Origin of the sequence: Pseudomonas sp. Pc102 (genome assembly GCF_018408275.1) — a bacterium.
Classification (GTDB): domain Bacteria; phylum Pseudomonadota; class Gammaproteobacteria; order Pseudomonadales; family Pseudomonadaceae; genus Metapseudomonas; species Metapseudomonas tohonis.
Map to the genome: position 1 here is coordinate 6,493,714 of NZ_AP021905.1, position 57,671 is coordinate 6,551,384.

The window sequence follows — 57,671 nt, forward strand, 5'->3', positions numbered from 1 at the left end:
CCTCCAGCCTCCCCAGGGACGGCAGCTCGTAGGCGTCGTAGCCGAACCCTTCCGAAGAGCCGGGGCTTGCCGTCCACAGTTCGCCGGCGTTGTTCACGTCCAGGCTGACATACCAGCCGTTCAGCTCGCCGGCCGCCGTCATCGGCCCGCTGAAACCGGTCTGCTTCAGGACCCGGCTGGTCTCCACGCCATCGGCGTCTTCCAGGCCGTAGACCTCGAATTCCGGGATCGAGGCCGGGTCGCCGGGGTCGCTGCCCAGGCGCACTTCCATGGCATCGGCGAAACCGTCGCCATCGCTGTCCGGGTTGCTGTCGCTGGAGCCTTGCTGGACTTCGGCGGCGCTGCACAGCAGGTCCAGGTCGTCGTCGCGGCAGGGCGTGAAGTTGACCATGCGCTCGCGGTCCGCGGCGGGGACGCCATGGAGCGCGTTCTCGCCCAGGCCCTGGAGCACACTGGCCATGTCCTGGGGGCCTGTCTCGGCGTTCTCCACCGCCAGGAACGACATCACCACGCGGTGCTCGTTGGCAGGGATCTCGAAGCGGTAGCCGATGCGCCAGCTGTAGTAGGCATCGCTGTAGAGCTCGTCGCTGTTGAGCGACGCACGCCCAGCCTGGTCGGCGAAGACGTGGACCATGGAGATCGGGCCCAGTATGTCGCCCTCCTCTCCCCCGTAGCTCCGCTTGCGCATGCTGAGCCAGCTGTCGTCGGCAGTGAGCTGGTCATCGCCGCTGGACGTCTGCTGGCGGTTGCCCGGCCCCCAGTAGAGCGGGCTCGAGTTGAGGACCGGGGTGATGGTCCTGGCCTGGCCGCTGACGTTGTAGTACCTGTCCAGCACCCGCAGGAATCCACGCCCCGTGGCCGGTGCGTAGTACTCGCGGCTGAGCAGCAGGCCGCCGTCCAGCGCCTTCAGCGGGGAGCGCCAGATCGGCTCGTCGCTCGTGCGGCTGTAGGCATGGGGCTGGGTCTGGATCGGAGCACCCAGCGCCCGCATCGCCGCCGCTGCGGGCGGGCTGCCGAGCCCTCCGAACTCCAGGGCATACTCCACGCCGATGTTGCTGAAGTTATCGGTGCGCGTCAGGCGCACGCGGCCATTCTGTTCGAGGGTCGCGATCAGCCCGGCCTCCATTTCCATGGAAGGGGATTCGGTGCTGCCCAGCAGCATCCGGTCGTCGCCACGGTTCTCGGGATCGGTGCCATCGGCGAACAGCTCGTCACCGTCGCCACGGCCACCGCCATCGCTGTCGTACTTGACCGGCGACAGGCCCAGCTCGATTTCCAGCTTGTCCGGCAGGCCGTCGCCATCGCCGTCCAGCATGCGCGGGTGGGTGCCCAGGCGGAACTCCTCGACGTTGCTCAGGCCGTCACCGTCTTCGTCACCGTCCGGGCTGGTGCCATCCATGCCGTATTCGATCTCGAAGGGGTCGTCCATGCCGTCGTCGTCGCTGTCGCGCTTGTCCGGCCGGGTGCCGTACTGGCGCACTTCCTGATAGTCGGTGAGGCCGTCGCCATCGGTGTCCGCCTTGCTCGGGTCGGCCTGGTTGTCCAGCTCTTCGCCGTCGTTCAGCCAATCACCATCGCTGTCCACACGGGTCGGGTCGGTGTGGTGCAGGCGTACCTCGTCGGCATCGGTAAGGCCGTCGCCATCGGTGTCGTTGCTGTAGGGGTTGGTGCCGTGCTCCTGTTCCTCCAGGTTGCTCAGGCCGTCGTCGTCCCAGTCTTCGCCCGCCGCTTCCGGGTTGGCTTCCAGCGGGGCCGGGCCGTAGTTCAGCTCGAAGCGGTCGTTCAGGCCGTCGCCATCGCTGTCCACCGCATCGGTACGGGTGCCCAGCAGCGTCTCGCGGATGTCCGACAGGCCGTCGCCATCGGTGTCCAGGTGGCCCGGCAGGCGGTCGAGCTCCATCCGGTAGTTGCCTTCGGCCGTGGGCACGTAGGTGACGGTGTAGCCGTGCAGGTCGAAGTTGCAGTAGCCGCCCTGCTCGATGGCGTAGTCCGGGTAGACCAGGCGACCGTCGACGTCCGGCAGGTGCTGCGAGTCCACCGCGCCATACCAGTAGCCATGGGCGAAGCGCGTGCGAACCCGCAGGCCGCAATGCCAGCCGTCGAACGGCACCTTGTAGTAGCGGTTCTCGATGCGGCCGTCACGGTGGATCACGGTCTGCACGTCCACCCGATCATCGCTGGTGACGCCTTCGCGGCCCCAATCGCTCCAGGTCAGTACCAGGCGATCCGGCAGCGTGGCCAGGTGGAAGGCCTGGGTGCCCTGGGCGTTCTCCACCAGGCGCTGCAGCGGGATGTTCTGGATGCTGCCACCGATCTCGACCTGCTGTTCGCGCACGTTGATCGACAGTGACTTGTCGGCGAAGGCGAAGTCCGCCGGCAGTTGCAGGTTGATGTAGGGCTCGTCGTTACGCTCGCCGAGATCGCCGCTCAGCGGCTCGACGTAGTTGTCCTCGCCACCCAGCATTACGTCACCGGCGTCGTAAGGCCCGTCGATGTTCAGCTGCACGGCCTGTTCGGCACGCACCGGGTAGCCCAGCACCTCCTTGTCGACCTTGACCAGCCACTGGGCATTGTCACGGCGGTCGATGCCCTCGAAGAGGTAGCGGCCATCGGCGCCCGTGGTCACTGTGCTGGAATCGTCCAGCAGGCGCGCCATGAACGACGGCACTTCGCCGCCCTGGTCCTGGTTGCGGGCCAGGCTGACCTGGACATCCGCCAGCGGCACGCCCAGCTCGTTGACCACGCGACCGGCGATGCTGCTCGGCGGTACCGCCACCACCTCGATCTCCAGGGTCTGGCGACCGACGTTGTGGTTGCTGTCGGTGGCGCGGACCTCGAAGCGCACGGTGCCCTCGCCCGGCAGGGTCAGTTGCTGCTGGTGCTGGCCGGCGCCGTTGAACACGGCCTGCTGCTCGCCGTCCATCAGCAGCTCGACTTCACCGACGATGCCGGCGTCCTGCACGTCGAAGGTCAGGGTGATCGGGTCGCCCGGGTAGAACGGACCTTCGCTGTGGGCGATGGTCACAGTGGGCGCCTGGGTGTCGGCTACGGTCGGCTCGGGGTCGCGGCCATCCGGGATGCCGTCGCCATCGACGTCCGGGTTCTCCGGGTCGAGGCCCAGCGGTACTTCATCGGCGTCCGGCATGCCGTCGCCATCGGAGTCCACCAGGCCACTGAGGTTGACCAGGTCGCGCACCTCTTCACGGGTCAGGCCGACGTCCACGAAGCTTTCCGAGGCCAGCTCGCGCAGCACGCGTTCGGCTTCGCTGCGGTTGTAGTGCTGCACGGCGTAGTGCATCAGCACTTGGCGGCTATGGGGCTTGAGCGTCAGGTTGTACGCCACGGAGTAGACGTCACCGCTGAGGCTGACCGAGCTCGGGCGTACCCGCGAATTGGCGCTGCCGAACATCAGGCCCACGGCCGGGTCGCCGCCGCCGTTGCTGCCGTCGTCGGTCAGCAGCCAGTTGTCGGCGGTGGTGAAGGCCTGGTCGCCGCTGGACGTGGCGATGGTGTAGGTGCCGCCATCGGAGCCCAGGTTGCCGCTGATCCGCACCGGAATGGTCATTTCCTGATCGCTGGTGTTCTCGATCCGCTCGATGAAGCGCGCGTAGTTGCCGTTGTCCGGCACGTAGACGGTGCGGCTGACCTTGAAGATGCCGTTCACCAGCTGCGTGGGCGCCAGCGTCACTTCGCGGCCGGCCAGGCGCAGCAGCCCCTGGTTGACGCCGGGGAAGCCCTGCCCGTTGACGGTCAGGGACTGGCCGCCGTCGTAGGCGTCGCTGGTGCCGTCGCTGATCCCGCCGTCGGACTGGATATCCCAGCGGTAACCATTGCCGAAGAGGTTGTAGCCGAGGCCGGTGCTGCCCTCGTAGCTCAGCTGCGACTCGGCGATGGGGTCACGCACCAGGCGGCCCTGTGCCTTGAGCACCAGCGGCTCGACATGCACGTCTTCCGAGTCGACCGGCACCGGCGCACTGACCAGGGCAGTCATCGGCTGCTTGCCGAACAGCGCGCTGGCTTCGACCTGCAGGACCGTATCGATGGTCAGCACCTGCAACTGGTAATGGCCGGTCTCGTCGGTGGTGGCCTGGACACCCTTGACCTGTACCAACGCGCCGGCGACACCCTTGCCGAGGACATCCTGCACCTGGCCGGAGACCTGCAGCTCGGGCACGGTGGCGATCGCCACGGTCAGGTCCGCGGTGCGCACGTTGCCGTTGCTGTCGGTCGCGCGGACCTGCAGCAGGGTGCTGTCCTGGTTGGGCAGGATCACGGTGAAGGTCTGGCTGCCGCCGCTGGTGCGGGTCTCGCGCAGCAGGCCGTCCTGCAGCAGCTCGACCTTGGCCACCAGGCCGTTGTCGCTGATCAGCGCGGTCAGGTCCAGGGAGTCGCCGCCATAGCGACGCGCCGGCTCCAGGGGCTGGAAGGTGACGTTCGGCGCGGTGGCGTCCGGCACCAGCGGCTCGCTGTCCTTGCCATCGGGGATACCGTCATGGTCGCTGTCCGGGTTGGCCGGGTCGGTGCCCAGGCGCGCTTCGTCGGCGTCGCTCAGGCCGTCTTCGTCCTGGTCGTAGAAGGCGAAGAAGTTCACCACCTTGCCGGCCAGGGTCGGGTCGAGGTTGTCCAGGCCCAGGCCCTTGAGGCTGCGCAGGCGGGCGCCGGTCTGCATGGCGGCATCGGCCGAGCCTTCCAGGGTGGAGAAGTGCATGACCACGCGGCGTTCGCCCGCCGGGATGCGCACCTGGTACTCCGCCAGCCATTGACGGCCGTTGCGGCTGACCAGGCTGGTGCCCTGGCGACGGTTGGCGTTGCCGCCCAGCACCTGCAGCAGCACCGGACGGGTCGGCGTGGCGGTGTCGCGCAGCGCCAGGTAGTCGTCGGCGAGGGTCAGCTGGTCGTCGCCACTGCTGGTGACGATGGCGGTCTGGGCATCGTTGGCGCCGTAGTAGGACTGCAGGCGCAGGGTGACCACCTGCTCGGTGCCGCTCGGGTTGTCGAGGATCTCCAGGTAGCGGGCATAGGCACCGCCGACGCTGGGCACCAGTACGCGGCGGCTGACCACCAGGTTGCCCATGCGGCGCCCTTCGTAGTGGTACTCACGGCCGTTGGCGCTGCTGGTGGCATGGTTGTAGGAGTAGCCATAGCGGTTGCCGTTGACGAACAGCAGGTTGGCCCAGTAGCTCGAGTCCACGGCAGAACCTGTGGTCGAGTGCAGCTCGCCACCGTAATAGAAGTTCCAGTCGCGGTTGTTCTCGTCCTTGGCGGTGCGGTAGCCATTGATGTTCGCGCGGTCGTCGACGGCCACCTTGGGATCGGTGCCATCGACGAAGCGTTCGTTGATGTCGCGGCGGCCACCGTTGTCGCCATCGGCCTTGAGCGGGTCGCTTGGCGGCGTGCCCAGCACTTCCCAGCCGTCCAGCAGCTCGTCGCCGTCGGTGTCGACGTTGCGCGGCGAGGTGCCGGCCTGGAATTCGGCCAGGTTGCTCAGGCCGTCGCCGTCGGTGTCGTCCTGGGCGCCGACGTTGAGCAGGTTGTTGTCCACCTCGTACTTGTCGGGCAGGCCGTCGTCGTCGCTGTCCGCCTTGAGCGGATCGGTGCCGTGGTTGTTGATCTCGGCGTAGTCGCTCAGGCCGTCGCCATCGGTGTCGGCCAGGTCCGGACGGGTACCACGGGCGATCTCGTCCGGATCGAGGATGCGGTCCAGGTCGGTGTCGCGGGTCAGCGGGCTGGAATGATGCACCAGCACCTCGGCGCCGTCGGTGAGCCCGTCGCCGTCGGTATCGGCCAGGCGCGGGTGGCTGCCGGCTTCCTGCTCCTGAAGGTTGGTCAGGCCATCGCCGTCGCTGTCCTCGGACGCCTCGCCATCGGCCTGCCTGGCATCGAAGCCATAGCGCTGCTCGAAGCCATCGCGCAGGCCGTCACCGTCGCTGTCTGCCTTGAGCGGGTCGAGGCCCAGCAGGTATTCGAGGGCATCGGCCAGGCCGTCGCCGTCACTGTCCGCCTGGGTGGTCCAGTTGACGATGCCACGCTGTTCTTCGAGCGTCAGGTTCGGCTCCTGCACATCTCGGCTGGCCAGTTGCTCCAGGGTGCTGCGCACGCGCTCGCGGCTGGCGTCCTGCACGAGGTACTGCACCAGCACCTGGCGGCTGCGCGGCGCCAGGGTGACCTGGTAGTTGGCGCGGTACTCGTTGCCGTTGCGCCAGGTGGAAACCGGGCGCAGGGGCGCATCCGGGCTGCCCAGCACCACGCCGGCGGCGTACAGGCCGCCTTCCGGCGCCGCGTCATCGGTCAGCAGGTAGCTGTCTTCCGGGTCGAAGCCCGCGTCGCCGGACGAGGTCTGTACCACCGGGCGGGTCGCGTAGAAGTTGCCGTACACATAGAAAGGCACGGTCACCGGCTGGTCGCTGGGGTTCTCCAGCACGCTGATGAAGCGGGCGTAGTTCTGGTCCGCCGGCACATAGGCCTTGCGGCTGACCATGACATTGCCGAGCTGCTTGGCCGGGTAGATCAGCTCGCGCCCATCCAGGCGGGTGCGATAGGTGCTGCTGCTGTAGTTGGTGCCATTGACCACCAGGTACTGGGCACCGCTGAAGGTCCAGTTGGAGGCGTAGGTGCCGTTGTCGATGCCGCCGTAGCTGTTGAAGTCCCAGCGGACGTTATTGTTCACCTGGCGGTTGTAGGAGGTGCTTTCCTCGGCGGCGGCCACATGGCGCTCTTGGATCGGTTCGAACGCCGTGCGGCCGTGTGCGGCCAGAACCAGGTCGCCGATATCCGAGCTGCCGCCACGGGCCAGTTCGAACACCTCGCTGGCAGCGGAGACCAGCTGGTTGCCGAAGCGCGCCTCGGCCTTGACCCGTGGCTCCAGGGCCAGGGTGGACGCGGACAGGGTGAAGCGGCCCTGGCTGTCGCTGGCCACGGTGGCCGAGGACGGCATCGGGCCGGTGCCATTGCTGAAGGCCACTTCGTCCACCAGCGTCCAGGGACCGTTGGCGCGGAAGCTGACACGGACGTAGCGGCTGTTGATGTTCAGCCCGGACAGAGTCAGTTGGGCATGGGCGTCGAGGGACATCCGATCGCGGTTGTTGGCATTGCTCGGGGCGGTGTTCAGCGTGCCGACCGGCACCCAGTCGTTGCCCACTTTCTGCAGCACGTCGAAGGACGGCAGCACGTAGTCCGACAGGGTGTTCTGGGTGGTGCCGACCTGGAGGCTGGTGAGGCTGACCACGCGGCCGAAGTCGAAGTCGACGTTCATGGTGCGGTCGTTCCAGCCCAGCCACTCGTAGGCGTTGCCCGCGCCCAGGTTGGTCGCGTAACCGGCCGCGCCGAGCTGGCCATCGATCAGTTGGCGGTTGTATTCGTCGCCATAGCAGTAGTGCCAGCAGTCCAGGCCCTGGTCCAGGGTGTAGGAAACCGGCTTGATGCGGGCGGCTTCGTAGCCGTCGACCAGGGTCACCTGGGCGCCTTCCACGGCGCGGCCGTTACCATCCAGCACGCGGCCGGTGACCTGGGTGCCGGCGTCGTCCACCAGGCTCAGGCGGCGCACGCCGCTGCGGCTTTCGTTGCCGTTGGTGTCACGGGCGCTGGCTTCGATATCCAGCTGCGCGCCCACGGCCGGCACGCGGATCACATGCTGGTAGGGCGCGCGGTCATAGGTGGCCACGGCCACGCCGTTGACATAGAAGGTCACGCTCGCCACGCGGCCGTCGTCGCTGGCATCGGCGCGCAGGCGCAATTGCTGGCCGTGGGCCAGGCTGACCCCCGCCGCAGGCGACACCAGGCTCACGCTCGGTGCCTGGGTGTCCTTCTCGGTGGGTGCGCTGTCCTCGCCGTCGAGCAGGCCGTCCTTGTCCATGTCCGCGTCCAGCGGGTTCAGGCCACGGGTCACTTCCACGCCATCGGACAGGCCGTCGCCGTCGGTGTCCGCCACCTTCGGATTGGTGAGGGTCTCCAGCAGCTCCTGCTTGTTGCTCAGGCCGTCGCCATCGTAGTCCTGACCGGCGTCCTGGGCGTTGCGCGGGTTGAGGATGTCGGCATAGGGGCCCTTCAGCTCGATGAAGTCGGACAGGCCGTCGCCGTCGGTATCCGCCAGGTCCGGGCGGGTGCCGTAGCTGTTGATCTCGTCGTAGTCGGAAATGCCGTCGTCATCGCTGTCGGCCTTGCGCGGGTTGGACTTGTACTGCACTTCCTGGGCATCGAGCACGCGGTCGTAGTCGACGTCCTCGCTCAGCGGGTCGCTGTTGTGCTGGTTGACCTCGGCGCCATCGGTCAGCCCGTCCTCGTCGCTGTCGGCATGGCGCGGGTGGGTGCCCAGCTCCTGTTCGCGCAGGTTGCTCAGGCCGTCGCCATCGCTGTCCAGGTTCTGCTCGCCGGCCACCAGCGGGTTGAAGCCGTACTTGACCTCGAAGCCGTCCAGCAGGCCGTCGCCATCGCGGTCGGCGATGAAGGCGCTGGTGCCGTTGCCATATTCGTAGACGTCCTTGAGGCCGTCGTTGTCGCTGTCCTTGAGGGTCAGCTCGTGCATCATCACCAGGATGCCCGGGTGGTAGACGGTGAACAGCGGGTCGTTGTCGGCCGGGCGGCCCGACTCGGTCGGGGTGAAGCCGAAGTACACCTGGCCGGCGCCATAGGCATAGCGGATGGCCGCCACGCGCTTGTCCGCGCGGGCGTCGGTGAACATCAGCGGCACGGTGCCGGGCGCCAGCTTGTCCAGCGGCATGTAGGCATGGCCAGCATAGTTGCCGTTGCGATAGGGCCACCAGGAGCCGACGCGGCTTTCGCTGGCATCGGACCAGCGCTGCACCGGCGTCAGGCGGACCCAGTTGCCCGTCCACACCGACTCCGCGGGCTGGCCGGGCACGTCCGCCAGCACGGCATTGGAGCTGGTGTTGTAGTTCTCGCTGAACAGCAGCGTGCCGCCGTTCTGGACGAAGGCGAAGACCTTGGCGCGGTTGCTGGAGTAGTTGCTGTTGCCGTAGTAGTCCCGCGAGCTGTCCACCATCAGCATGTCGACTTGCGACAGGTCGAAGCTGGCCAGGTTGCTCACCTGCACCGGCTCGTAGCCGGCCCGCTCGATGATCAGCCGCTGCGAGGGCTGGCCGGCGTTGAAGCGCGCGTTGAAGTAGCCCACCCGCACCTTCGGCTGCTGCAGGGTGATGGTGCCGACGTCGGTGGTGCCGCCCCAGACCGGATCGGTGGGCGCGGAGGTGGCGGTCACCGCCTGGTTGCCCAGCAGGCCGCTGGCGATGACCGAGACCACGCCCGGCGCCACCGGCACGCGGGTGATGACGAAGCTGCCGTCGCCGCCGCTGACCGCGGTCTGGCCGCCGACGTCGAGCTGGGCGCCCACCACCGGCTGGCCGTTGCTGTCGAGCACGCGGCCGATCACGGTGGTCAGCGGGTCCTGCACCAGGGCGAAGGCATGTTCGCCGCTGCTGCCGACGTTGTTGTTGGTGTCGGTGGCGATGATCTCCAGGCGCAGGCTGTCGGCGTCGCTCGGCAGGTTCAGGCTGTAGGTGAAGGGCGCGGCGTTGACCAGCGCGATCTGGGCGCCGTTGAGGCGGAACGCCACCTTGGTGACCCGGCCATTGTCCTGCAGGGTCGGCACCAGGGTCATGCGCAGGCCCTTGATCAGGGTCTGGCCGACCTTCGGAGTGTCCAGGCCCACGCGGGGCGCCTGGGTGTCCTTGACCAGGGGCTCGGCGTCTTCGTCGTCGCGCAGGCCGTCGCCGTCGGTGTCGGCCTTCAGCGGATCGGTGCCCTTCTGGTTGACCTCGACGCCGTCCAGCAGGGTGTCGCCATCGCTGTCCGGGTTGTTGATCAGGGTGCCCAGCTGCGCCTCGCGGGCGTTGCTCAGGCCGTCGTTGTCCTTGTCGGCCAGGCCGTCGGCCGGGTCGCTGGGGTTCAGGCCCATCTGCAGTTCGAGCGGGTCGGGGATGCCGTCGCCGTCGGTGTCCTTCTTCAGCGGCGAGGACGCCGGGATGTTGCTGACCTCGGCACCGTCGGACAGGCCGTCCTCGTCGGTGTCGGCCTTCAGCGGGTCGGTGTGGTGGGTGCGCACTTCGGCGCCGTCGGAGAGGCCGTCGCCGTCGGTGTCGGCCACGCGCAGCTTGGTGCCCAGGGCGGCTTCTTCCAGGTTGCTCAGGCCGTCGCCGTCGAGGTCCTCGGCGCCATCCTCGATGCCGTTGCCGTCGGAGTCGCGCAGCGCCGGGTCGAGGCCCTGGGTTTCCATTTCCAGCTTGTTGCGCAGGCCGTCGCCGTCGAAGTCACCGGCCGGGTCGAAGACCTGCAGTTTCAGGGCGTTGCCCAGCACCACCGGCTTGGCCGGCGTGCCCGGCAGGGTGCCGGTCAGGGTCAGCGGCAGCAGCGCGCCGTCGGCGATCGGCTCATTGGCCGCGCCAAAGAGGGCCGGAACGGTGAGGGTGCGCGTCGGGCCGTAGTACCAGTTGAAGCCCTGGCTGGTGCCGCCCAGTTCGGCGCGGCCGTTGGCGACGTTGTACCAGCTGATGTTGTCGGCCAGGGTCAGCGGGATCTGCACGCTCTGGCCGGCCAGCACCTTGAGCGGGCCGGCGAGGCTGAACAGCGCATGGGGCGCGCACAGCTCGGCGCCCTGCTCGCGGACCTGGTCGTCGCGGGCGACGCCGCGCAGGCCGGAGCCGGTGGTGTCGTAGCGGTAGCAGCGGCCCAGGGCCAGCGCGGGTTGCGCGTCGAAGCTCAGGGTGCGGCCGTCGCTGCTGAGGGTGGCGCTGCCGCCACGGGCCGCGTTGCCCTCGAAGAACTTCAGGGCGTCGCCGCTGGCCAGGCGCACCGGCTCGTCGAAGTCGAAGTAGGCGCGCAGCGCGGTGCCCTGGCGGGCCTCGATCAGGGCGCGGACGACTTCAGGCGGCTGCACGGTGAAGCTGATGCGGAAGCGGCTGGTCAGGTCCAGGTTCGGCAGGGCCTGCACCGGGCCGGCCAGGCTGACGGTGACGTCCTCGAAGGTTTCGTCGCTGATGGCCATCCAGCCCAGCCCGGCGTTCAGCTGCACGGTGGCGCCACCGGCCTTGCCGTCGACCAGGGCGGAGCCGCTGGCCTGGACGTTGACCGCGAGGTTGGCGGGCTTGCCGTCGACCTGGGTGATGGGGTTGCCGAAGCGGTCCTGCAGCATCAGTTGCAGGCGCACGTCCTGCTTGATGCCACGGGTGAGCACCGCGCCGTCGTCCTGCACCCGGCCCTGGTCGTTGAGCAGGCGCAGGTGGCTGGCCACGGCCGGCAGCACGGTGAGGTCGAGGTTGCTGTAGCAGCAGTTGACATTGCCGCGGGCGTCGTAGGTGTAGCGAATGCTATTGCCGTTGCTCGACAGCGGCAGGCTGAACTGGCCGGCCTTCTGGCCGACCTGCAGGTTCAGCCGCGCGCGGCCGTCCTTCACGGTCACCTGCACCCGCTCCACGGTCTGGCCGTTGAGGGTGGTGCTGCCGATCTGGATGCCGGCGCCAGGCTGGGCGTGGTAGTCGGAGGCCGGCAGGGTGAGGATCAGCACGCTGCTCTGGTCGTCGGTCACCGGGTTGAGCACCAGGTCCTGGGACTGGATGTCCAGCGCCACGGTCTCGCCCGCGGCCACCGGCGGCAGGTAGCTGAGCAGCAGGTTGCGGGTCGGGCCGGCGAGCAGGCCGATGGCCGCCTCGGCACGGGCCACCTGGGTGAACTGCGGCAGGTCCGCCCACAGCTGGTAGTCGCCCAGGCTGCGGTCGGCGTTGAAGGTCAGGCTGGCGTAGCCACCGCTGTCGCTGTTGCTGGTGCCGAGGTTTTCCACATAGCCGTCGGCCAGGCGACGCAGGCGCCACTGCACCGGCTGCTCCGGCACCGGGCGCGCGGCGGCGTCGAGCACCTGCACGCGATAGACCGGGCGCTCCTGCACCCGCGCCTGGGCGGGGTTGTCGCTGCCCTGCACGGCCTTGAAGCGCAGCTGGTTCGGCGACTGGGTCAGGGCCACGGCGTATTCGCGGCTGAGGGTCTGCTGGCCGATGCGGTCGGTGAGCTCCACCTGCACGCGGAAGCTGTCGCCCGGCAGCGCGGCCTCGGGCATGCGCAGGTCGCGGCTGTGGCCGTTCCAGTAGGCGCCGTTGCCGCAACGGAAGTTGCCGGTGTCCTCACGCAGGCAGTTGAACAGCTCCTTGCGCTCGCTGCCCACCAGTTGCAGCACGCGCAGGCCCAGGCCGCCGGTGTCGTCCAGGGCGTTGAGGTTGTTCAGCTGCAGGGTGACCAGGCCACCGTAGACGCCACGGGCCGGCAGGCTCACCTGCAGGGCGGCGGCATCCGGCGCGCGGTCGCGGACCACGCGCAGGGCCTGTGCCGGGGATTCGCTGACCTGGCCGCGGCTGTCGGTCAGGCGCACCTTGAACGGCTGGTTGACGCTGCTGGCGACGCGCTCGGTGCGGCGGTCCTGGACGCTGAAGCTGCGGTTCAGGGTGGTGCCGGTGACATCGTAGTGGTCGGTGAAGCCGTTCCACAGCAGGTCGACGCCCTTCAGGCCGACGTCGTCGCGAGCGGCCAGCTGGACGTCGAAGCGACCGCGTTCGATCACCTCGGCCGGCAGGTTCAGGGTGGTGACCTCGGGGAAGGCGTCGTCGATCACGGTGACGCGCAGCTCGGCGCTGGTCACGTTGCCGGCGCGGTCGCGCACCTCGACGTTGTAGACCTGCTCGCCAAGGCTGGTGGCGGCATCCTGGTAGCTCAGCTGGTTCTGGCCGAAGGCCACCGCCACCACCTGGCCGTTGCGCATCAGCGTGGCCTTGTCGAGGGCGCCCTCCTCGTCCGCCATCTGGGCGGTGACGGTGAAGGGGTAGCCGCGCACGGCACGGTTGTTGTCCTTGAACACCGCGCTGCCCTGGTAGCCGAGGCTCACGGTGGGAGCCTTGGTGTCCTGGTGGCGGTAGAAGCGCTTGGCCGCCGACTCGGCGCTGTTGCCGAACACGTCCACCGCGCGGACCTTGAGGTACTGGCCGGAGAAGCTGGCGTCCAGGGCCAGGTTGGCCTGGTAGGGCTGGGCGCTGCGCAGGGCGACGCGCTGCCAGGGTCCGTTGCTGCCGGCGGCGACCAGGAATTCCACCTGGGCCAGGGGCTGCTGGCTACCGCTGACCTGGGCGCTGACGGTCAGCGGCAGGGGCAGCCAGGAATGTTCGTCGGCCACCAGGGCGATGCTGAAGGGGTTGGCCACGCCATCGCCCGGCTCCATGAACAGGTCGCGGGCGCTGCCCTGGCGGATCACCCCGAAGGCGTCCTCGACGCGCAGGCCCAGCGCCAGGGACTGGCCGCCCGGCAGGCTGGCGGGCAGGCGCAGGCTGGTACGGCCGAGGCCCTGGCCGAGGGTGCCGGCCGGCTGGCCGTTGATGCTGAATTCGACGCCGCGCAGGCCGTCTTCCGCCAGGCCAAGGGCCAGCGCCTGGGCCGGTTGCAGGTGGCTGCCGGCCAGGGGTTCCAGCAGCGAGGTGGTGCTGGCGCCGAGGCCGTAGGGCAGCTCATAGACCAGCACGCCCTGGCTGCCGAGGCCGACGGCCAGGCGGTTGTTCTCCACCGCCAGGGCGCTGATGCGCTGGGCGAGACGCAGCTCGCCACCGGCCATGGCCTGGCCGCTGGCCGGGTCCAGGGCCAGCAGGCGCACGCCCTGGGCCTGGGGTTGTTCGATCCACAGCAGGTTGCCGCCCAGGTACAGCTGGGTGACGGTGGCGCCGGCCAGCAGCTCGCTGCGCTGGCCGCTGCGCAGGTCGTAGCGCCAGGCGCGCTCGGCGGAGAGGTAGAACAGCGCATCGCCATCGAAGGCCAGTTGGCGGACCTCGCCACCGAGCTGGGCGCTCAGTTCGCTGACCGGCTGGCGCGCGTCGCTGCGCAGGTCCACCAGGAACACCCGGCCGCTCTGGCTCAGGGCGGCGACGCGGCTGCCGTGGGCCGACAGCTGGCGCAGGCTTTCCTGGGCGGTGACCAGCAGGCTGCGGCGGCTGGCCAGGTTGTCCAGGGCGGCGATCTGCAGGCTGCCGCCGCTGGCCGCCAGCAGTTGGCCACGGGCGATGGCCAGGTCGTTCACCGGGGTCTGGGCGAAGACGGTCTGCGCCGCCAGGGTGGAGCGCGACAGCGCCACCACCTGCTGTTGCTGATCCTGGGCGAGGAACCACAGGTCCCCGGCACTGGCCACCTGGCTGGCGGCCTGGGTGAAGGCCTGGCTCGGGTAGAGCGTGGACTGCCAGGTGCCGGCGTCGTCCTGGCGCAGCAGCTGGGCGCCAAAGTTGTCGGCGGCGACCAGTACCTGGCCGTCGCGCAGGCCCAGGTCTTCCACGCTGCCACGGGTCGGGGTGGCCAGGCTGCGGCTGTCGTGCAACAGGTGGAAGCCCCCGCTGCCGGCCTGCGGACGCAGCACCAGGCCTTCGCTGCCGCCCAGCCAGAGGCGGCCGCCGGTCCACTGGGCCGCGGCCACGGGCGCGTTGCCCAGGCTCCAGTCGGCGATGCGCTGGCGGGTGGCCAGGTCGATCAGTTGCAGGCGGCCGTCGGCCAGCGCCAGCAGTTGCCCCGGCAGGGCGAACAGGCGCTTGGCGGCGGTGCCCAGCTGTACGGAGGTGCCCTTCAGGGCGGCGTCCAGGCGCCACAGGCGGCCGGCGGCATCCGACACCTGCAACTGGTCGCCGCTGCGGGCCATGGCCAGCAGGTTCTCGCCGTTGAAGCTGGCGATGACCTGGCCGCTGGCGGACAGGCGCAGGACCTGGCCGGCGGTGAGCACCAGGAAGCCGTCGTCGCGGGCCAGCAGCTGGCGGACCTCGGCGCCCAGGGTCTGGGTGCCGGTGGCCTTGAGCTGGCCGCCCAGGGCGTCGAACCAATGGAGGTCGCGACCGCTGGCGCCGAGGACGCGCTCGCCCTGCACCGCCAGGTGGTTGATCGGGGCGGCCACGGCCAGGCTGCCGGCGCTGCGCAGGCCGTCCTGCGGGTCCAGCAGGGTCAGGCCGAAGCCCTTGATGCTCAACAGCAGGTAGCGCTGCAGGTTGTCCATGGCGGCGATGGGGCCGTCCAGGCGCTGGCGCAGGCCCTGGGCGTCGTGCAGTTCGGCGCCGCGTGCCAGCCAGTAGCCGCCGACCTGCGGCAGCATCAGGTCGAAGGGCAGCCGCGCGCTTTCGCTCTGCAGGTTCCAGGCGTCCACCACCGGCGCGCTCCAGCGCTGCTCCTGGCGGTTGCCCAGCTCGTCGTCGATCAGGGCGCGCACGCGCAGTTCGCGGATGCCGGCCGGCAGGCGCAGGCCGAGCGTGCCGGCACCGCTGGCGAGCAGGCGGTCGTCCTGGTCCAGGGCTTCCAGGCTCATGCGGAAGCGGCTGGCGTCCACGCCGGAGAGGCTCAGGTCCACGCGGCTGCCGGCGTACAGCAGGCTCGGCAGGCCGGCGAGTTGCGGCTGGGGCAGTTGCTGGGCCGGCGCGACGCGCAGGTTCAGTTGCTGCTCGCTGTAGTGGAAGTCGCCCGGGAAGTAGGCGCGGGCGCGCAGCACATAGCTTTCCTGTACGGCCACCTGGGGCAGGCGCAGGCTGAAGCGGCCCTGCTGGCCGGCGTCGAGGATGCGCTGCACGGACTGGCCGTTGAAGCTCAGCAGTTCGATCTCCACCCAGGCCGGGACGTCGCCCACCTGGTAGGCCAGGGACAGGCTGGAGCCTTCGGCGAACACCTGGTTGTTGCCGGCACCGCTCAGGGTGACGGCGCTGGTGGACGGGTTGGCCTTGGTGAACAGGCCGATCTCGCGGGTGCCGGCCGCATCCTGCCAGGCGTAGCGGGCTTCGCCGCTGGCGGGCAGGCCGATCCAGCTGAAGCGCTGGCGCAGGCCATTGATGCCGGGCTGCACCTGGCCCTCGCGGGACAGGGTGGCGCCACGGCCGTCGCTGCCGGCAGCGAACGCGGCGGCCAGCGGCAGGCGGGCTCCGGCGGCGAGGACGGCGCCCTGGTCGGGCGTCAGTTCGGCGGCGGCATGGGTGGCTGCAGGTACGGCCAGGTCCAGGGCCTGCTCACCGGCGTGGTCCTGCAGCACCAGGCGCAGGCTGGCCGGCGGGTTGGCCAGCAGCCAGGCGCGGCCTTGGGGGAAGGCCTCGCCCAGGTAGACATCCAGTTCGCCCTGGTACCAGAAGGCCTGGGCGGCCAGGGGCTTGTCGGCGCCATCGCGCAGGCTCAGGTCGGCCTGGCCGAGCGCGGCCTCGGCGGCAGCGGGCAAGCCGCCGACCAGGACACCGAAGGGCAGGCGCACGGCCTTGGCGGTCAGTGCGGCAGCCGGTGCGGCGGGCACTTCCAGGGGCTCGACCACCAGGTGCTGCACACCCTCGCGCAGTTGCAGGGACACCAGGCGGCCCGCGCCGAAGGCCAGGTCCTGGCGTTCGCCCGCCAGGGCGCCCAGGCGCTCGCCGTCACGCCAGGCCTGCCAGCTGTCGCCGTGCAGGTCGTCGCTCACCCGCAGCCAGGCCAGTTCGCCGTCGAAGCGGGCACGCTGCACGCGGCCGTCGACAGCCAGCACGGTGGCATCGCCCAGGCGCCAGCCGTCGGCATCCAGCACCGGCGTGTAGCGGGCGGCTTCGGTGGCGGTCCAGGCCAGCAGGCGCTCGCCGTCGAGGGCGAAGCCCAGGCGGCCCGGCAGCGCCAGGCCGGCGTGGCGCACCAGTTGCGGCAGGCGGCTGTCGTCCAGCTGCAGCCATTCCAGGCCCTTGTCGGTCAGCACCAGCAGGCGCTGGCCGTCCAGCTGCACCTGGCGGATCTCGTCGGCGAGGCTCAGGCCCACCAGTTCGGCCATGGCGCCACCGTCGACGGCGTAGCCGCCCAGTTGCTGGCCATGGCGGACGTACAGCAGGTCGCCGCTGCCGCCCAGCAGGGTGCCGGCGATGGGTTGTTCCACGGCGGCCAGCCAGGCGCCGTCCTGCCAGCGCCAGAAGCGCAGGTAGTCCTGGCCGTCGCGGCGGACCTGGGCCGCCAGGCCGGTGCCGGTGAAGGCCAGTTGGCGGACACGGCCGCTGTCGCGGCTTTCCACCAAGCCGTCGAGGGTGCGGATGCGGTAACCGTCGCGCTGGGCGTTCTCGACCCAGGCGGCGCCCTGGGCCAGGCCCGGCAGGCGGGTCAGGTGGCCGGCCTGGTAGCCGGTCTCGATGGGCTCGCGACGGCTTTCGGCCTGCAGGTAGGCCAGCTTGGCCAGGCTGCGGTCCAGTTGTTTCTCGTGGCCGGAACGGTCGCGCAGGGTCGCGGCCAGGCGCAGGCCGGCACCGTCGATGCGGCTGTTCCAGACCTGGCGGCGGTCACCGAAGGCCAGGTGCGCGGCGGCGATGCCGGCATCGGCCGGGTCGAACAGGTCGAGACTCGAATCGCGGCTGAAGTCGGTCATGCCCGCCGGTGGCGGCGCGTCGATCCACAGCTGGGTGCCGGCCAGCAGGGTGCTCGCCGGTTGCAGCAGCAGGGCCACGTCCTGGTCGATGCCGTTGTCGGCATGCAGGTTGAGGATGCGCTGGCTGCGCAGGGTCTGGCCCTGCCAGGTGGCTTCGAGGCGCAGCACCAGCACGCCGTCGGCGGCGACCTGGGGCATGGGCACGGCCAGCTCCACCACCTCGTCGCCGTCGGCGGCGCGGGTCAGGCTGCGCGCCGCCGGGTTGCCCGGGTGCTGCGGGTTGCCGGCGATGTCGAGGTTCAGGGTGGCCTGTTCCAGCTTGCGCATGCGCACCCGCACCGGGATGGTCTCGCCGGCCTGGACGTCGAGGCCGTCGGCCGGGACCAGGAAGCTCAGTTCCGGCGCGCCGCTGCGGCTGTCGTAGGGCTGCAGGGTGACGCTGGCCGGCGCGCTGGCCAGGCCGTTGAGGTCGATGGCGCGGGCCACCACGTGGATCGGCTGGGTGGCGTCGGCGGCGACCGGCAGGCGCAGGCGGCCCGGGTCGGCGAGGCGCTGGCAGGCCTGGGCGTCGGCGAAGGGATCGGCGCTGCGGCTGTCGACGCAGGCTTCGACGCGGTCGATGCCGTAGCGGTCGTAGCTGCGCAGGATGACCTCGGTCACCTCGCCACGGGGCACGAACTCGCCGTCCAGCGGCGCGATGATCGACAGCTGCGGCGGGGTGCGGTCCGGCTGCAGGTCGTAGCCCACCTGGAAGTAGCGGTAGCTTTCCTGGCCGGCCAGGCCGAAGCCCACGCGCAGCTCGGCGGTGATCGGGGTGGCCGTGGTCGGCGCGCCCGGCAGGTCGCGCAGGCGCGGGTGCGGCAGGCTCAGGCTGGCCAGGCCGCTGGCGCGGTCGAAGGTGGCGGCCTGGTAGCGGCCGTCCAGCAGGCGTACCTCGGTGCTGCGCACCAGGTCCAGGTCGCCGCTGATGGCGAAGCGCAGCTCGGCCGGGGTGCTCTCTTCCACCGGGGTCGGCAGGGTGCTGAACGAGGCCAGGCCCAGGTCCGGGGCGCTGATGTCGGCGTCGAAGCGGCGGTCGACGCTGTTGCGGCCGTCGCTGGCGCGCAGCAGCAGGCTGAAGCCCTGGTACTGGCCGTTGAGGTCGAGGCTGAACTCGCCCTTCTGCACCGGCACCCAGTCGGTCTTCCAGGTCTGGCCGCCATCGGCGGACAGGCGATAGGCGAAGGCGATCTTGTCGGCGGCCTGCAGGTTGTCCTGGGCGCTGACCTTGAAGCCGTAGCGGTTGCCGGTCTTCAGGCGCACCGCCGGGCTCAGCGGGCGGCCATCCTGCAGCGCGACCTGCAGGGAGTCGTAGCGCGGCGCCAGGCGGTCTTCGGCCTGGAACACGCCGTTGTAGGCGCCGGCCTTGATCAGCGTGTTGTCGCGGGCCGGGTTGCCGGCGGCGTCGCGGATGCCGGTCAGGGCGATCTGGTAGAGGGCGTTGGCCTCCAGCTGGGCATCGGCGCGCAGGCGCAGCTCCAGGCGCTTGCCCTGGGCGATGAGCGGCTGGAAGCGGGCGCTGACGTCTTCGCTCGGCTGGGCGTGGGTCTCGTAGTCCTTGAACACCTTGATGACGCTGACACCCTGGGCCTGCAGCGGCTCGTCGGCCTCCAGCACCAGCGACTGCGACGCGCCCAGGGCGCTGATCAGGCGCACGCTCGGGGCGGTGTCGTCGATGGCGGTGAGCCACTGGGCCGGGACGCTGTCGACGCGCTCGCCGCTGGATTCGCGCACGACCGAGACCTGGTACTGCCAGCCCGGCTGGCTGGGCGGGGTGACGAAGTTCAGGCCGTCGTCGGCCAGGGTGAAGGCCACGCGGTTGCTGGCGGTGGGCTGGATGCCCTGGCCGGCCGGGTACCAGTGCAGGCTGAGGCCTTCGGACAGGCCCTGGGCGGCGATGTGCACCTGGGTGCCGCCGGCGTCGCTGACCACCGCACCGGCGGCATGGGCGGACTGCACCGCGTCGATGGCCAGCGGGGTGACCACGGCCAGGGCGGTGGGCAGGGTGGCGCGTTCGTCGCCGTAGCGGGCCTGCAGGCTGTAGAGGCCGGCCTGTTCCATCTGCAGGCGGAAGCTCAGCTGGTCGCCGGTCGCGTTGGCCTGCAGCTGGCTGCGGCCGAGCACGCGGTCGCCCACCTGGAGTTCGTCGATCAGGTGCAGCTGGCGGCCACGCAGCACGTAGTCGCGCGGTACGCCGCTGATGCTGCGGTTGGGTTGCAGGCTGTCCAGGCGCACCTGGGCGGCGCCGAAGAAGTCCACGGCATCCACCAGCCACGGCAGGTCGATGTTCACCTCGGCGCCCTGCAGCCAGTCCAGCGGTGCCTGGCTCAGCTGCAGGCGATAGAGACCGGCCGGCTGGAAGCTCGGCTGTTGCACCAGGGCGCGCAGCTCGCGGCCCAGTGCCTGGGAGTCGCTGGCGATGCTCTCGCCGCTGGCCGAGGACAGCGCCAGGCGCGCCTCGCGCCAGGCGTATTCGGCACCGGACAGGCGCAGGCCCACCGGCTCGTCGGCGGCGGCCAGGCTTTCCGGGGCCAGGCCCCAGGCGTTGTTCAGCGGTACGGCGGCGTTGAAGTAGTTGCCGCCGTTGCTCCATTCCAGCAGGTCGCCGTGCAGCTCCAGTTGCCCCAGCGAACCCACCTCGGCGCTGCCGACGGTGATCGCGGCCACTTCACGGGCGACCAGGCGACGCTGGGCGTCCAGGTCGAGGTCGAGCACCTGCAGGCGGCCGTTGTCCAACCAGGCCAGCAGTTCGCCCTGGCTGGTGAGCTTGCCGATGCGGGCGGGGAGTTCCAGCTCGCCGAGCACCGGCTCGCCACGGCCGCGCAGCAGGGCGGCGCGTTGCAGCACCTGCAGCCCGGAGGTGCCTTGCAGGTAGAGACGCGAGCCGTCGAGCCACAGGGACCTGGCGCCGGCCAGGCCGTGGACCTGGGTGGCCAGCAACTGCGACGGGTCGCGGACGTTGCGCACTTCCAGGCGGTCGCCATAGAGCAGGTAGAGGGCGCGGCCATCCAGCGCCAGGTCGACCAGCGTGCCGGCGGCGAGGGTCAGCTCCTTCAGCTCGGGGCCCTGGACCTGGCCGTGGAACACGCGGTTGCCGGACTTGGCCAGCACCAGGTCGCCGGCGATGCGCACCTTGTCGTAGGCGACCTGGCGGCTGTTGGCCAGGGCCGGCAGCGCCTGGGGCGAGTAGAGGTTGGCCAGGTCAAAGACCTGCAGGCGGGTCTTGTCGCCCAGCACCGCGGCGTAGCGATCGCCCAGGGCCAGGTCGACCAGCTCGGCGGCGGCCTGCCACTTGGCCAGCAGTTGCGGCGTGCTGCCGTCGCGCAGGCTGTAGAGCTGCACGTCGCGACCATTGCCGGTGAGCAGCAGGTCGCCCTGGCGGCGGAACTGCTGGACGCTTTGCAGCTGGCGGCGGGCCGGCAGTTCGATGCGCAGGCTGGCGTCGCTGGAAAGATCGCCCGCGAAGCCCTGGTTGCTCACTTCCACCAGCAGCTGGCCGAGGCTGTTCTCCGGCACGGCGAAGCTGATGAGATCGGCGCGTTCCAGGCGGGTCTCGGCGATCTGCCGGCCGTTGACCCGGACCACGGTGGATTCGCCGAAGCCACGGCCCTGCAGGCCGATGATCTCGCCGGCGTTGTAGGTGAAGCGCTTGGCCTGGGCATTGAGGGTGCCGGCCAGGCGGTCGTAGAGGCCGGACTGGTCGATGCGCGGATCGGCCACGTAGGTCAGCGCGGCGCCACGGAAGACTTCCTGGCCGCCCTGCTTCAGGCGCAGGCCCACCGGCAGGTTGCGGTCCGGCGAGGCCACCAGGCCCGGCACGCGGAAGCGCAGCTGGTTGTCGTCGCGATGCAGCACGTCGGCCGCCGGCACGCGCTGGCCGCCCACCTCGATCGCCAGGCCCTCGGCGAAGTTGCGGCCACGCAGGGTGACCTCGGCACCGCCCCGCCAGCTGGCCTGGCGCGGGGAGATGCTGTCGAGCTCCGGCAGTTGCTGGTCGTCGGCGACGAAGCCGAAGCGGTAGTCGTGGCCCAGGGTGCGGCCCTGCTGGTCGCGCAGGGCGGCGCCCAGTTGCACCTGGTACTGCTTGCCGGCCTGCAGCGAGGCCGGGCGCAGCACCAGGCGGCCGACGCCGACCTGGGCCACCTGGGCCGGGACCGGGGTGCCGTCGAGCAGCAACTGCACCAATTGGGCGCCCTGGTCGCGCAGCTGGGCGTTGTCCAGCAGGCGGTTGAACTGCACCTCGATGGCGCCGTCGCGCGGCAGGCGGCCGGACGGCAGCGGCTGCTGGGACAGGATCGCGAGGTTCTGGTAGGCCAGGGTGTTGAGGCTGCCGCCCAGGTAGTTGCCGGCGTCGAGGCTCGGCAGCGGGTTCTCCGCGGGCGCGCCGTCCAGGTAGACGAAGGCGCTGCCGGCGTAGAGGGCCTGGCTGCCCAGGGACAGGCTGTTGACGTTGCCGAGCACGCTGAAGTAGTCGCGCAGGCCGATGCTGGCGCGGGCATCGCCATTCAGCCACGGGGAAATGTCGAACAGCTGCACGTCGCCCTGGCCGCCGGCCACGTAGAGGGTCTGGCCGGCGAGCTGCAGCTGGCCGGCGAACAGGTCGCCACGGCTGACCAGGTAGGTGAGCTTGAGGTCGGCCACCGGGGTGGCGTCATCGCTGCGGTCCAGGTTGAACAGCTGCACGGTAGCGTTCTTGCCGCTGGAGACCAGCAGGCGCTCGGGCGCCACCAGCAGGTCCTCGGGCACGAAGGGGTTGCCGGCCTGGTCGCGGGTGGCGACGCGGCGCACCACGCGGAATTCGCCGCTGGCCAGTTCCAGCTCCACCAGCTGGCGCTGTTGCGGCAGGGTGGCCCAGAGGCTGGCGCCGGCCAGGCGCAGGCGGCCGGGCACGCCGCCCAGCTGCTGCACGCCGATCAGGCCGAGGTCGGTGAGCTTGAGGTCCTGGCCGATGCGGTACTGGCGTACGCCGTCCTTGTAGGCGACGTAGAGCAGGTCGTCGCGGCTGGCCAGGGCGTTGATCTCGCCGGCCATGTCCAGTTCGGCGAGCTTCTCCGGCGCGGCCGGCAGGGTCAGGTCGAACTGCAGCAGCTTGCGGCCGCCGGCGACGAACAGCTGGCGATCGTTGATGGTCAGGTCGACGAAGCCGCGCGGCGACAGGCCGTTGGGCGCTTCGTAGTGGTAGGCCTTGGTCTGGCCGGCGAACTCGCGGGTGACGATCACCGGGTGCACCGGGTCGCTGATGTCGGCCACCAGCAGGCGCGCGGCGTTGCTGGTCAGGGTGGCGACGCGGCCCTGGCTGTCGAGCTTGTCGAAGCTGCCACCGGTGACGGCGTACAGCAGCTGGCTCTCGGCGCCGTCGAGGCGGGCGATGGCGGAGACCGGGCTGGCCATCTCGGCCGGCAGGTTGACCGAGCCGGTGGGGATGCCGGTGTAGAAGTAATCCACCGGCGAGTCGGTCTGTTCGCCCGGGAACAGCTGGCTGGTGGCGGCGACCTTGGCCTTGCCGAAGCTGCCGGCGGGCGCGCGCACTTCGGCGCGGTTGCTGCTGAGGATCTTCAGGTCGCCGGCCAGGGCGCCGGCGAAGCGCACCTGCATGTAGTGGTTGAAGCCACGGCCGTGCAGGGTCACCAGGTTGCCGCCCTGGGGCGGGCCGGTCTGCGGCTGCAGGTCGTCGATCTCGATCTGCGGCAGCACGGTCATGGCGCCCTGGCGCAGGTAGGACAGGCGCTGGTCGATGCGCTCGACCTTCACCGCGAGGCTGGCGCTGATGCCGGCCATCTGCAGGTCCGGCACCTCGACGCGCAGCTGGGTGTCGCTGAGTTCCAGTATCTGCTGCGGCTGCAGGCGGGTTTCGCCCAGCCACACGGCCAGCTGGTCGGGGGCGACGCCGAAGCCGCTGCCCTTGATCACGGCGATCTCGCCACCGGTGGCGTGGAAGTAGTGCAGGCCCGCGACGCCGGCCGCTTCGCGCTGGACCTGGGTGACCTGCGGACGGATGCCGGTGAGGCGCTCCAGCTGCAGCACGAAGGCCTGGCGCAGCGCGTGGCCGGCCAGGTCGGTGAGCGCGGTGCCCACTTCGATGCGCAGCGCGCCCTGGTAGTCGCCCTTGAAGGCGATCTGCACCTGGCCGCCACGCAGGGTGTTGGTGCCGGTCATCTCGAAGGCGCCGGCCGGCAGCGCCTGGCCGCCCTCGCCCAGCACGCGGATGGCCTGGGCCAGGTGCGCCGGGTCGGTGTTGATCAGGTTGTTGAAGGCGATCTGCACCGATTCGCCGCTGCCGAGCACCGCGCCATTGCCCGGAGTGGCCGAGGCGACGGCGAGGTAGGGCGAGGTGTTGATCTGCACGCCCTTGCCGTTGCCCTGCATGACCTGCCCGCCGACGCTGAGCAGCTCGCCGCCGGTCTTCTGGTTCTGCCAGTAGATGGTTTCGTACTGGCCCTGGGCATTGGCTTCCAGCAGCAGGTAGGTGTCGCCGGTGCCGACGCTGATCAGGCCCTGCTGGACCTGCAGGGTCGGGCGGCCGAGGTTCGCGCTGATGGAGTCGCCGGAGACGGTGCCGCGTTCGATGGCCTGGACGCGGTAGTCGAGCTTGTCGCCGAAGTCCTTGAAGGTGGCCAGGTGCAGCTGCTTGTCGCGCAGGAACAGTACGTACAGCTGGCCGTTGAGCCATTGCAGGTCCACCGGCGCACCCAGCAGGTCGGCGCGCAGGCTGCCGTCGAAGGGAATGCTCGGCAGCGGCGCCTGGGCACCCAGTTCGTTGCGGCCCAGGGGCAGGAAGCGCACGTAGCCGGTGCCCAGGTCGTTGGCGGCGGCCACGGCCAGGGCGCCACGCTCGCTCTCCACGGCCAGGTCGAGGGCGCGGTGGTTGGGCAGGGTCAGGCTGGAGACCAGCAGCGGGCGACCCAGGTCGTTGACGTCCACCACGCGCACGCCGTCGCGGTCGTTGGCCAGGTACACCAGGCTGCCCAGGGTCTCGAGGCCCAGCACCGGCTGGTCGAGGCGCAGCTGGGACAGGCGGATCGGCCGTTCCCACAGCCCGATGTCGTAGATCTCCAGGCCGGCCGGCATCAGGAAGCGGTTGGAGCTGGTGGGCGCGGAGCCCGCCTTGACGCCGACGAACAGGGTGTCGCCCACCACCTGGGCGGCGCCGATCTGCATCGGCGGGTAGTTCGGCAGCACGATGCCCAGGCCCTGCGGCAGGGTGTAGGACAGCGCGCCGACCTTGACCTCGCGGGTGCTGGCGCCGCTGGGGATGCGCAGGAAGACGTCGTAGATGTCCGGGTCGATCACGCCCGGCAGGATGAAGTCGAAGTCACGCTGGGTCTCGACGTCGTCCTGCAGGTCGATGGCGGCACGGCCCGGCTCTTCCACAATGGGGCTGCGGCCGGTGTAGATCTCGGTGGCGCCGTGGCGGGCACGCAGGACCACGCGGGTGCCCGGCAGCAGCACGTCGGCGGATGCGTTGATGCTGACGAGGGTGCCGCCCTTCTTGCTCGCGGAATCCGGGCTGATGCGGTACTTGACCTGGTCCAGCGCCTGCTCGGCGCCGATCACCAGGGCGCCCAGGTAGTCCTCGCGCAGGCCGCCGTCTTCCAGGCGCAGGTGCCACTGGCCGGGGCCGAGGGGCAGCATGTCGAGGGCGTTCGGGGCGATTTCCAGGCGCTCGGTGCTGACCCACTGCAGGGCCACCGGGTACTGGTTGACGTAGCCCTTGACGGTGCTGGAGAAGCCGCTGCCGTTGATCACCACGCGGTCCTGGGCGCCACGGTGGAAGCGGGCGTTCTCCAGGTTGCGGATGCGCGGCTGGGTGGCGCCGGCGGCGGCCACCTTGAAGTCCACCTGGTACGGCGCCCACAGGCCGCCGCCACGCAGGTTGCGCGCGGAGGCCAGCTGCAGGCGCAGGCTGGCGCCGGCGGCGGGGGTGAAGCGCAGGGTCACGCGGGTCGCGGACTGGCCGTCGCCGCCCACGGCCTCGACGCTCGGGGCCGGCAGTTCGCGCTCGCCGTTGCTGATGTCCAGCAGGCGCAGGGCGCCCGGGGCACGCAGGGATTCCAGGGTCACCGGTTCGTTGAAGCTCAGGCTCAGGGCCTGCTCGCTGGCCGGGATCACACCGCCCTGGGCGACGCCGGCGTCCAGCACCAGGGCGCCGGGCAGCTCGAGCACGGTCAGGCCCTGTTTGCCGGAGCCGGCCACCAGGCGGTTGTTGAAGAGGTCCAGGGCTTCGATGCGCTCCTGGTTGCCGGCGGAGACCACGCGCGGTTGCAGCGGCTGGGCCAGGTCCAGCACCACCACGCCGCTTTCCGCCGAGACGAACAGCAGGTTGCCGGCCATGCGCAGGGCGATGCCGCGGCCGGCGACGGCCTGCAGCTGCTTGTCGAGGGTGACCAGCACGCGTTCTTCGGGCTCGTCGCGGTTGACGATCTCGACGCCGCGGCCGCCTACGGCCACCACCAGGTAGCGGCCGTAGACCAGCGCGTCCTGCGGGTTGGCGGTGAAGCTGTAGACGCGGGTCTGGCTCGGGTCGAACAGGTTCAGGCTGCGGATCTCGCCTTTTTCCAAATCGGTGGCCTTGGCCAGGGTCTCGTCCCAGCCCGGGCAGTTGACCCACTTGGCGCCCTGCACCAGGCCGCCGCTGAGCAGCCAGCCGTTGTCGAGCTTGAGCAGGCCGGCGCCTCTCAGGCCTTCCGGCGCCGCGACCCGCACCGGGTCCTCGCCATCCTGGTAGTTCAGCGCGGCCAGGCCGAGGCCGCTGGAGCCACCGATCTTGAAGGCACAGGTATCGCTGTTCGGCGGGTCGACATCCACCGAGGCGGTGGCGGCGAACAGGCCGTCGCCCTGCTTGACCAGGCGGCTGACGAGGCCGCTGAGCTTCTCTTCCTGGATCACCTGCAGGCCGTTCTGCTCGTCCAGGTTCAGGCGGGCGACGCCGCCATTGCCGCTGGCGATGTAGAGGCGCTTGCGCCAGGTGTTGCCTTCCCACTCGCGGGTCGGGGCGATCTGCAGGGAATCGAGGCCGAGGGTGAAGTCCTGGGCGGCCTGGCGGTCGAGCAGCTCCTGTTCTTCTTCGGTGGGCTCCATTTCGCCACTGGCGAGGAAGCCGTCCGACAGGCGCTTGGAGATGGCCATGGCCTGGGTCTTGAGGGACAGGCGCTGGGCGTCGCTCGGCAGGGCCGGCGAGCCGCCCACCAGCAGCGGCTTGGCGGGGTCCTGCACGGAGAAGGTGGCGGCGCGGTAGTTCTCCGGCAGCCAGCCGCCGGCGGCGAGTTTCTGCTGGCCGTAGCCTTCCACCATGAGGCCGCCGTTGCTCACGGCGACGCCGGTGTCGCGGTCGATCCACAGGTCGCTGGGGAAGATCAGCGAGGGGTGCAGCTCGGCCAGCTTGCGCAGGCCGTAGCCGAAGCTGCGCTCGCCGTTCAGGCGGGCCTGGTTGCCGTAGCGGTCTTCACCCAGCACTTCCACCTTGCCCGGGGCGCCACGCGGGGTGGTGACGCGCATGCGGCTGGTGGAGAGCACCTGGATGCGGCCCACCGGCAGGCCGCCGAAGCGCACCTTGAGGCCGTCCATGACGCTGTTGCCGGGTTCGAAGCCGTCGCCGCTGATGGTGACGCTGGTGTCGCCTGTGATCGGCCCCCAGAGCGGCGCCAGGGCGTCGAAGCGGATCGGTGCGTCCACCAGCAGCGCCCCTTCGAGCACGGCCTGCTGCCAGAGCCCGTCGCGCAGCACGGACAGGGTCAGGTTGTACTGGCCGGGACGCGGCATGGCCGGGACGCTGACCTTGAGCACGGCCGGGGCGGTGTCGCTGTCGCGGGTGACGCCTTCGATCTGCAGGGCGCGGTCACCGGCGAAGAGGCGCACCTGGGCCAGGTTGGCCGGGATGCCGCGGGCGCTGACGGTGATCAGGCTGGTGGTGTTCTGGGCGATACGACGCGGCACCACGGCCTCCAGGCTCAGGGTGTCGTCGCGGGCGCCGCGGTAGGTCAGGCCGACGCGCTGGTCCTGGGCCAGGCGCTGGAGCACGACGATGTCGCGCTCGGACAGCGGCTTGACCGAGGCGATGCCGGCCTTGGCCAGCAGGGTCAGGCGGTCGCCGGCCTTGAGGGTGTCGGCGACGCTGGCGGCCAGGGTCAGGCGGGCGTCGTTGTTGAGGATCTGCACGGTGGCCGGCAGGGTCTCGCCCTGGGGCCCGAGCAGGCTGAACAGGGCGGCGTTCGACGGGTAGAGGTCGATGGCCTTGTTGAAGCGGGCGATGACCTGCAGGCTGCCGTCGACCTGGCGGTCGAGGATGCCGTTGCGCGGGTCGACGGTGTGCAGCTTGAGCACCACGTCCGGCACCACCTGCAGCACGCTGCCCTTGGCGTCGACACCACCGGCGTGGGCGGCGTATTCGCTGGCCACCACGCTTTCCACGGTGCCGCCCTCGGGGGCCTGCATGCTGCGGCTGGGCTGCGGGCGCAGCGGGTCGGTGACGTCGATGCTGAGCACGCCCTTGTCGCCACGGGCCACATAGAGGGTGTTGCCGTTGTAGTCGAGGTCGTAGACGTAGCCGATGTCGTTGACGCGGGCGACCACCTGGGGACGGTTCGGGTCCTGCAGGTCGACCACGGCGACGCCGCTGGCGCCGGCGGCCACGTAGGCGTAGCGGCCCTGCAGCACCACGCGGGTGCCCGGCAGGTCGAGGTGGCCGAGGCGCTGCAGGCCCTGGCCGCTGCTCTGGCCGTATACCTGGAAGCCGCCGCTGCCGTTCTCTTCCTTGCTCAGCAGGCGGTTGCTGGGGAAGTCGAAGGCGCCGCCCACGGTGACCAGCAGGCCGCTCTCGCCGGCGGCGGCGTCGCGGGTGGCGACGTCGAGCATCGGCATGCGCGGGTCGCTGGCCAGGCTTTCCACCAGGTAGGTCTTGTTCGGCAGGAAGGCGTCGACCACGCCCAGGCCTTCCTCGCCCATGGCCAGCAGCACGCGGGCGTTGCGCACCCGCAGGCCGCGCACGGCGCTGGAGGGCAGCTCCAGGGAGCCGATCAGGGTGGTGCGCGACGGGTCGAGGCTGTCGAAGGCCACGGTGAACAGCTGCGCCGCGTCGGGCTTGCCGCCATTGAGACGCACGGCGGTGATGTAGACGCGGTCGGAGCTGCGCTCGAAGTAGGGCTCGACGCCGACGGCGATGTAGCCGGACGGCAGGCTGATGGCGGAGATGACGCGGTCGTCGCGGCCATCGCGGTTGCGGTCGATCAGGCGTAGCAGGTCGTCCGGGTTCAGCGGCTTCTGCGGGTCGGCGGTGTAGTTGCCGGCGTTGAGGTCGTAGACCAGCACGCCGTTGCTGCCCTGGGCGGAGAACAGGTAGCTGCCGCTGGGGTCCAGCGCCAGGTCGTAGACGCGGCCCTTGTCGCGGATCTGCGACTGCGGCGGCTGCTGGAAGGTGAAGGACTGCGCCAGGGCGCCCTGCTGGCCGTTGGCCAGGCGCACGCGCACATCCACCGTGCCGATGGGGCCGGGCGGGGTGATGACTTCCAGGGTCTCGCCGTCGAGCACCTTGAACTGCTCGGCGAGGATGTCGCCGAAGCTGACGGTCATGGCGCCCAGTTCGCTGCGGAAGCCCTGGCCCTTGATCAGCACGCGGGTGCCGCCGTTCAGCGAACCCTGTGCCGGGGACAGCGAGCGCAGCAGCAGCGGCTCGACGAACTGCACGGCGCCGACGCGGGTGGCCTTGCTGCCGTTGCCGGCCACCACTTGCAGGCTGGCCGGGCCGGGCAGGCTGGCCGGTGCCTGGACGCGGTAGCGGGCGCTGCCGTCGGGCAGGGATTCGGCCAGGGTGCCGGTGGCGGTCTGGCCGGAGACGGTGAACTGCGGCTGGCCGGTGACGCCGGACAGGCGCACGTCGATCTCGCCGCCACCGACGTCGAGCATCGACGGCCGGCTGTCGAGGATGGCCACCTGGGCACCGCCGGCCAGGCCGCTGCGGAAGTGGATGGCGTGTTCCATCAGGCCACGGCTGCGGCGGCTGGCCAAATCGCCCTTGAGGATGAGCTGGTGGCTGGCATTGGCCAGCAGCGCCTGCTCGGGGACCAGGATCAGGGTGCGCTGGTCGGCGCTGCGCTGCAGGGCGAAGGGCAGGCTGACGGCCGGCTGGTCGCCCTGGGCGTCGCGCTGCAGGACCAGGAACTGGCGCAGCTGCTCGTCGCTCATGGCGCCCAGGGAGCGGGTGAAGCGCAGCACCAGCGGGCTGTCCAGGGGCACGCCGTCGGCCTGGTCGCGCGGGGTGGAGCCGACCAGCTCCAGGGTCAGCAGGTCCACCAGGCCGAGGTGGGAGACCTTGCCGCCGGTGGCGTCGCCGCGCAGGGCGAAGCCGGCGATGCCCTGGTCGGTGATCACCAGCGGCTGGGTGCGCCAGGGCTTCTTCAGCAGGTTGTCGTAGTCGTCCGGGTAGTCGGCGGCGCGCACGCAGTAGGGCAGGCTCAGGGCGTCCAGCAGGCCGATGTCGGCCGGGCGGCTGAAGTCGTAGAAGCCCAGGTAGGCCTGCAGGCCCTTCTCGCAGGCGGCGAGGTCGTCGCTGCCGGTGTAGGTCAGGTTGAGCCCGGTGGTGGCCTGGGCGGCGATGCCACGGCTGTCGCCCGGCACGCTGAAGCCGCCGGAGAGGTAGCGGCCCTGCTCGCGGATGAAGGCCGGGCGGCTGGCGTCGTAGAGGTTCAGGCCGTTGCCGGTGGCGAAGCGGCTGCCGTCGGCGGTGAGGCCGATGTAGCCGCCCACGCGGGATTCGCCCAGCTGCGGCAGGGACGGACGCGACAGGTCGAAGACCACGCGGGCGCCACCGTTGACCACGTGCAGGCTGTCGCCGATGACGGCGATGTCCTGGACGTTGCCCAGGGTCTGCACGCGGCCGTCGATGCTGGCCTGGGTGATGCGGCGCACCACGGTCGGGCGCAGCGGGTCGGCGACGCTGACCACGGCGATGCCTTCGGCGGTGGTGGAGACCAGCAGCAGGCCCTGGTGGGCGACCACTTTCTCCGGCACGGCCTGGGTGAAGGGCAGCGGCAGGCTGTAGCGGATGCCACGGTCCTTGCCCGGGGGCTGCTCGGTGAGGTCGTCGGGGTCGCGGATCTCGCGGTCGTAGACCAGCAGCACGCTGCGGCCTTCGTATTCGGTGTCGATGTAGGGGAAGTCGTAGCCGCGGCCCACCACGTAGAGCTGCTTGTCGGCCAGGGCCATGGCGCTGGGCTTCATGTCCTGCGGCAGGTTGTAGTAGCCCAGGCCGTGGCGCGGCGCGGCTTCGCCGACCTTGGCCGGGTCGTATTTCACCAGGCTGATCCAGCCCGGGGCGTAGTAGTGCTCGAGCTGCTCGCGGCTGAAGACCTGGTTCGGTGTTGGCGAGCCCTTGCCCAGCTCACCTCGGCCGAGCACGTAGAACATGTGCAGGTCGCTGTCGACGGCGAGGTCGACGATATGGCCCGGCGGCAGCTTGAGCGGGTCCGGCACGTAGTCGGTGATGCCGCCCTTCTCCAGGGTCTCCAGGCGCTTGTCGATGACCTCGGCGGACATCGGCTTCTCGGTCTCCAGGCCGCGATCGAGCTGCAGGCGACCGTAGAACAGGGCGTTGCGCTGGACGTAGTGGCGGCCGAGTTCGTCGTCCAGTTCCAGGTCGATGAAGCCGCGGTAGCCCTTGCCGTTCTCGTCGCGGAAGTCGGGCACCAGCAGGCTCATGCGCTCAGCGCTGTAGAGGCGCAGATCGCCCGAGCCGACCTTGATGACCTTCTTCTCGGGGTTCGGCTCGCCGCTCTTGTAGGCGGTGAGCGTCAGGCCTGCGTGGAAGCCCTTGCCGACCAGGTCGACGCGGTCGTTCTTGCCGCTCTGGGCGACGCGCACCACGGCCGGGGCCAGGTGCGAGATGGACAACTCGTCGACGAACACGAAGCCGCCGAGCACGGTGTCGGAAAGACCGGCCTCGGTGTACAGGCTGACCGCCGCCGGGCCCGGGTAGTTGGGCACGGTGCGGGCGTAGAGGCTGATCACGCCGCTGGCGGCGTCGACCGCGCGGCGCTCGATCACCAGCGGCTCGCCACCCACCAGCAGGCGCGGCTGGTCGCCGAAGTTGAGGCCACGGACGATGAGCTCGGTGCCGCCGCGCACGTCGCCGACGTTGACGCAGGCACTGCGCTCGGCGCTTTCGCGGGTGCAGATGCTCTGGATGTCCGGGTAGGCGGCATCGGCCGGCGCGGTGCTGAAGCTGAAGACGTAGTCGGCGGCCAGCGGCTGCCCGGTGACGGGCGTGAGCCCCTCTTTGATGCGCACGTAGTAGCGCTGGCGCGGCTGCAGGCTCTGGCCGTCCTTGCGGGTGAGCTGGATGCGGCGCTTGGTGGTGTCGCTGCCACGGGCGGCGAAGGCCAGGTCGAACAAGCCGGTGACGTCGCGGCCCACCTGGGCATCCCCTTCGAGCACCTGGACGAAGTCGGCCAGTCGGGTCTGCTCCGGCAGCACCGCCGACAGTTCGATGAGCATGGCCGGCAGCTGGGTGCTGACGTCGTTTTCGCCCACCTGCGGGTTGTGCTGCAGCACGGTGAGGGCCGGCAGGTCGATGCGACCGATACCGCCCTTGCCGGCGGCGACCTGGATGGCGCCACGGGCCAGGGTCACGCCACGGATGGCGAAGTTGTCGGGGGTGGCGTTGCGCTGGACCATGACCGGGACGCTGGCGTCCAGCCCGCTCTCGCCGATGCGCGCCAGGTCGAGGATCTGCACCAGGCTCTGGGTCGGCTTGTCTTCCTGGTCGGAGAGCAGCTCGGTGACGTAGGCAAGGTTGCCGGAGACGTGCACGTCGTAGAGGCCATCGGCGGCCTGGTCGGGGCGGTGCGGCTTGATCTCCACCACTTGCACCAGGCGCGGCTGGTCGGGCTCGCTGATGTCGATGCGGGTCAGGCGGGCACTGTCGCCGCTGCCGGCCATGTCGGTGACGTAGAGCTGGTTGCCCACCAGGTGCAGGCGGTTGGCCACGCCCAGGGTGTCGATGCGCGCCACCTGGGGCATCGCCGGGGTGCTCAGGTCGGCGACCACGACGCCCTCTTCGGAGGCGGCGATGTAGGCGTAGTGGCCACGCACCTTGACGTCGCGGGCAAAGCCGTTGGGCTTGATGTAGCCGACGTGGTAGGGCGCGGTCATGTTGGTGATGTCGATGACCTGCACGCCGCCGGCACCGTTGGCCACCAGGGCCAGGTTGCCGCTGCGGGTGAGGCCGTAGACATCCGGGTAGGGCATGTCGACGCGGCCCATCATCAGGTAGGGCAGGCCGAACTGGCCGTCGCCGTTGCGCTGGCCGAACAGCAGCAGCTCGCCGGCCTTGTTGTCGAGGTACAGGGCGCCGGTGCCTTCGCTCGGGGTGTCGCCGCCGTGCCAGTCCTTGCGGATCTCTTCGCTGAACTGGCTGACGAACTGGCAGGCCGCGTCGCCCGACTGGCAGCTGCCGGCATCGGTGACGCCGGACTTGCCGGCCAGCACGATGTTCTCGTCGGTGACCAGTTCGCCGATGGTGCCGCTGAAGATCTCGGCGGCACCGTTGAGCAGCGGCGAATAGGCGAAGTAGTCGCCCTTCTGGTTGCCCTGGGTCTCGTCCACCGCATCCATGATGTAGATGCCGGTGCGCGCCTCGGGCAGGCCGCGCAGGGCGTCCTCCTTGCCCAGCAGGCCGAGGCCCTGCTCGATGCGCAGCGGGTCGACGCTGGCCCAGGCGGCGATCATCGCGCCGCTGCGGTCGAGGGCGCGGTACTGGTCGATGGCGGTGTAGTGCACGCCCTTGGCCTGGGCCTGGGCACCGGCCTGGGGCGCGATGAAGCGGCGCTCGCTCAGCGGCCAGCCCATCTCGTGGTAGGTGTCGCGGGTGACGGTGTGGTTCGGCGTGACCACCTTGGTGAGCACGTGCAGGCGCTCGTTGCGCAGGCCGGTGCGGCGCAGCACGTTGCCCTGGCTGAAGTCGGCCCAGTAGATGTAGTAGTGCTTGTCCGGGTCGCTGACCGGGGTGGTGTCGCCCGCCTGGCGCTGGTCGTCGCGGAACAGGGTCAGCGGGTACTCGTCCGCCACCTTCCATTCGCCGGCGTCGTTCTGGTATTCGCGGCGCCAGAGCATGCTGACGTCCTGGATGGCGCCGCCCATGTCTTCGACGGACACCACCGCCCGCAGGCTTTCGCCCATGGTCAGTACGTCCTTGTCGATCGGGTAGAGCACGGCGAGGCGCGGTACCACGGTGTCTTCGAGCTTGCCGACGCGCACCACCTGGGACTCGCCCGCCTGGCCCAGCACGTCGTAGGCGATGGCCTGGACGGTGAAGCCCTGGACGCCCGCCGGGGCGGCGAGGCGCGCGCGGTAGACGTGGTCCTGGGCGTGGCTGCCGACCTGCTGGCCGTAGCTCTGCTCGGTGGTGATGACCGGTACGCCGTTGACGTAGAAGGTGACGTGGTCGATGCCCTCGGGGCCGAGGTCGTCGAAGGCCTCGACGAAGACTTCGAGGTCCTGGCCGTCGATCACCACGGCGTTGTCGTTGTCGGGCTTGACGATGCGCGCCTGCGGCGGTTTGTCGGCCTTGATCAGGATGCTGCCCGGCAGGTCCACCATGGCGGACTCGTAGCCGTCGAGGTCGCGGGCCTTGGCGCGGAAGCGCAGCACCTGGTCGACGCGGCCGGTGGGCACCTTGAAGTGGAACTGGTAGGGCGCGGCGGAATCCTCGCCCAGGGCCTGGTACTTGGGCGTGGAGCCGGCCGGGCCGATGGCGTAGTAGAGCGCGGCGGCGTCCACCCCGACCTCGGGGTCGCTGGCCTGGACCTGGACGACCACGCCGCGGCCCTCGGTCAGCTCGGTGACCTCGCCCATGGCGAAGCCGCGGGCATCCAGCAGCTTGATGGCGTTGACCTCCGGCGGCTGGTTGCGCAGCAGGTTGACCGGGATGATCTCCTTGGCCTCGTTGCCGGCCGGGTCGCGGGCGGTGATCTGCAGCTGCATCGGCAGGGATTCGGGCAGCGTGTCGGTGCGGCCCAGGTAGTCGGCGATGCTGGCCACCGGCAGGCTGCCGATATAGGGGCCGGTGAGCAGCAGGCGATCGGAGACACGCTCCTCGGGGGCGAAGGTGCCGTCGCCGTTGCGGTCGACGTACAGGCCCAGGCTCACCGAGCCGACGCGGACGTTGTCGCTGACTTCCAGCTGGTACGGCAGGTTGCGCTTCTCGGCGATACTGGCGCCGCTGGCCAGCGGCTGCTTGACCAGCAGTTGCGGCGCCTTGTCGTCCTTCAGTACGCGCACGCGCACGGCCTGGGGCGTGCTGACGCTGCGGCCCTTGCCGTCGGCGCGACGCTCCAGGGCACTGGCGGTGAGGCTGAGGTCGGTGCCGGCCTGGCCATAGGGCACTTCGACGAGGAATTCGTAGGGGAAGACCATGTCGGTGAGGCTGCGGTCGCCGCCCTTGAGGCCGCCGATGTTGAGCACCACGCGGTCGATGCCGACGTCGTCCACGGCGTTGATTTCCACCAGCAGCAGCTGGCCTTCGGTGGTCTCGCTGTTGTTCTGCGGCGCGCCGACCACCACGCTGGGCAGCTGGTCGCGGGTGACTTCCACCGTGAGGTGTTCCTCGGCGCGGTGGGCGTCGAGATCGCCGTGGGCGACGCCGTAGGTGTCCACCGCTTCCAGGCTGAGCTGCACCTGGTTGGCCTGGGGGTTGTCCGGGTCGAAGGCGGGCATCGGCACGGAGAAGTTGTAGGGCGACTGGCGCAGGCGCATCTCGTAGGGCGGCTGGCCGTTGCCGTAGGTGGCGCGCAGGTGCACGTACTCCACGCCGACGTCGTCGAAGGCCTTGGCGTTGACGTACAGCGGGTTGCCTTCCACCACCTTGGCGCCGGGCACGGGCTCGACGACGTCGATCACCGGGCGGGCGTCGATGTTGATCGGGTAGCTGTTGGTGAGCACCGCGTTGTTGGCCGCGTCGAAGCCTTCCAGGCGCACGCGCACGCTGACCCGCTCGATCTGGTCGCTGGTCAGGCCGAAGGCGCGGACGATCTCGGCCAGGCGGTCGACGTGGATCAGCTGGCTGTATTCGGGGGTGTCGATGTCGACCGTGGTGACCGGCTCGTAGTCCTCGGAAGGGATGCCGTCGATGGTGCGTACCACGGTGAAGGGCTGCTCGCGGTCCTGGGCTTCGCCACGCACGCGCACCGAGTAGCCGCGCGAGAGCACCAGGCGGTTGACCTTGACGTTGTCGAAGGCCTGGTAGACCAGGGTGAAGTCGCTGTCCTCGATGGCGCCGAAGCCGAGGGTTGGCCGCTTGAACAGCAGTTTCGGGCTGATGGTATCGGCCATCACCTTGATCTTGCGCTCGAACAGGCCGACCGCACCGTCGGAGTCCTCGACCTGGGCGGTGAGCTTGAGTTCTTCGTTATGGCGGATCAGGCCCTGGGGCACTTCCAGCACGAAGGTGCGCTGCATCGCGTAGGGGCTGTCCTTGCGGCCGAAATCGTCGGCCATGGACTTGTCGTAGCGGGCATGGATGCTGTCGTGGATGCTGGCGAAGGCGGCATCGACCACCTTGTCGCCACCGGTGACGCCGTCGCTGGAGCCGATCACCGGCAGCGGCACGCCGTTGGCGAAGACCTTGAGGCGGCTGGCGGTGAGCTTGCGGTCGTCCGCGGCCACCAGGCCGACGCGGATGCGGAAGGTGCCGGCGGCGATCTCCTGCTCATCGCCCGGGGCGGTGATGCGCACCTCGGGGACCATGTTGGTCAGAGGGTGGACCAGGATGGTGCGGTCGCTGACATGACCGTAGGTGTCGGTCAGTTCGATGCGGTATTCGGTGGGCTCGCTCTGGTCGAAGAGGACCTCGGCCTGGTCGGCGGCCTGCAGCGGCGGCGCGGCGGGGCAGTTGACCTGGAAGCCGCGCTCGTAGACCACGGCGGCGACGCTGCCGTCGCGCTTGAGGCGCAGGATGCGGTAGGTGGCGAGGCCGGCGTCGTCGCGCAGGTCGGTGTCGAGGCGGAAGCGTTCGTTGATCCGCACCCAGAATTCGCCGTAGTTGATGCGCGCCGGGTCGGTGAGGGCCTTCTCGTACTTGCCGTCCACCCAGTAGGTGTTGAAGCCGGTGAGGCTGAGCTGCGGCTTCTCGTTGGCGGCCAGCGGGTAGCGCAGGCTGTGTTCGGTGGTGCGACCGCTCCAGTCCTCGGCCACCAGGGTCAGCTCCAGTTCGCCGCTGGAGAACTCGCGGGGCACCCGGTAGGGCAGTTGCAGGGCGCTCTGGCCGAGGTAGGTGCCGAGGTCGTGGACGACACGGCCACGGTTCTCCAGCAGGCGCAGGCTCTTCAGGCCGAGGCTGTCGTCGCCGAAGGTGGTCTTGAGGTCCAGCTGCTGCATGGGCACGGCGACGGAGCCGGCCACCGGGCTGACGATGCGCGCCTGGGGCGCCTGCTCGTCGACCCGCAGGGGCTGTTGCAGCAGGGTGCCGAGCACCAGGTCGCCGCGCTCGTGGGACAGGCGGTCGGTGGCGTGGCCGATCAGGCTCAGGCTGGTGCTCTGCACTTCGGCGGGCACCGGCAGGAGCAGGTTGTAGCGTTCTTCCGCACGGCTCTGGGCACCGCTGTCGCCCACTTGCAGGAAGGCGGTCTGGGCATTGCCGTCGAGGCCGTCCTGGAGCAGCAGGTTGATGACGTTGCGGCCCGGTACGCGGGTGCCGCCGTCGGTGCTGACGTTGGCCTGGGAGGTTTCCAGCTGGGTGATCTGCAGCTCGCGGATGAAGGCGGGCGCGCCGGCACGCGGGCGCAGCACCAGGCGGGTGACGTCGGGGCCGCCCAGGGCGGCGAGGTCGAGCAGGCCGCCGACGGCCTGCACGTCGCGCAATTCGGGGCGCACCTGGCAGAGGCTGCGGGAGAAGGTCTCGACCTGCCAGTTGCTGGTCTGCGTGCCCAGCTTGAGCAGGCGCGGGGAGCCGAGCTGCTCGTTGCCGGAGAGGATCAGGCGGCCGTCTTTGACCTGCAGGAAGGGCTTCTCGTTGAGCAGCAGGTCGCCCTGCCAGCCCTGGGCCTCGGGGTAGGCGATGCTGATCAGCGGGCTGTTCTGCTGGCTGGTGGCGTCGACCTTGGTCAGGCCGCGGATGTCGCGGGCACCGCCCAGGTCGCGCAGGGAGCTGGCCGCCAGCAGGTAGCGGCCGGTGCTGGCGGGCGCGCCGTCGTTGAAGTCGTCCTGCACGACCAGGCTGCCACGCAGGGGCATGCCGCGCTGCTGCTGGGCGGAGGGGGTGCTGTCCTTCCAGCTGAGCAGGGGCGCCTGGTCACGCTGGACCAGCAGCCGGCGGGTCACCTGGCTCTCGTTGCCCAGCAGGTCCTTGGCCTTGACCACCAGGGTCAGGCCGATGGGCTCGGCCTGGGGCCGGTAGCGTTCGATATCGAGCAGGTCGTTGGCGCCGGCGGCGGGGACGCTGACCTGCGGCGTGCTGAGGCCTTCGGCCTTGGCCACCAGTTCGTCGCGGCCCTGGTCGTCGAGCAGGCGCACTTCGTAGGAGGCGACGGCGGTGTCGTCCTGCAGGCTGACCTGCAGTTTGGTCTTCTGCCGCTCGAAGAGGCGTTCGGTGGGCGACTGGATGTTGATCTGCGGGCCGGTCTCGTCGCCGAGGACCTTGATGTTGATGGCCGGGGAACGGGTTTCGTTGATGCCGCGGTCACGGGCGCGCAGCACCAGCTGCAGCACCTTGCCGGCGTAGCGGCGGCTGAGCTCGGGGGTCAGGCGCAGGCGGCCGTCGAAGTCGGCGTAGAAGCGCTGGCCGACGAGGATGGCGCCGATGGTGCCGGGGTTGGGCACCTTGACGGTCTCGACACGGTCCTTGCGGCTGAACAGTTCCCAGGCCACGGCGTGTTCTTCGCGGGTGTCCGGGTCGATCAGCAGGGGGTCGAGGCTGTCGACGTACTGGTTGTCGCCGGCGCTGCCCTGGATCTGGAAGTTGGTGCCCGGCGGCAGGCTGAAGTCGCCTTCCGGCTTGCTCAGCTGCAGGGTCGGCGGCTCGGTGTCGTCGATGATCTCCAGCTCCAGCGAGGCTTCGCTGACCTGGTTGGCGCTGTCGTAGGCACGGACGGCGATATCGGTGTCGGCCCCGGCCTTGTTGGGCACGCGCAGGGCGGCGCCGACATAGCCTTCCTGGGACTTGGCCAGGTCGCTGCCGCTGACGGTCTTGAGCACCTGCACCTGGCCGCCCTGGCGCAGGATGAACTCGACGCGGCTCACCTGGCGGTCGTCGGTGACCAGGGCCTGGGCGGTGAAGGCTTCGCCCTCGTACAGGCGCGAACCGGGTGCCGGGGCGCGGACGGCGATCTTCGGCGGCTGGTCCTTGCCGATGGGGAAGCGCCAGAGGGTGGGATCGGCGTCGTTGCCGTACTGGTCACGACCGCGCAGTTCGATCACCAGCTCCTGCTGGTCGGAGGGGACTTCCATCTCGAAGCTGTCTTCGAAGCTGGCGACCTGCTGGGCGCCGGTGAGGGCCTTGGAATACAGGGTGCGGCTGCCGCTGAGGGCGCTGAAGGCCACCAGGCGGGTGTCGTCGACGCCGCGCAGGCGGACCTGGATGCGGTTGCCGGCGTAGAGCGGTGCGCCCTGGATCGGCGAGACCACGGCCAGGCGCGGGCCGAGGGTGTCGGCCATGACCTGCAGGGGCAGTTCGCGGTTGTCGCCCTGCTGGCCGCCGTCGTCGATGGCGGCGACCTTCAGGCGCAGGGCGCGGTCCTGGTTGCCCAGGTTGAGGGGCTTGAGGTCGATCACCAGGCGGTTGACGGTATCCGGGCCGATGACGAGGCCACCTTGCTGGTCGATGCGCTTGTGCCACAGCGGTGTGCTGCCGCCTTCGGCCCAGAGGCTGGCTTCGAGTGCGTGCACGGCGCGGTCGTCGTGGGCGACCACGTCCACCTGCAGGCTGTCCTGGCTGTAGACGCGGCTCTGCACCGGGTTGAGGCCGCGGACCTCGGGCTTGGCGTCGTCGGCGATGCCGATCAGCACCTTCACTTCGCTGTCGTTGCCGGTGCCATCGGTGGCCACGACGCGGATCGGATAGCGGTCGTAGCGCACGCCGTCGAGGTGCTTGAACTTGGGCGCCGCCACCACCTTGAGGGTGGAGAAGGCCTTGAGGGCACCGGGGATGGCCTGCACCGAGAGGCTGCCATCGGCGCTGCTCAGGTGGTCGTTGGGGTTGCCGGTGAGGTAGAAGCCGACGCCTTCCTGCTTGGCCACACCGTAGAGGTCCAGGCGCTCGACGCCGACGTTGTCGTAGCCGGTGACCTTGAGCACGAAGGTGCTGTCCTCGACCACCGGGGCCAGGTCGTCGCCGGCGTCGCTGATGGTGATGGAGGGGGAAGCCAGGTTGATGACCGGGTCTTCCTCGTCCTTGCCCAGGGTGACGTTGACCGGCGCGCTGCGGGTCAGCTGGCCGGCGCTGTCGATGGCCTCGGCGTGGAGGGTCAGGGGGGTTTCCTTGTCCACGCCGGCCGGCGCCTGGTAGATCACCGCGAAGGGCGCCTTGAGGTCGGTGCCCGCCAGCTTGCCGTTGACGTAGAAGTCGACCTGGCGCAGGCCCAGGTCGTCGGTGGCGTTGGCGCGCAGCTCGACCGGCTGGCCGGAGACCAGGTGCGCGCCTTCCACCGGGTGGCTGAAGGATACGGTCGGCGTCTGGTCGCCCTTGACCGGCAGGGTCAGGGGCTCGGAGAGGTTGGACTGCTGGTGCAGGTCGACCACGCGGGCGCGCAGTTCCAGGGTACGGCCGAGCCAGTCCTGCTTGATCGGCAGCTGGAAGCTGTGGCTGGTGCTGCGCAGGCCGAGCTTGGTGCCGTCGTAGTCGCGGTCCTGGTGGCGGTAGGACTGCACTTCCTCGCCGTTGACCAGCAGGAAGATGTCGGTGCCGCCTTCGAGGGTGTCGTCGGTGGCCTCGACCGTGACGCTGACGGTCTGGCCCACGGTGGCGATGCTGCCGGCCGCGGGCTGGGTGATGCGGGCGGTGGGCCGCTGGTTCTCCAGCACGCGCAGCAGGCGGGCCGGGGCGTCGACCACGGCACCGTTCTGCGCGTGCACGCGGGCGGAGAGCGCCATGCTGGTTTCCCGCAGGGAGATCTCGGGCACCTGGAGGGTGACCTGCCAGACCTCGAACAGCTGCTTCTTGCTCGGGTCGCTCTCCAGCGGGCGCTGTTCGAAGATGGGGAAGCGGGTCTCGCCGACCTTGCGCCCGTCGATGAAGTATTCGACCTGGCTGATGCCGCTCTGGTACTCGACGTCCGGCAGTACGCCCAGGTTGACGCTGATGGCGGCGCGCAGCGGGCTGTTCTCGACGACGCGCTGGGCGTCCACCGGCGATTCGAAGATGAACTCGGGGCCTTGGGATTGCTCTTGGCGACGACCTGCACGGCGCGCTCGGGGCTGCTCTGGCTCTTGCCGGTTTCGTCGAAGGCCACGGCGCGCACGCGCAGGGTGCGGCCTTCCAGTTCCTGCTCGATGGGCAGGCTGAGGGCGTAGGGCGGGGACAGGCGGCGCCCGACCATGGCGCCGTCGAGCCAGAACTCGACGCTTTTCACGCCGACGTCGTCGCTGGCGCTGGCCTGGAGTTCGAGCACCGAGCCGACGGCGATGCTGGCTTCGGGCTGCAGGTCGACTGCGGGGGCGGAGTCCTGGGCGGCGACCGGGAGGTCGACGCCGATGTCCGGGTAACGCTGCAGGCGGGCGTGCAGCAGCATCGGGCTCTGCTCGGGCACCTGGGCACGGGCGCGCAGTTGCAGCTGGTCGTTGCGCTCGAGGATGCCTTCGCTGCCGTTGGGCAGCTGCAGCTCGACGGCGAGGCTGTCGGCCAGGGGCGACTCGCTGCCGTCGTCGAATACCGCGAGGATCGCCGGCAACGCCTGGAAGTCGTTGAGGCGCGGCAGCACCAGGGGCTGGCCGGCGGCCTGGCCTTCGAAACGCAGGGCGGTGAGGCGGCGGCTGTAGTCGACCTTCACCGGCAGGCTGACTTCGGGCAGGCCGGGGTAGCTCACATAAACAAAGACCGCCTCGGAGGCGGTCTCTTGCAATGGATAGACAACGCCTTCGGCGCTGACCCAGACCAGGTCCGGGTTGGAGGAACGGTAGCTGATGCCGTTGCCCAGCCCGGCCAGGGGGGTCGGCCCGCGGAATTCGAAGTCGACCTCGGGAACCAGGCGGGCCGACTGCAGGGCGTCGCTGAACACCAGGCGATCGGGGTGCACGGCGATGGAGCGGGCGGCTTCCTCGACGCTCTCGCCGATGAAGCGGATGTCGGAGAAGCTGCTCTGGTTGCCGGAGGCATCGACGGCGACCGCCTGGACCATGACCAGGGCGTTGCGTGCCACTTCTTCGGCGCTCAGGGGAGCGTCCAGGCGCTGGCGCAGGCTGTAGCGCTGCTGGCCGTCGACCTTGGGGAAGACCCGGCGCGCTTCGGGCATGCGCAGGAAGGCCTTGCGCTCGGCCTGGCTGACCACGCCGCCGGCGGCGCGCAGGTCGGAGGCGCGCAGGCCGGTGAGGGACAGGCTGAGGTAGCTGAGGTCGATGTCGTCCTGGGCGTCGAAGCTGGCCACCAGGTACTGCTCGCCATCCTGGCTCTCGATCGCCAGCTGGGTGAGTTCCAGCTGCGGGGCCACGGCTTCCTGCTGGAAGGTTTCGCTGTAGTCCTGGATCCGGCCGTCGGCGTAGATCAGTTTGACCGCCGGCTGCAGGACGTCGCCGCCTTCGAGACGGAAGCTGAAGGAGCAGGCGACGCTGGAGTCGGTGTCACGCGTGGCATCGGTCGGCAGGAAACGCTTGCCGCTGGCGGGAATGCTGACTTCGGCCAGGTCACGGCAATCATCGAGGGAAAGGACGTAGTCGGCGGCGTTGCCGGTGGAACCGAGGGCGGAGGCGGTGCGGATGTCTATTTCGGATGCAAAGGTTTCAGGGGCCGCTAGCGCGATCAGCGCGGCGAGCACCCGGCGAAACCCTGTATGGCGGCATCCTTGCAGCATCTTGGGGGAAAAGTTCCATTTATTTTGCGCATTCAGGCGTAGGACTTCGATAGCCTTAGCCTTTCCAATGGCAGAATGCTATACACGGAAAAATCTTATTTCAAGATAGGTACAAATGCCGAACAGGCATAAACGGTAGGGAACGTGATCGGCGTCAAATATCGCCATCATCCGTCACCACCCGTCCTGACCCGGCTTTGCACCCGATAGAGCAATGGATAGTATTGCCGCGCCATCACAGGGAAGAGTCCATGGCCACCATCCTTCACACGCTGACCCAGCTCGCAGCCACACGCGCGGTAAAGCTGTCGGCGCTGTCCCTGTGCTCCCTTCTCATGCTCGCCGCCCTGACCTGGCACGGCCTGCAGCTGCGTGCTGCGCTGCAACCGCCGGTGCTGGCGCCCAGCGCGATGAACGAGCCCGGCCCGCAGGACGGGCCGACGCCGCTCGGCAGGGGGCTGCTCGGTTTGTTCGGGTCCAGCGCCGAAGCCGAATCGGTGGCGGCCGAAGCGCTCGAGAAGCTGCCCGAGAGCAACCTGGACCTGCAGGTGTCGGCGATCTTCTTCATGGCGCCCGCCGAGCAGAGCACGGTGATCCTGGAAGACGGCGATCGCACCCTCATTCTCAAGCCGGGTGAAGAGGTGCGCCCCGGCATCGCCGTGCAGCGCATCGAAAGCCACCGGATCACGCTCAAGCGCAATGGCAAGCTGGAGCAGATCAGCTTCCGCGGCTTCGGCGAGATGCCCGGCAGCAGCCCGGCGCCGGAAAGCCCCATGCCCGTCGCCCAGAACATCGAACCGGTGACCGACACCCTGGCCAGTTCACTGCCTGCCGCACCGGAGCCGGCGGTGGCGAGCCAGGGCGGCGTACCCACCGCTTACCAGCAATACATTCAGCGCAAGCTCGCGCAGAACAAGTAGTCGAGTGAGAGAAGTGTCCACCAGAGCCCCGTCGTGCCTGCTGCTCAGTCTGTGCCTGCTCGTCCCCTTCGCCAGCGCCCACGCCGAGGACAAACCGGTGGCGGCCGAGGCGCCCGTGGCGGCCAGCGATGTGAAGATCAACATGCAGGACACCAACATCCGCTCCTTCATCGAGTGGATCGCCAAGGCGACCGGCAAGAATTTCATCATCGACCCGCGGGTGACCGGCAAGGTGACGGTGATTTCCAACGAGTCGATGAAGCCGGAGGAGGCGTACCGGGTCTTCCTGTCGGTGCTGCAGGTGCACGGGTTCTCCGCCATCGAGTCGGACAGCGCGGTGAAGGTCATCCCGGACGCCAACGCCAAGCAGAGCGGCGTGCCGCTGGTGGACGACGACACGCTGAACGATGACCAGCAGGTGGTGCGGGTGATCCGCACGCAGCACGTGCCGGCGACGCAACTGGTGAACATCCTCCGGCCGATGGTGCCGCAGGTGGGGCACCTGGCGGCTTACCCGGACAGCAACGCGCTGATCATTTCCGACCGGGCCTCCAACATCAACCAGCTGCTGAAGCTGGTGTCCGAGATCGACCGGGCCGGGCAATTCGAGATCGACGTGATCCCGCTGAAGTTCGCCAATGCCAAGGAGCTCTCCAGCATGCTTGGCAACCTGGTGCCCCAGGGCGGCGGTGCCGAGGGCGCGAGCAAGATGAGCGTGTCGGTGGATGAGCGCACCAACAGCATTCTGATCTCCGGCGACCCGAGCAAGCGCCAGCAGTTGCGCGATGTGCTGGCCAACCTGGATCGCCCGGGGAACATCATCCGCGACACCCAGGTGATCTACCTGCATTACCTGAAGGCGTCGGAGGTCGCGCAGATCCTGCAGAACGTGGCCACCAGCCTGCAGAAGCAGGACAAGGACGTGGGCATCAGCGGGGCGGAGATTTCCATCCAGGCCAACGACACCACCAACGCGCTGGTGATCAGCGCGCCGCCGGCAATCATGAAGACCGTCGAAGGGGTGGTGCAGCGGCTGGACATCCGCCGGGCGCAGGTGCTGGTGGAGGCGGTGATCGTCGAAGTCTCGGACAACAAGGTCAACGAGCTGGGCGTGCAGTGGAAGACCTCGGACGGGGCCATCGGCGGCGACGGCTTCTTCGGTGGCTTCAAGTCGTCGCTCAAGGGCAATGCGATCGACTCCTTCCCGGGCGGCAACCCGGCCAAGCTGGATGCCGGGCTGAGCCTGGGCTTCTACAGCAACGGCTCGCTCCGGGCGCTGATCCGTACGCTGTCCACCGACGACTCGATGAATATCCTCTCGACGCCGAACCTGGTCACCCTGGACAACGAGGAAGGCAAGATCGTGGTCGGCCAGAACGTGCCCTTCGTTACCGGCAGTTCGACCAGCGCCTCGAACCCGTCCACCAACCCCTTCCAGACGATCGAGCGGCAGGACGTGGGCATCACCCTGAAGATCAAGCCGCAGATCAACGAAGGGGACTCGGTGACCCTGAACGTCTACCAGGAGATATCCAGCGTCACCAACGACACCAGTGCCGCGGACATCGTGACGAACAAGCGTTCGGTGGAAACGCGGGTCCTCATCAAGGACAACATGACGCTGGTACTGGGCGGCCTCATCTCGGACGAGGTGAGGGACTCGGGCGACAAGGTACCCTTCCTGGGCAAGATCCCGATCATCGGGCAGTTGTTCCGCAGTGACCGCAAGGAAGTGAACAAGAAGAACCTGATGGTGTTCATCAAGCCGACCATCATCAATGACTTCGACCATGCCGACCAACTGACCGAAGGCAAGTACAACTTCATCCGGGAGCGCCAGCTGCGTTATGCCGACCAGGACATCGCGAAGGGGGTACCCACGCTGCCGGAACGCATCAACAGTGCGGAGAAGGAGTTGAAGATCAAATCCGTACCGCTACCGCCGCAATGATTGATTGTTGAAGTGAAGCCACCTGCGGGTGGCTTTTTGTTTGGCGGTTCGATGGTGCTGGCCTGGTTATCCGGGCTGGTGGGTGGGGAGCGGCGAGGGACGCCCGTTAACTCATCCAATTTGCGGAGAGGGCGATTGGGAAAAGCGACTTGAGGGACTGGCTGCTCATCTGCCTGAGATATCTCCTGGTTGGAGCCAAGTGGATCTGGCAACACTTCGGGAGTTGAGCCGGGTGCGCATCCATGAGACCTGCACCAGTGGGTGTGAGTATCGCGGCGACTGATTCTTCTGCTGCATAAATGCAAAAGGCCACCCTAGGGTGGCCTTTTTGTTGCGCGCAGTTCCTGTCGATCACACTGCCTGTATAGCCCGGACTTCTTTCCGTGGGCTGTTCCAAGGTTAACCATGAGGGTCCATCGAAATAGCAGCCCTAAGATCTGCCTGGCAGCGCAAGTCGCCCCTACAGTCGCCCCGGCGAGCTGTGCCGCTGCACCTGGCTGGATCAAGGGTTGTTCCAAGCCAGCGCCGCAGACACCTCACATCGCCCGGCGGATTTTCTCAGGCGCAAAGTCAAACCCCCGACCTTCTTGCGAAGATCGGGGGTTTGGTATAGGTGCTTGACGATGACCTACTCTCACATGGAGAAACTCCACACTACCATCGGCGATGCATCGTTTCACTACTGAGTTCGGGATGGGATCAGGTGGTTCCAACGCTCTATGGTCGTCAAGCAATTCGGTTGGGGTATCGTCTGGGACGCGACCCCGAATGGGTATGTGATAAGGCTTTGCAAGTTCTGGCCAATTTTCGGCTAAGTCGACTTCACCTTATAACAACAATCGTCAGATTGTTTGGGTGTTATATGGTCAAGCCTCACGGGCAATTAGTATTGGTTAGCTCAACGCCTCACAGCGCTTACACACCCAACCTATCAACGTCGTAGTCTTCGACGGCCCTTTAGGGGATTCAAGATCCCAGTGAGATCTCATCTTGAGGCGAGTTTCCCGCTTAGATGCTTTCAGCGGTTATCTCTTCCGAACGTAGCTACCCGGCAATGCCACTGGCGTGACAACCGGAACACCAGAGGTTCGTCCACTCCGGTCCTCTCGTACTAGGAGCAGCCCCTCTCAAATCTCAAACGTCCACGGCAGATAGGGACCGAACTGTCTCACGACGTTCTAAACCCAGCTCGCGTACCACTTTAAATGGCGAACAGCCATACCCTTGGGACCGGCTTCAGCCCCAGGATGTGATGAGCCGACATCGAGGTGCCAAACACCGCCGTCGATATGAACTCTTGGGCGGTATCAGCCTGTTATCCCCGGAGTACCTTTTATCCGTTGAGCGATGGCCCTTCCATACAGAACCACCGGATCACTAAGACCTACTTTCGTACCTGCTCGACGTGTCTGTCTCGCAGTCAAGCGCGCTTTTGCCTTTATACTCTACGACCGATTTCCGACCGGTCTGAGCGCACCTTCGTACTCCTCCGTTACTCTTTAGGAGGAGACCGCCCCAGTCAAACTGCCCACCATACACTGTCCTCGATCCGGATGACGGACCAGAGTTAGAACCTCAAGCATGCCAGGGTGGTATTTCAAGGATGGCTCCACGCAGACTGGCGTCCACGCTTCAAAGCCTCCCACCTATCCTACACAAGCAGGCTCAAAGTCCAGTGCAAAGCTACAGTAAAGGTTCACGGGGTCTTTCCGTCTAGCCGCGGATACACTGCATCTTCACAGCGATTTCAATTTCACTGAGTCTCGGGTGGAGACAGCGCCGCCATCGTTACGCCATTCGTGCAGGTCGGAACTTACCCGACAAGGAATTTCGCTACCTTAGGACCGTTATAGTTACGGCCGCCGTTTACCGGGGCTTCGATCAAGAGCTTCGCTTGCGCTAACCCCATCAATTAACCTTCCGGCACCGGGCAGGCGTCACACCCTATACGTCCACTTTCGTGTTTGCAGAGTGCTGTGTTTTTAATAAACAGTCGCAGCGGCCTGGTATCTTCGACCGGCATGGGCTTACGGAGCAAGTCCTTCACCCTCACCGGCGCACCTTCTCCCGAAGTTACGGTGCCATTTTGCCTAGTTCCTTCACCCGAGTTCTCTCAAGCGCCTTGGTATTCTCTACCCAACCACCTGTGTCGGTTTGGGGTACGGTTCCTAGTTACCTGAAGCTTAGAAGCTTTTCCTGGAAGCATGGCATCAACCACTTCATCGTCTAAAAGACGACTCGTCATCAGCTCTCAGCATTAAGCGCCCGGATTTACCTAAGCACTCTGCCTACCACCTTAAACTTGGACAACCAACGCCAAGCTGGCCTAGCCTTCTCCGTCCCTCCATCGCAGTAACTAGAAGTACAGGAATATTAACCTGTTTCCCATCGACTACGCTCTTCAGCCTCGCCTTAGGGACCGACTAACCCTGCGTCGATTAACGTTGCGCAGGAACCCTTGGTCTTTCGGCGTGCGAGTTTTTCACTCGCATTGTCGTTACTCATGTCAGCATTCGCACTTCTGATACCTCCAGCAAGCTTCTCAACTCACCTTCACAGGCTTACAGAACGCTCCTCTACCGCATCACTTACGTGATACCCGTAGCTTCGGTGTATGGTTTGAGCCCCGTTACATCTTCCGCGCAGGCCGACTCGACTAGTGAGCTATTACGCTTTCTTTAAAGGGTGGCTGCTTCTAAGCCAACCTCCTAGCTGTCTAAGCCTTCCCACATCGTTTCCCACTTAACCATAACTTTGGGACCTTAGCTGACGGTCTGGGTTGTTTCCCTTTTCACGACGGACGTTAGCACCCGCCGTGTGTCTCCCATGCTCGGCACTTGTAGGTATTCGGAGTTTGCATCGGTTTGGTAAGTCGGGATGACCCCCTAGCCGAAACAGTGCTCTACCCCCTACAGTGATACATGAGGCGCTACCTAAATAGCTTTCGAGGAGAACCAGCTATCTCCGAGCTTGATTAGCCTTTCACTCCGATCCACAGGTCATCCGCTAACTTTTCAACGGTAGTCGGTTCGGTCCTCCAGTCAGTGTTACCTAACCTTCAACCTGCCCATGGATAGATCGCCCGGTTTCGGGTCTATTCCCAGCGACTAGACGCCCTATTAAGACTCGCTTTCGCTACGCCTCCCCTATTCGGTTAAGCTCGCCACTGAAAATAAGTCGCTGACCCATTATACAAAAGGTACGCAGTCACCCAACAAAGTGGGCTCCCACTGCTTGTACGCATACGGTTTCAGGTTCTATTTCACTCCCCTCTCCGGGGTTCTTTTCGCCTTTCCCTCACGGTACTGGTTCACTATCGGTCAGTCAGTAGTATTTAGCCTTGGAGGATGGTCCCCCCATATTCAGACAAAGTTTCTCGTGCTCCGTCCTACTCGATTTCACTTCTAAGATCCTTTCGCGTACAGGGCTATCACCCACTATGGCCGCACTTTCCAGAGCGTTCCGCTAAAATCAAAGAAGCTTAAGGGCTAGTCCCCGTTCGCTCGCCACTACTAAGGGAATCTCGGTTGATTTCTGTTCCTCAGGGTACTTAGATGTTTCAGTTCCCCTGGTTCGCCTCTTGCACCTATGGATTCAGTACAAGATACCTAGGTTATCCTAGGTGGGTTCCCCCATTCAGAGATCTCCGGATCAAAGTCTGTTTGCCGACTCCCCGAAGCTTATCGCAGGCTACCACGTCTTTCATCGCCTCTGACTGCCAAGGCATCCACCGTATGCGCTTCTTCACTTGACCATATAACCCCAAGCAATCTGGTTATTGTCTCTAACGTGAAGACGACATTCGCCGAAAATTCGCGCTTGAACTCGCAAATTTTACCTTGACTTGATTAATCACCAGTGAAAGAGATTAATCAGTCTACTTCTATCACATACCCAAATTTTTAAAGAACGGTTCTGGCGCAAAGACCAGAAATCAATGCCATTCTCAAGGCACTCATTTCTGAGCTTTCAGCGATTTAAGAGTGGATGGTGGAGCCAAGGAGGATCGAACTCCTGACCTCCTGCGTGCAAAGCAGGCGCTCTCCCAGCTGAGCTATGGCCCCTCGAAGACCTGCCACGCCCATGACAATTGGTGGGTCTGGGCAGATTCGAACTGCCGACCTCACCCTTATCAGGGGTGCGCTCTAACCAACTGAGCTACAGACCCAATCGTCTTACTCTCGGGTCTAACAACCCAATCGCTTTTCGCAAGTGAATCAAGCAATTCGTGTGGGAGCTTATGAAGAAGCTGATGTCTTCGATTAAGGAGGTGATCCAGCCGCAGGTTCCCCTACGGCTACCTTGTTACGACTTCACCCCAGTCATGAATCACTCCGTGGTAACCGTCCCCCTTGCGGTTAGACTAGCTACTTCTGGAGCAACCCACTCCCATGGTGTGACGGGCGGTGTGTACAAGGCCCGGGAACGTATTCACCGTGACATTCTGATTCACGATTACTAGCGATTCCGACTTCACGCAGTCGAGTTGCAGACTGCGATCCGGACTACGATCGGTTTTATGGGATTAGCTCCACCTCGCGGTTTGGCAACCCTTTGTACCGACCATTGTAGCACGTGTGTAGCCCTGGCCGTAAGGGCCATGATGACTTGACGTCATCCCCACCTTCCTCCGGTTTGTCACCGGCAGTCTCCTTAGAGTGCCCACCATAACGTGCTGGTAACTAAGGACAAGGGTTGCGCTCGTTACGGGACTTAACCCAACATCTCACGACACGAGCTGACGACAGCCATGCAGCACCTGTGTCTGAGTTCCCGAAGGCACCAATCCATCTCTGGAAAGTTCTCAGCATGTCAAGGCCAGGTAAGGTTCTTCGCGTTGCTTCGAATTAAACCACATGCTCCACCGCTTGTGCGGGCCCCCGTCAATTCATTTGAGTTTTAACCTTGCGGCCGTACTCCCCAGGCGGTCGACTTATCGCGTTAGCTTCGCCACTAAGATCTCAAGGATCCCAACGGCTAGTCGACATCGTTTACGGCGTGGACTACCAGGGTATCTAATCCTGTTTGCTCCCCACGCTTTCGCACCTCAGTGTCAGTATCAGTCCAGGTGGTCGCCTTCGCCACTGGTGTTCCTTCCTATATCTACGCATTTCACCGCTACACAGGAAATTCCACCACCCTCTACCGTACTCTAGCTCAGTAGTTTTGGATGCAGTTCCCAGGTTGAGCCCGGGGCTTTCACATCCAACTTGCTGAACCACCTACGCGCGCTTTACGCCCAGTAATTCCGATTAACGCTTGCACCCTTCGTATTACCGCGGCTGCTGGCACGAAGTTAGCCGGTGCTTATTCTGTCGGTAACGTCAAAACAGCAAGGTATTAACTTACTGCCCTTCCTCCCAACTTAAAGTGCTTTACAATCCGAAGACCTTCTTCACACACGCGGCATGGCTGGATCAGGCTTTCGCCCATTGTCCAATATTCCCCACTGCTGCCTCCCGTAGGAGTCTGGACCGTGTCTCAGTTCCAGTGTGACTGATCATCCTCTCAGACCAGTTACGGATCGTCGCCTTGGTGAGCCTTTACCTCACCAACTAGCTAATCCGACCTAGGCTCATCTGATAGCGCAAGGCCCGAAGGTCCCCTGCTTTCTCCCGTAGGACGTATGCGGTATTAGCGTTCCTTTCGAAACGTTGTCCCCCACTACCAGGCAGATTCCTAGGCATTACTCACCCGTCCGCCGCTGAATCATGGAGCAAGCTCCACTCATCCGCTCGACTTGCATGTGTTAGGCCTGCCGCCAGCGTTCAATCTGAGCCATGATCAAACTCTTCAGTTCAATACTGCTTGGGTTTTGAGAAAACCCTAAACTTGGCTCAGCAATCGCAAATAAACTCTCGAATTCACGAGTGTTACTTGTGTTGCTGATAATCAGTCGACTACCAGTCTTACATCACAAGCACCCACACGAATTGCTTGATTCAAGTTGTTAAAGAGCAATTTCGATCAAGCCTTTCGTCTCAACCGAGGCCGCGCATTCTACAGCAGCCTTTCCTTCTGTCAAGCTGTTTTTCGAAGAATTTTTCATTCTACTCAACAACTTAGCGCTTCAGTTGACTTCGTCTTCTTCGGCGAGGGGCGCATTCTACATCGCCCCGGCACTGCGTCAAGTTGTTTTTTGAAAATTTCTTTTCTTTACAACAACTTACTCGCTTCAGCAGAGCTTTCCGCTTCAGCGAGGCGCGCATTCTACATGAGCGAGGACAGGTGTAAACCCCCTATTCGAAAAAAGCCGAATCTTTTGTTCGAATGGTCAGGAATCAGCCACTCGCCTCTATATATGGAGGGATCAGATCACCTGCTGCCCACGCAGTGCAGCGATGACGTCGCTGCCCAGGCCCAGCACGCGTGCCAGCACCTCGTCGGTGTGCTCACCCAGGCGCGGTGGCGCCAGGCGGTATTCCACGGGGGTGTCGGAAAGACGCAGCGGGCTCGCCACCTGGGCAACCAGCCCGGAGAGCGCGTGAGGGAGTTCCACCTTCAGCCCACGAGCCAGCACCTGGGGATCCTCGAACACCGCCGCCAGGTCGTTGATCGGCCCACAGGGCACACCGACCTCCTCCAGCGCCGCTACCCACTCGGCCGTCGTCTTGAACACGGTCGCCTGGCGGATCAGCGGGATCAGCTCGGCACGATTCGCCACCCGCGCCTTGTTGGAAGAAAAACGCGGGTCGTCGGCCCACTCCCGGTGGCCGGCGACCTCGCAGAACTTGCGGAACTGCCCATCGTTGCCAACGGTGAGGATGAAATCCCCATCCGCGGTGGGGAAGTCCTGATACGGCACGATGTTGGGATGCGCATTGCCCAGCCGGCGAGGTGCGTTCCCCGTGGTGAGGTAGTTCATCGCCTGGTTCGCCAGGCAAGCCACCTGCACGTCCAGCAGCGCCATGTCGATGTGCTGCCCACGCCCGGTCGTCCCGCGCGCGGTCAACGCAGCGAGGATGGCGACGGAGGAATACAGCCCCGTGAGGATATCGGTCAGCGCCACCCCCACCTTCACCGGCCCGGCTCCCTCCTCGGCATCCGAACGCCCGGTCAGGCTCATCAGCCCACCCAGCCCCTGGATCATGAAGTCGTAACCCGCGCGCTTGGCGTAGGGCCCGAACTGGCCGAAGCCGGTGATGGAGCAATAGATAAGGCGCGGATTGATCGCCTTCAGGGATTCGTAGTCCAGCCCATAGGCCGCCAGCCCACCCACCTTGAAGTTCTCGATGAGGATGTCCGACTCCGCCGCCAGCTTGCGCACCAGCGCCTGCCCCTCGGCCTGGGTGAAATCGATGGTCACCGACTGCTTGTTGCGGTTCGCGGAAAGGAAGTACGCCGCCTCGCTGGTATCCCGGCCATCGGCGTCCTTCAGATAGGGCGGGCCCCAGGAGCGGGTGTCGTCCCCGGCCCCCGGTCGCTCGACCTTGATCACCTCGGCACCGAGGTCGGCGAGTATCTGCCCGGCCCAGGGCCCGGCCAGCACACGGGAAAGATCGAGCACGCGGATATGCGAAAGGGCACCGGCCATGGAATCACCCAAAGGAGAAGGAAGGACAGGCACCACCCCCTCTATATATAGAGGGAGTGGCAACTCCGGATCAGAAGAACGCCTGGATACCGGTCTGCGCGCGACCGAGGATCAGCGCATGCACGTCGTGGGTCCCCTCGTAGGTGTTGACCACCTCCAGGTTCACCAGGTGACGGGCGATGCCGAACTCGTCGGAAATCCCGTTGCCGCCCAGCATGTCGCGGGCCAGGCGGGCGATGTCCAGCGCCTTGCCGCAGCTGTTGCGCTTCATGATCGAGGTGATCTCCACCGCAGCGGTGCCTTCATCCTTCATGCGACCCAGGCGCAGGCAACCCTGCAGGGCCAGGGTGATCTCGGTCTGCATATCGGCCAGCTTCTTCTGGATCAGCTGGTTGGCCGCCAGCGGACGACCGAACTGGTGGCGGTCCAGCACGTATTGGCGCGCGGTGTGCCAGCAGAACTCGGCGGCCCCCAGGGCGCCCCAGGAAATGCCATAGCGGGCGGAGTTCAGGCAGGTGAACGGCCCCTTCAGGCCACGCACCTCGGGGAAGATGTTCTCATCGGGGACGAACACGTTATCCATCACGATCTCACCGGTGATGGACGCCCGCAGGCCCACCTTGCCGTGGATGGCCGGCGCGCTCAGACCTTCCCAGCCCTTCTCCAGCACGAAGCCACGGATATCGCCGGCATCATCCTTGCCCCAGACCACGAAGACATCGGCGATCGGGCTGTTGGTGATCCACATCTTGCTGCCGGTCAGGCGGTAGCCGCCCTCCACCTTGCGCGCGCGGGTGATCATCGAGCCCGGGTCGGAACCGTGGTTCGGCTCGGTCAGGCCGAAGCAGCCGATCCACTCGCCGCTGGCCAGCTTCGGCAGGTACTTCTGCTTCTGCGCCTCGCTGCCGAATTCGTTGATCGGCACCATCACCAGGGACGACTGCACGCTCATCATCGAGCGATAGCCGGAGTCGACGCGCTCCACCTCGCGGGCGATCAGCCCATAGCACACATAGTTCAGGCCGCTGCCGCCGTACTCCGCCGGGATGGTCGCGCCCAGCAGGCCGACCTCACCCATCTCGCGGAAGATCGCCGGATCGGTCTTTTCATGACGGAAGGCTTCCAGCACACGAGGCGCCAGCTTGTCCTGGGCGAACTGCTCGGCGCTGTCGCGCACCATGCGCTCCTCTTCCGTTAGTTGCTGGTCCAGCAGCAGCGGGTCGATCCAGTTGAAAGCAGCTTTGGCAGCCATGAAGGAATCCTCGGTATGCGGTGGATGCGGAACGGGTCGCGCCCGTCTTGTCGTATGCATTCATCCTAGACAGTGCCGGCCGCCAGGGGCAAACGAGGATTTTGCACCCTCTTGTGCTAATTTCTCACTCCGAAATCGCACAAGCCGCCGTTTACGCCACTCAATTGTGAGGCAGAGGTACAGCATGCGCCGCAAGATCCCCAGCACCAGTGCCTTGATCGCCTTCGAATCCGCCGCGCGGCACCAGAGCTTCACCAAGGCCGCCGAAGAACTGGCCCTGACCCAGAGCGCCATCTGCCGGCAGATCGGCGGGCTGGAGGAATTCCTCGGCCTGGAACTGTTCCGCCGCTCGCGCCGTGGCGTGAAGCTCACCGAAGCCGGCCTCGCCTACTCCCGGCGCATCGCCACCCAGCTGGATGCCGTGGAACGCGACACCCTCGCCGTGATGGGCCAGCAGGGCGCCATGGCCATCGAGCTGGCCGTGGTGCCCACCTTCGGCACCCAGTGGCTGGTCCCCCGGCTGGCCGACTTCCAGCGCCTGCACCCGGAAGTGACGGTCAACCTCACCAACCGCACCCGCCCCTTCCTCTTCGCCGACACCGCCTTCGACGCCGCGCTCTACTTCGGCGACGCCGACTGGTCGGGCACCGAATCCCACTTCCTCATGCACGAGCACTCTGTGCCGGTGTGCAGCCCGCGCCTGCTCGGCGGCCGCACGCGCCTCAGCGCCAGCGAGATCGCCGGCCTCCCGTTGCTGCAACAGACCACCCGCCCCTACGCCTGGCGCCAGTGGTTCGGCTCCCTCGGCCTCAATGTCCCGCGTGACATGAGCGGCCCGCGCTACGAACTCTTCTCCATGCTCGCCCAGGCCGCCACCCACGAGATGGGCATCGCCCTCATCCCGCCCTTCCTCATCCAGCGCGAACTGGCCGACGGCAGCCTGGTCACCGCGCTGGACCACAGCTTCCGCAGCGACAAGGCCTATTACCTGATCATCCCCGAGCGCAAGGTCGAATCCGCCGCCCTGGGCGCCTTCCGCGACTGGCTGGTGGAAGCCGCGCGCCTCTACCGCCAGCAGGCCGGCCAGGACTGAGTCCACACACCCGCCACTGTCACGCAAAGTAGCAGCCCGCCGGGCCGTATCGCCCCGCCCGCCCTTCGTCGCCCTGAAAAGCCCCCGCACAGGCCCGCGCGGGTGATGGCATCACCCACCCGGGTGATGGGTGAAATCGCCCGTTCAGGCAGTTATGGGCAGACTTTCGGCTGATTAGCATGAGGCCTCCTTCATCCTTCACTGGAGAGCCGCATGACAACAAGAACAATGCGCGGAATCTTCCGGCCGCACGCGCTGGCCGCCGCCGTGGCACTGGGATTCACCGCCCCCTCGTTCGCCGTCACCTTCAACATCGGGGAGATAGAAGCGCAGTTCGACTCATCGCTGTCGGTCGGCGCGAGCTGGGGCACCCGCGCGCCGGACCCGGAATTCATCTCCGTCGCCAGCGGTGGCGAAGCGCTCTCGCGCACCTCCGACGACGGCCGCCTCAACTTCAAGAAGGGCGAGACCTTCTCGAAGATCTTCAAGGGCATCCATGACCTCGAACTGAAGTACGGCGACACCGGCGTCTTCATCCGCGGCAAGTACTGGTACGACTTCGAGCTGAAGGACGAGCACCGCGAGTTCTACGACATCGACGACCACAACCGCAAAGAGGGCGCCAAGTCCTCGGGCGCGCAGATCCTCGATGCCTTCATCTACCACAACTACAACCTGGGCGACCTGCCCGGCAGCGTACGCGTCGGCAAGCAGGTGGTGAGCTGGGGCGAGAGCACCTTCATCGGCAACTCGATCAACAGCATCAACCCCATCGACGCCGCCGCCTTCCGCCGTCCCGGCGCCGAGATCAAGGAAGGCCTCATCCCGGTCAACATGATCTACGTCTCCCAGAGCCTGACCGACAGCCTCTCGGCCGAAGCCTTCTACCAGCTGGAGTGGGACCAGACGGTCGCCGACAACTGCGGCACCTTCTTCTCCACCTCCGACGTGGTCGCCGACGGCTGCACCGACCGCCTCATCGTCAACGGCCCCGACCTGCCGCCCGGCGTCTCCACCAACACCGGCGCCACCCTCTACATCCCCCGCGCCGGCGACAAGGACGCCCGCGACAGCGGCCAGTTCGGCGTCGCCCTGCGCTGGTTCGTGCCGGAGTTCAACGACACCGAGTTCGGTGCCTATGCGATGAACTACCACAGCCGCGGGCCGGTGTTCAGCACCATCCGCACCACCACCCCGAGCCTGGCGGTCATCCCCGGCGCGCCGGGTGCCCGCTACTTCATCGAATACCCCGAGGACATCCGCCTCTACGGCGTGAGCTTCCAGACCAACATCGAAGGCACCTCGGTCGCCGGCGAGCTCAGCTTCCGCCCCAACATGCCACTGCAGCTCAACAGCACCGACCTGTCCTTCGCCGCCCTGGCCGTCCCCTCCTCGCCGATCTTCGAAAGCGGCCACGGCAGCAACACCGCCGGCGCCATCCTCCACGGCTACGAGCGCAAGCCCGTCACCCAGGCCCAGGTCACCGCCACCCAGTTCGTCGACCAGGTCATGGGCGCCAGCCGCCTGACCCTGGTGGCCGAGGTCGGCTACAACCACATCGGCGGCCTCGACGACGACATGGGCTCGCTGCGCTACGGCCGCGACCCGATCTACGGCCCCGGCCAGCTCTCCTCGCAAGCCACCTGCCTGGCGCTCACCGCCACCAGCCCGGCCCAGCGCGAGTGCAACGACAAGGGCTTCTACACCAGCAGCTCCTGGGGCTACCGCGCCCGCGCCGCCCTGGACTACAGCAACGTCTTCGCCGGCATCAACCTCACCCCCAGCCTCGCCTGGTCCCATGACGTGGATGGCTACGGCCCCAACTTCAACGAAGGCAGCAAGGCCATCAGCCTCGGCCTCAACGCCGAATACCAGAACACCTACACCGCCAGCCTCAGCTACACCGACTTCTTCGGCGGCCACTACAACACCACCACTGACCGCGACTTCATCGCCCTCAGTTTCGGCCTGAACTTCTGATCAACGACCGCATAGGACTCGCACAATGAGAACCACAAGAATCCTGCAAGGCGGTGTGCTGGCCCTCAGCCTGCTGGCCGCCACCGTGATGGCCGCGGTATCGCCCGACGAGGCCGCCAAGCTCGGCACCAGCCTCACCCCGCTGGGCGCCGAGAAGGCCGGCAATGCCGATGGCAGCATCCCCGAATGGACCGGGGGCCTGCCCAAGAACGCGGCCGCCATCGACGCCAACGGCTTCCTCGCCGACCCCTTCGCCAGCGAGAAGCCGCTGTTCACCATCACCGCCGCCAACGCCGCGCAGTACAAGGACAAGCTCTCCGAAGGCCAGCTGGCGATGTTCAAGCGCTACCCCGAGACCTACAAGATCCCGGTCTACACCACCCACCGCACCGCCGCCGCGCCGGACGCCATCTACGCCGCCGCCAAGCAGAGCGCCCTCAACACCCAGCCGGTGGACGGCGGCAACGGCCTGTCCAACTTCGCCGCCAGCCACTACTACGCCTTCCCGATTCCCAAGGACGGCGTCCAGGTGCTGTGGAACCACATCACCCGCTACCGCG

Annotated in this window: 9 protein-coding genes, 2 tRNA genes, 3 rRNA genes and 1 pseudogene (2 of these 15 only partly in view); 6 read left to right on the forward strand and 9 right to left on the reverse strand. The window is 67.4% G+C overall.

The annotated features are described in order from the left end of the window. A protein-coding gene (locus tag PHLH3_RS29575) for an Ig-like domain-containing protein (protein ID WP_244863106.1) crosses the window boundary here: on the reverse strand, positions 1–40,117 show its 5' portion. It extends 536 nt beyond the left edge of the window; the window shows 40,117 of its 40,653 coding nt (coding positions 1–40,117); its start codon is at positions 40,115–40,117; its stop codon lies off the left edge, out of view. Then, a complete protein-coding gene (locus tag PHLH3_RS30580) occupies positions 40,075–42,381 on the reverse strand; it encodes an Ig-like domain-containing protein (protein WP_244862956.1) in 2,307 nt (768 codons plus the stop codon). Before PHLH3_RS30580 ends, PHLH3_RS29575 begins: the two co-directional genes overlap by 43 nt. Positions 42,382–42,632: 251 nt before the next feature. Here PHLH3_RS30580 and PHLH3_RS29580 point away from each other — a divergent pair, with 251 nt between their 5' ends. The 3 genes and pseudogenes from PHLH3_RS29580 to PHLH3_RS30835 form a co-directional block, all read left to right on the forward strand. Then, positions 42,633–43,301, forward strand: coding sequence for a type II secretion system protein N (locus PHLH3_RS29580; RefSeq protein ID WP_213627259.1), 669 nt, complete (start codon positions 42,633–42,635; stop codon positions 43,299–43,301). A 13-nt stretch (positions 43,302–43,314) separates the two neighbouring features. After that, the gene (gene gspD / locus PHLH3_RS29585; protein WP_213627261.1) at positions 43,315–45,252 is read left to right on the forward strand and encodes a type II secretion system secretin GspD; all 1,938 of its coding nucleotides are present in this window, start codon (positions 43,315–43,317) and stop codon (positions 45,250–45,252) included. A 214-nt stretch (positions 45,253–45,466) separates the two neighbouring features. Further along, positions 45,467–45,535: pseudogene (locus PHLH3_RS30835) on the forward strand (6-carboxytetrahydropterin synthase QueD); the annotation flags it as partial. 332 nt (positions 45,536–45,867) lie between these two features. Here the strand turns inward: PHLH3_RS30835 and rrf are convergent. The 7 genes from rrf to PHLH3_RS29620 all read right to left on the reverse strand — a co-directional run bounded on the left by rrf (position 45,868) and on the right by PHLH3_RS29620 (position 54,038). Next, positions 45,868–45,983 (reverse strand): 5S ribosomal RNA (gene rrf, locus PHLH3_RS29590). Positions 45,984–46,114: 131 nt separating this feature from the next. Beyond that, a 23S ribosomal RNA gene (locus PHLH3_RS29595) occupies positions 46,115–49,006 on the reverse strand. 234 nt (positions 49,007–49,240) lie between these two features. Next, positions 49,241–49,316: transfer RNA gene (locus tag PHLH3_RS29600), tRNA-Ala, on the reverse strand. Between the two features lie 27 nt (positions 49,317–49,343). After that, positions 49,344–49,420: transfer RNA gene (locus tag PHLH3_RS29605), tRNA-Ile, on the reverse strand. Positions 49,421–49,515: 95 nt separating this feature from the next. Beyond that, positions 49,516–51,052: ribosomal RNA gene (locus PHLH3_RS29610) — 16S ribosomal RNA — on the reverse strand. The 16S, 23S and 5S rRNA genes sit together here with 2 tRNA genes alongside, the layout of an rRNA operon. A gap of 510 nt (positions 51,053–51,562) precedes the next feature. Then, positions 51,563–52,786, reverse strand: coding sequence for a CaiB/BaiF CoA-transferase family protein (locus tag PHLH3_RS29615; protein ID WP_213627263.1), 1,224 nt, complete (start codon positions 52,784–52,786; stop codon positions 51,563–51,565). A gap of 70 nt (positions 52,787–52,856) precedes the next feature. Then, positions 52,857–54,038 (reverse strand): acyl-CoA dehydrogenase, encoded by a 1,182-nt coding sequence (locus tag PHLH3_RS29620; protein WP_213627265.1) that lies wholly within the window; start codon positions 54,036–54,038, stop codon positions 52,857–52,859. A 184-nt stretch (positions 54,039–54,222) separates the two neighbouring features. Here PHLH3_RS29620 and PHLH3_RS29625 point away from each other — a divergent pair, with 184 nt between their 5' ends. The 3 genes from PHLH3_RS29625 to PHLH3_RS29635 all read left to right on the forward strand — a co-directional run. Next, positions 54,223–55,131 carry a LysR family transcriptional regulator gene (locus tag PHLH3_RS29625; protein WP_213627267.1) on the forward strand — a complete coding sequence of 303 codons (909 nt, stop codon included), beginning with the start codon at positions 54,223–54,225 and terminating at the stop codon, positions 55,129–55,131. A 213-nt stretch (positions 55,132–55,344) separates the two neighbouring features. Then, the gene (locus PHLH3_RS29630; RefSeq protein ID WP_213627270.1) at positions 55,345–57,111 is read left to right on the forward strand and encodes a DUF1302 domain-containing protein; all 1,767 of its coding nucleotides are present in this window, start codon (positions 55,345–55,347) and stop codon (positions 57,109–57,111) included. A 25-nt stretch (positions 57,112–57,136) separates the two neighbouring features. Beyond that, positions 57,137–57,671 carry the 5' end (the start) of a DUF1329 domain-containing protein gene (locus tag PHLH3_RS29635; RefSeq protein WP_043243041.1) on the forward strand. The gene runs 836 nt beyond the window's last position, so 535 of the gene's 1,371 nt are visible here — the first part of the coding sequence; its start codon is at positions 57,137–57,139; the stop codon falls past the right edge of the window.

Coding starts and splice junctions, on each gene's coding strand:
- PHLH3_RS30580 (WP_244862956.1), bottom strand. CDS start 42,381: ATGCTGCAAGGATGCCGCCATACAGGGTTTCGCCGGGTGCTCGCCGCG.
- PHLH3_RS29580 (WP_213627259.1), top strand. CDS start 42,633: ATGGCCACCATCCTTCACACGCTGACCCAGCTCGCAGCCACACGCGCG.
- PHLH3_RS29615 (WP_213627263.1), bottom strand. CDS start 52,786: ATGGCCGGTGCCCTTTCGCATATCCGCGTGCTCGATCTTTCCCGTGTG.
- PHLH3_RS29620 (WP_213627265.1), bottom strand. CDS start 54,038: ATGGCTGCCAAAGCTGCTTTCAACTGGATCGACCCGCTGCTGCTGGAC.
- PHLH3_RS29625 (WP_213627267.1), top strand. CDS start 54,223: ATGCGCCGCAAGATCCCCAGCACCAGTGCCTTGATCGCCTTCGAATCC.
- PHLH3_RS29630 (WP_213627270.1), top strand. CDS start 55,345: ATGACAACAAGAACAATGCGCGGAATCTTCCGGCCGCACGCGCTGGCC.